This window comes from Mycobacterium sp. NGS16 (assembly GCF_059813225.1).
Genome location: NZ_JCALEE010000009.1, coordinates 1 through 57000 on the forward strand (window position 1 = coordinate 1; position 57000 = coordinate 57000).

52 protein-coding genes (1 of these 52 only partly in view) are annotated in these 57000 nt (G+C 69.7%); 16 read left to right on the forward strand and 36 right to left on the reverse strand.

Annotated elements, in window-relative coordinates:
• Positions 1 to 86 precede the first annotated feature (86 nt).
• The 6 genes from AC5Y4Q_RS17785 to AC5Y4Q_RS17810 all read right to left on the reverse strand — a co-directional run bounded on the left by AC5Y4Q_RS17785 (position 87) and on the right by AC5Y4Q_RS17810 (position 9655).
• Positions 87 to 1844, reverse strand: coding sequence for an AMP-binding protein (locus AC5Y4Q_RS17785; RefSeq protein ID WP_125225043.1), 1758 nt, complete (start codon positions 1842 to 1844; stop codon positions 87 to 89).
• A 567-nt stretch (positions 1845 to 2411) separates the two neighbouring features.
• Positions 2412 to 3119, reverse strand: a complete 708-nt coding sequence (locus AC5Y4Q_RS17790) for a thioesterase II family protein (RefSeq protein WP_064920898.1) — start codon at positions 3117 to 3119, stop codon at positions 2412 to 2414.
• A 26-nt stretch (positions 3120 to 3145) separates the two neighbouring features.
• Positions 3146 to 4411 (reverse strand): esterase/beta-lactamase LipL, encoded by a 1266-nt coding sequence (gene lipL / locus AC5Y4Q_RS17795; protein ID WP_064920899.1) that lies wholly within the window; start codon positions 4409 to 4411, stop codon positions 3146 to 3148.
• Between the two features lie 67 nt (positions 4412 to 4478).
• Positions 4479 to 5468, reverse strand: coding sequence for a methylmalonyl Co-A mutase-associated GTPase MeaB (meaB, locus tag AC5Y4Q_RS17800; RefSeq protein ID WP_064920900.1), 990 nt, complete (start codon positions 5466 to 5468; stop codon positions 4479 to 4481).
• On the reverse strand, positions 5469 to 7757 hold the full coding sequence (gene scpA, locus AC5Y4Q_RS17805; protein WP_125225045.1) for a methylmalonyl-CoA mutase: 2289 nt from the start codon (positions 7755 to 7757) through the stop codon (positions 5469 to 5471).
• A 5-nt stretch (positions 7758 to 7762) separates the two neighbouring features.
• Entirely contained in the window at positions 7763 to 9655 is a 1893-nt protein-coding gene (locus AC5Y4Q_RS17810; RefSeq protein WP_499959883.1) for a methylmalonyl-CoA mutase family protein, read from the reverse strand.
• A 342-nt stretch (positions 9656 to 9997) separates the two neighbouring features.
• Here AC5Y4Q_RS17810 and AC5Y4Q_RS17815 point away from each other — a divergent pair, with 342 nt between their 5' ends.
• A complete protein-coding gene (locus AC5Y4Q_RS17815; protein ID WP_082952524.1) occupies positions 9998 to 10759 on the forward strand; it encodes a TVP38/TMEM64 family protein in 762 nt (253 codons plus the stop codon).
• A 2-nt stretch (positions 10760 to 10761) separates the two neighbouring features.
• Positions 10762 to 11232: a nitroreductase family deazaflavin-dependent oxidoreductase gene (locus tag AC5Y4Q_RS17820; RefSeq protein ID WP_064920903.1), complete on the forward strand. Its 471-nt coding sequence runs from the start codon at positions 10762 to 10764 to the stop codon at positions 11230 to 11232.
• A gap of 11 nt (positions 11233 to 11243) precedes the next feature.
• On the opposite strand, the gene AC5Y4Q_RS17825 is transcribed toward AC5Y4Q_RS17820, so the two are convergent.
• Complete coding sequence (locus tag AC5Y4Q_RS17825; RefSeq protein WP_499959826.1) at positions 11244 to 12215, reverse strand: NAD(P)H-dependent flavin oxidoreductase; 972 nt, start codon at positions 12213 to 12215, stop codon at positions 11244 to 11246.
• A 151-nt stretch (positions 12216 to 12366) separates the two neighbouring features.
• Here AC5Y4Q_RS17825 and AC5Y4Q_RS17830 point away from each other — a divergent pair, with 151 nt between their 5' ends.
• Positions 12367 to 13044 carry an MIP/aquaporin family protein gene (locus AC5Y4Q_RS17830; protein ID WP_499959827.1) on the forward strand — a complete coding sequence of 226 codons (678 nt, stop codon included), beginning with the start codon at positions 12367 to 12369 and terminating at the stop codon, positions 13042 to 13044.
• Here the strand turns inward: AC5Y4Q_RS17830 and AC5Y4Q_RS17835 are convergent.
• The 3 genes from AC5Y4Q_RS17835 to AC5Y4Q_RS17845 are packed head-to-tail and all read right to left on the reverse strand — an operon-like array spanning position 13041 to position 15025.
• A complete protein-coding gene (locus AC5Y4Q_RS17835; RefSeq protein ID WP_125225047.1) occupies positions 13041 to 13430 on the reverse strand; it encodes a DoxX family protein in 390 nt (129 codons plus the stop codon). The two genes, AC5Y4Q_RS17830 and AC5Y4Q_RS17835, sit on opposite strands and share 4 nt — an antisense overlap.
• Positions 13427 to 14575 (reverse strand): SPFH domain-containing protein, encoded by a 1149-nt coding sequence (locus AC5Y4Q_RS17840; RefSeq protein WP_064920906.1) that lies wholly within the window; start codon positions 14573 to 14575, stop codon positions 13427 to 13429. Before AC5Y4Q_RS17840 ends, AC5Y4Q_RS17835 begins: the two co-directional genes overlap by 4 nt.
• A gap of 15 nt (positions 14576 to 14590) precedes the next feature.
• On the reverse strand, positions 14591 to 15025 hold the full coding sequence (locus AC5Y4Q_RS17845; protein ID WP_064920907.1) for an NfeD family protein: 435 nt from the start codon (positions 15023 to 15025) through the stop codon (positions 14591 to 14593).
• A 732-nt stretch (positions 15026 to 15757) separates the two neighbouring features.
• Between AC5Y4Q_RS17845 and AC5Y4Q_RS17850 the strand changes: the two genes are divergently transcribed.
• Positions 15758 to 16591 (forward strand): Rv1486c family protein, encoded by an 834-nt coding sequence (locus tag AC5Y4Q_RS17850; protein WP_064920908.1) that lies wholly within the window; start codon positions 15758 to 15760, stop codon positions 16589 to 16591.
• Here AC5Y4Q_RS17850 and AC5Y4Q_RS17855 read toward each other — a convergent pair.
• The 9 genes from AC5Y4Q_RS17855 to AC5Y4Q_RS17895 all read right to left on the reverse strand — a co-directional run bounded on the left by AC5Y4Q_RS17855 (position 16588) and on the right by AC5Y4Q_RS17895 (position 25412).
• Positions 16588 to 17616, reverse strand: coding sequence for a ferrochelatase (locus tag AC5Y4Q_RS17855; RefSeq protein ID WP_065018871.1), 1029 nt, complete (start codon positions 17614 to 17616; stop codon positions 16588 to 16590). The genes AC5Y4Q_RS17850 and AC5Y4Q_RS17855 overlap by 4 nt on opposite strands.
• An 11-nt stretch (positions 17617 to 17627) precedes the next feature.
• Positions 17628 to 18437 carry an NADH-dependent enoyl-ACP reductase InhA gene (inhA, locus tag AC5Y4Q_RS17860; RefSeq protein WP_065018872.1) on the reverse strand — a complete coding sequence of 270 codons (810 nt, stop codon included), beginning with the start codon at positions 18435 to 18437 and terminating at the stop codon, positions 17628 to 17630.
• 26 nt (positions 18438 to 18463) lie between these two features.
• Complete coding sequence (gene fabG1, locus AC5Y4Q_RS17865) at positions 18464 to 19207, reverse strand: 3-oxoacyl-ACP reductase FabG1 (protein WP_064920911.1); 744 nt, start codon at positions 19205 to 19207, stop codon at positions 18464 to 18466.
• A gap of 99 nt (positions 19208 to 19306) precedes the next feature.
• Positions 19307 to 20314, reverse strand: coding sequence for a VWA domain-containing protein (locus AC5Y4Q_RS17870; RefSeq protein ID WP_064920912.1), 1008 nt, complete (start codon positions 20312 to 20314; stop codon positions 19307 to 19309).
• 31 nt (positions 20315 to 20345) lie between these two features.
• The gene (locus AC5Y4Q_RS17875) at positions 20346 to 21257 is read right to left on the reverse strand and encodes a DUF58 domain-containing protein (RefSeq protein WP_065018885.1); all 912 of its coding nucleotides are present in this window, start codon (positions 21255 to 21257) and stop codon (positions 20346 to 20348) included.
• Positions 21258 to 21316: 59 nt separating this feature from the next.
• Positions 21317 to 22426 (reverse strand): chaperone MoxR1, encoded by a 1110-nt coding sequence (gene moxR1 / locus AC5Y4Q_RS17880; protein WP_064920954.1) that lies wholly within the window; start codon positions 22424 to 22426, stop codon positions 21317 to 21319.
• Between the two features lie 121 nt (positions 22427 to 22547).
• Complete coding sequence (ripB, locus tag AC5Y4Q_RS17885) at positions 22548 to 23243, reverse strand: NlpC/P60 family peptidoglycan endopeptidase RipB (RefSeq protein ID WP_064920913.1); 696 nt, start codon at positions 23241 to 23243, stop codon at positions 22548 to 22550.
• Positions 23244 to 23254: 11 nt separating this feature from the next.
• Positions 23255 to 24661, reverse strand: coding sequence for an NlpC/P60 family peptidoglycan endopeptidase RipA (gene ripA / locus AC5Y4Q_RS17890; RefSeq protein ID WP_065018873.1), 1407 nt, complete (start codon positions 24659 to 24661; stop codon positions 23255 to 23257).
• 244 nt (positions 24662 to 24905) lie between these two features.
• Entirely contained in the window at positions 24906 to 25412 is a 507-nt protein-coding gene (locus tag AC5Y4Q_RS17895) for an Rv1476 family membrane protein (protein ID WP_328589405.1), read from the reverse strand.
• A 196-nt stretch (positions 25413 to 25608) separates the two neighbouring features.
• Here AC5Y4Q_RS17895 and acnA point away from each other — a divergent pair, with 196 nt between their 5' ends.
• Positions 25609 to 28404, forward strand: a complete 2796-nt coding sequence (gene acnA, locus AC5Y4Q_RS17900; RefSeq protein ID WP_499959886.1) for an aconitate hydratase AcnA — start codon at positions 25609 to 25611, stop codon at positions 28402 to 28404.
• A 23-nt stretch (positions 28405 to 28427) separates the two neighbouring features.
• Positions 28428 to 28991 carry a TetR/AcrR family transcriptional regulator gene (locus tag AC5Y4Q_RS17905; RefSeq protein WP_064920915.1) on the forward strand — a complete coding sequence of 188 codons (564 nt, stop codon included), beginning with the start codon at positions 28428 to 28430 and terminating at the stop codon, positions 28989 to 28991.
• Positions 28992 to 29067: 76 nt separating this feature from the next.
• Here the strand turns inward: AC5Y4Q_RS17905 and AC5Y4Q_RS17910 are convergent, their stop codons facing one another.
• The 4 genes from AC5Y4Q_RS17910 to trxA all read right to left on the reverse strand — a co-directional run bounded on the left by AC5Y4Q_RS17910 (position 29068) and on the right by trxA (position 32250).
• Positions 29068 to 29265 carry a helix-turn-helix domain-containing protein gene (locus tag AC5Y4Q_RS17910; RefSeq protein WP_064920916.1) on the reverse strand — a complete coding sequence of 66 codons (198 nt, stop codon included), beginning with the start codon at positions 29263 to 29265 and terminating at the stop codon, positions 29068 to 29070.
• Between the two features lie 89 nt (positions 29266 to 29354).
• The gene (locus tag AC5Y4Q_RS17915) at positions 29355 to 30992 is read right to left on the reverse strand and encodes an ABC-F family ATP-binding cassette domain-containing protein (RefSeq protein ID WP_065018874.1); all 1638 of its coding nucleotides are present in this window, start codon (positions 30990 to 30992) and stop codon (positions 29355 to 29357) included.
• Positions 30993 to 31015: 23 nt separating this feature from the next.
• Positions 31016 to 31849, reverse strand: a complete 834-nt coding sequence (locus AC5Y4Q_RS17920; RefSeq protein ID WP_499959834.1) for an enoyl-CoA hydratase — start codon at positions 31847 to 31849, stop codon at positions 31016 to 31018.
• A 26-nt stretch (positions 31850 to 31875) separates the two neighbouring features.
• Entirely contained in the window at positions 31876 to 32250 is a 375-nt protein-coding gene (gene trxA, locus AC5Y4Q_RS17925) for a thioredoxin (protein WP_065018876.1), read from the reverse strand.
• A gap of 176 nt (positions 32251 to 32426) precedes the next feature.
• Here trxA and AC5Y4Q_RS17930 point away from each other — a divergent pair, with 176 nt between their 5' ends.
• Positions 32427 to 33077: a DUF5666 domain-containing protein gene (locus AC5Y4Q_RS17930; protein ID WP_065018877.1), complete on the forward strand. Its 651-nt coding sequence runs from the start codon at positions 32427 to 32429 to the stop codon at positions 33075 to 33077.
• 6 nt (positions 33078 to 33083) lie between these two features.
• Here AC5Y4Q_RS17930 and AC5Y4Q_RS17935 read toward each other — a convergent pair whose 3' ends face one another.
• From AC5Y4Q_RS17935 to AC5Y4Q_RS17975, 9 genes are all read right to left on the reverse strand, one after another.
• Positions 33084 to 34817, reverse strand: a complete 1734-nt coding sequence (locus AC5Y4Q_RS17935) for an amidohydrolase (RefSeq protein WP_064920928.1) — start codon at positions 34815 to 34817, stop codon at positions 33084 to 33086.
• Between the two features lie 118 nt (positions 34818 to 34935).
• Complete coding sequence (locus AC5Y4Q_RS17940; RefSeq protein WP_064920929.1) at positions 34936 to 35748, reverse strand: MBL fold metallo-hydrolase; 813 nt, start codon at positions 35746 to 35748, stop codon at positions 34936 to 34938.
• Between the two features lie 14 nt (positions 35749 to 35762).
• A complete protein-coding gene (locus AC5Y4Q_RS17945; RefSeq protein ID WP_064920930.1) occupies positions 35763 to 36104 on the reverse strand; it encodes a metal-sulfur cluster assembly factor in 342 nt (113 codons plus the stop codon).
• A complete protein-coding gene (sufU, locus tag AC5Y4Q_RS17950; protein WP_064920931.1) occupies positions 36101 to 36598 on the reverse strand; it encodes a Fe-S cluster assembly sulfur transfer protein SufU in 498 nt (165 codons plus the stop codon). The genes AC5Y4Q_RS17945 and sufU overlap by 4 nt, the downstream gene beginning before the upstream one ends.
• A gap of 4 nt (positions 36599 to 36602) precedes the next feature.
• On the reverse strand, positions 36603 to 37859 hold the full coding sequence (locus AC5Y4Q_RS17955) for a cysteine desulfurase (RefSeq protein ID WP_064920932.1): 1257 nt from the start codon (positions 37857 to 37859) through the stop codon (positions 36603 to 36605).
• 3 nt (positions 37860 to 37862) lie between these two features.
• Positions 37863 to 38645: a Fe-S cluster assembly ATPase SufC gene (sufC, locus tag AC5Y4Q_RS17960; protein ID WP_064920933.1), complete on the reverse strand. Its 783-nt coding sequence runs from the start codon at positions 38643 to 38645 to the stop codon at positions 37863 to 37865.
• Between the two features lie 29 nt (positions 38646 to 38674).
• Positions 38675 to 39856, reverse strand: a complete 1182-nt coding sequence (sufD, locus tag AC5Y4Q_RS17965; RefSeq protein ID WP_499959838.1) for a Fe-S cluster assembly protein SufD — start codon at positions 39854 to 39856, stop codon at positions 38675 to 38677.
• Positions 39856 to 41316: a Fe-S cluster assembly protein SufB gene (gene sufB, locus AC5Y4Q_RS17970; RefSeq protein WP_499959840.1), complete on the reverse strand. Its 1461-nt coding sequence runs from the start codon at positions 41314 to 41316 to the stop codon at positions 39856 to 39858. The genes sufD and sufB overlap by 1 nt, the downstream gene beginning before the upstream one ends.
• Before the next feature lie 67 nt (positions 41317 to 41383).
• Positions 41384 to 42184 (reverse strand): helix-turn-helix transcriptional regulator, encoded by an 801-nt coding sequence (locus AC5Y4Q_RS17975; RefSeq protein ID WP_499959842.1) that lies wholly within the window; start codon positions 42182 to 42184, stop codon positions 41384 to 41386.
• 142 nt (positions 42185 to 42326) lie between these two features.
• Here AC5Y4Q_RS17975 and mptB point away from each other — a divergent pair, with 142 nt between their 5' ends.
• The 4 genes from mptB (at position 42327) to AC5Y4Q_RS17995 (ending at position 46778) form a co-directional block, all read left to right on the forward strand.
• Positions 42327 to 44063, forward strand: a complete 1737-nt coding sequence (gene mptB, locus AC5Y4Q_RS17980) for a polyprenol phosphomannose-dependent alpha 1,6 mannosyltransferase MptB (RefSeq protein ID WP_499959844.1) — start codon at positions 42327 to 42329, stop codon at positions 44061 to 44063.
• Positions 44060 to 44998, forward strand: coding sequence for an ABC transporter ATP-binding protein (locus AC5Y4Q_RS17985; protein WP_109535610.1), 939 nt, complete (start codon positions 44060 to 44062; stop codon positions 44996 to 44998). The genes mptB and AC5Y4Q_RS17985 overlap by 4 nt, the downstream gene beginning before the upstream one ends.
• On the forward strand, positions 44995 to 45780 hold the full coding sequence (locus tag AC5Y4Q_RS17990; protein WP_064920937.1) for an ABC transporter permease: 786 nt from the start codon (positions 44995 to 44997) through the stop codon (positions 45778 to 45780). The genes AC5Y4Q_RS17985 and AC5Y4Q_RS17990 overlap by 4 nt, the downstream gene beginning before the upstream one ends.
• Before the next feature lie 62 nt (positions 45781 to 45842).
• Positions 45843 to 46778 (forward strand): COX15/CtaA family protein, encoded by a 936-nt coding sequence (locus AC5Y4Q_RS17995; RefSeq protein ID WP_499959887.1) that lies wholly within the window; start codon positions 45843 to 45845, stop codon positions 46776 to 46778.
• Here the strand turns inward: AC5Y4Q_RS17995 and AC5Y4Q_RS18000 are convergent.
• Entirely contained in the window at positions 46734 to 47432 is a 699-nt protein-coding gene (locus AC5Y4Q_RS18000) for a DcsG N-terminal domain-containing protein (RefSeq protein WP_499959889.1), read from the reverse strand. The genes AC5Y4Q_RS17995 and AC5Y4Q_RS18000 overlap by 45 nt on opposite strands.
• Positions 47433 to 47463: 31 nt before the next feature.
• Here AC5Y4Q_RS18000 and AC5Y4Q_RS18005 point away from each other — a divergent pair, with 31 nt between their 5' ends.
• The gene (locus AC5Y4Q_RS18005; protein WP_064920939.1) at positions 47464 to 48438 is read left to right on the forward strand and encodes a quinone oxidoreductase family protein; all 975 of its coding nucleotides are present in this window, start codon (positions 47464 to 47466) and stop codon (positions 48436 to 48438) included.
• Here the strand turns inward: AC5Y4Q_RS18005 and AC5Y4Q_RS18010 are convergent.
• Together AC5Y4Q_RS18010 and AC5Y4Q_RS18015 are read right to left on the reverse strand one after the other, a co-directional pair.
• Positions 48435 to 49949, reverse strand: coding sequence for a PPE family protein (locus tag AC5Y4Q_RS18010; protein ID WP_499959845.1), 1515 nt, complete (start codon positions 49947 to 49949; stop codon positions 48435 to 48437). The two genes, AC5Y4Q_RS18005 and AC5Y4Q_RS18010, sit on opposite strands and share 4 nt — an antisense overlap.
• 63 nt (positions 49950 to 50012) lie before the next feature.
• On the reverse strand, positions 50013 to 51575 hold the full coding sequence (locus AC5Y4Q_RS18015) for a PPE family protein (protein ID WP_499959891.1): 1563 nt from the start codon (positions 51573 to 51575) through the stop codon (positions 50013 to 50015).
• A gap of 160 nt (positions 51576 to 51735) precedes the next feature.
• Here AC5Y4Q_RS18015 and AC5Y4Q_RS18020 point away from each other — a divergent pair, with 160 nt between their 5' ends.
• On the forward strand, positions 51736 to 52215 hold the full coding sequence (locus AC5Y4Q_RS18020; RefSeq protein WP_064921477.1) for an NUDIX hydrolase: 480 nt from the start codon (positions 51736 to 51738) through the stop codon (positions 52213 to 52215).
• Here the strand turns inward: AC5Y4Q_RS18020 and AC5Y4Q_RS18025 are convergent.
• Complete coding sequence (locus tag AC5Y4Q_RS18025) at positions 52212 to 53135, reverse strand: heme o synthase (RefSeq protein ID WP_065019356.1); 924 nt, start codon at positions 53133 to 53135, stop codon at positions 52212 to 52214. The two genes, AC5Y4Q_RS18020 and AC5Y4Q_RS18025, sit on opposite strands and share 4 nt — an antisense overlap.
• Before the next feature lie 258 nt (positions 53136 to 53393).
• Between AC5Y4Q_RS18025 and tkt the strand changes: the two genes are divergently transcribed.
• The 3 genes in view from tkt to zwf are tightly spaced (at most 33 nt apart) and all read left to right on the forward strand, a layout consistent with a single transcriptional unit that may run on beyond the window.
• Positions 53394 to 55484 carry a transketolase gene (gene tkt, locus AC5Y4Q_RS18030; protein ID WP_499959848.1) on the forward strand — a complete coding sequence of 697 codons (2091 nt, stop codon included), beginning with the start codon at positions 53394 to 53396 and terminating at the stop codon, positions 55482 to 55484.
• Positions 55485 to 55517: 33 nt separating this feature from the next.
• Positions 55518 to 56630 carry a transaldolase gene (gene tal, locus AC5Y4Q_RS18035; protein WP_499959849.1) on the forward strand — a complete coding sequence of 371 codons (1113 nt, stop codon included), beginning with the start codon at positions 55518 to 55520 and terminating at the stop codon, positions 56628 to 56630.
• A 4-nt stretch (positions 56631 to 56634) separates the two neighbouring features.
• Positions 56635 to 57000 carry the beginning of a glucose-6-phosphate dehydrogenase gene (gene zwf, locus AC5Y4Q_RS18040; RefSeq protein ID WP_064921481.1) on the forward strand. The gene runs 1191 nt beyond the window's last position, so the window shows 366 of its 1557 coding nt (coding positions 1-366); the start codon lies at positions 56635 to 56637; its stop codon lies beyond the right edge, outside the window.

A 57000-nucleotide genomic window follows, 5' to 3' on the forward strand; every position in this document is an offset into this window, starting at 1 on the left:
CCCGGCGATCCGGCCCCCCGGCCGGCACTGCATTCATCTCGCTCAACTCAACCTCCCCGAAAGCTGCGCGAGCAGCTCGTCATCTGTCACACAGACCGAGCGGAAGCATCCAGTCGGTCGAACCCGTCCCGCTGGTAGATCTCTACGCAGCTGGAGCGCCGGATCTTGCCGCTGGTCGTGATCGGGATGGCACCCTGTGGCACCAGAACCAGATCGCCGACCGCCAGACCGTGCGCTTTCGACAACGCGGCCGTGACCTTCCGCCTCACCTCGTTCAGCCTGTCAGCGACCTCCTCATCCGAGCCCCCCTTGTTCTTGAACTCGGCGATCGTAACAAGCTCTTCCGACCGGCTGTTCGGGATGGACACCGCGGCGACACGCCCACCGGTGATTTCTTGGACGGTGGCCTCGATGTCGTCCGGGTAGTGGTTCTTCCCGTCGACGATCAGCAGGTCCTTGATCCGGCCGACAATGTAGAGCTCGCCGTCGGAGACCACCCCGAGGTCGCCGGTCTTGAGCCAAGGCCCCTGAGGCGTGCCCGGCGACGGGTTGACCAGTTTGCCACTGAAGGTCGCCTCGGTGGCCTGCTGGTTGTGCCAGTAGCCCGCGGCGACGTTGGGGCCGTACGCCCAGATCTCGCCGACCTTGCCCTCCGGGTTCTCCGTCTGGGTGTCCGGGTCCACGATGCGCACCGTGCAGGCGCGGGGCACCCCGCAGCTGACCAGCTCGACGCCGCCCTCGGGGCCGCTCGGCTCGGCGGTGCCGTTCGCGAGCTTGGTGTAGTCGAAGCGCGGGGTCGGCGGCGGGCTGCCGGGGGTGTTCGAGGTCAGGTAGACCGTGGCCTCGGCCAGCCCGTAGCCGGGCCGCAGCGCCGCCGGGTTGAGGTTGAACTTGGCGAACCGGTCGACGAGCCGCCGCAGCGTGGCCGCGTGCACCCGCTCGGCGCCGAAGGCGAAGGTGTGGACGCGGCTCAGGTCGAGGCCTTCCATGTCCTCGTCGGAGGTGCGCCGGACAGCCAGCTCATAGGCGAAGTTGGGTCCACCGGTGTAGGCATTGGGGTAGCTGGCCACCAGCTGCATCCAGCGGGCCGGTTTGGCCAGGAAGGCCATCGGGCTGAAGATCACCGCCTGATGGCCGCCCACCAGCGGGAAGATGATGCCGCACATCAGGCCCAGGTCGTGGTAGAAGGGCAGCCAGGCCACCAGCGTGGTGTCGTCGGGCACCTTCTTTCCGACGTTCTCGAACGTGTCGGCGATCATCTGCCGCATGTTCTCGATCGCGTTGTGGTGCCCCACCATGACGCCGGCGGGAGTCCGGGTCGAGCCGGAGGTGTACTGCAGGAACGCCACCTTGGTGTGTGCGGTGGCGGTGGGCGCCACCGCCGGCGGGGAGTCGAGGTCCAGCGCGTCCACCTCGATCACCACCGGCGGTGTGCCGCCGAGGTCACTGATCGAGCTCGCGATGTCGCCGACGGCGGCCGACGTGGTCAGGATCGCCGCCGGGGAGCAGTCGCGCAGCGCTGCCGACACCCGCTCGTCGTGCACACCGAACATCGGTACCGGCAGCGGAACGGCGATCATCCCCGCCTCCAGCGCGCCGTAGAACCCGACGATGTACTCCATGCTCTGCGGGGCCAACAGCGCCACCCGGTCGCCCGGGGAGGCGCAGGTCGCCAGTTCGGCCGCCACCACCTGGGCGCGGTTGCGCAGCTGCGACCAGGTCACGGTCTCGCGGTATCCGGCCGGGTCGACGTCGAAGTCGATGAAGGTGTAGGCAGGCGCATCCGGTTTTTCCCGGGCCCGCTCCGCCAACAAGCTCGGAATGTGCGATTGAGTGGCCGGCATAGCGATGTTTTCTCCTTGTGCTGTCAGGTCCGCGGACCTCACCTGCTGAGTACTTCGTCCCCGTCGAAAGTCGTCAGGCGTCTGGTCCGGACTGACGGTTCGCTGCGCGGTGGTCCTGCACAGCGGAGGTATGCAATTGGATTAGCGACATTTGGGATGTGTCCCATGCGAGGCCGGGTCCGGTGGGCACGTTGCCCGACCTGCTCAGCCGAGAACTTCAGCCTTAACCGGGGCCGGTCGCCCGCCATGCCGGTCAAAGGTGAGGGCGGGTACAGCCGGGCGCCGAGATCGCGCGGCCGATGCGGCCGGTGCGGGTGATTCGACCATCGACACGGGTACCCCTTCTGGATGTGGAACCAACGCAAAAACTCCTTGGACCCCGACATCCCAGGTGTTTCCCTCCCGCGGAGGTTACCACGTAGGCGCTGTTGACAAGGAATTTATGGGTGTCCATACAGTGCTGACGCAGTAGACCCGGCATCGTAGCGCAGAAAACACGTCCAGCACCAGCGGTCACACCGGCACCAACAGGTACCTCACAGGATGGCTGCCGGGGTGCCGGTGTCATCACCGGCAATAGACCGCGAGTTTCTCCTCGATGGCGCCGACGAGCTCCGGCAGGTGATCGTTGAGGTAGAAGTGGTGCCCGGGCTCGGTGAACGTCCGGACGCTGAACTCGCCGGTGGTGCGCTCGGCCCAGGGAGCGACCTTGTCGGCGGTGGCGACGTCGTCCTGGTCGCCGTGGAAGGCCACGATCGGGCAGGACACCCGGGCCTCGGGCGGGCAGTCGTAGTTCGCGATGGCTTTCAGCCCACGCAGCGTCGGCAGGATCTTCGCCGCGAATTCCTCGTTCTCCAGAAACTCCGGATTGACTCCGGTCATCTGGCTGACCGCCTCGAGCAGTCCGCGATCGGAGTCGCCGATGTTGTCGTACCCCGCTCGCCCCGGTGCGCCCGCGGCGGACACGAACAGCGCCGCGATCGCCTTGCCCTCGGCCTCGAACCGGCGGGCCACCTCGAAGGCCAGCAGGGCGCCCATACTGTGCCCGAAGAAGGCGGCCGGTCCGCCGGTCGGCGAGGGCAGCTTCTCGCAGACCCGGTCGGCGAGATCCTCGATGCTGGTGAACGCACCAAGGTCATGGTTGCCGCCCTTGCCCGGGTACTGCACACCGATGCGTTTGACATCGGTGGCGAACGCCTTGGAGAACGGAACGTAGTACTGCGGCGATCCGCCGGCGTGCGGGAAGATGTAGAGCTTCGGCGTACGGTCTGTCACTCGGGACACCCTAACGGGTGCACCGGCTACCCGATTGCGGCATCCCGCTCGGCGAACGGTGCCCCGAGCCGCGGCACGGTGCTGATTCCGTGCCGGCGGCCGCGGGCGACACCCCGCCGGATCAGTGCGGCCGTCCCGACGAAACCGGCATGGTCGAGCGCCACGAACGGGGTCAGCAGCCGGTTGTGCACGAATCCGAACGCCAGCCCCGACGCCGGGTCGGCCCAGCCCACCGAGCCGCCCAGCCCGACGTGGCCGAAGCCCGGCAGCACCTGGCCGAACGGAACACCGTGATAGCCGAGGTGAAACGCCAGCGGAACGCCGACGGTGCGGTCCAGCTCCAGGGTGTGCCGACCGGTCAGGCCGTCCACCAATCGGCGGGACAGGAACTGGGTGCCGTCGATCCGCCCGCCGTTGGCCAGTGCGCCGTAGAGGCGGGCCAATCCTCGCGCGGTCGCGACGCCGTTGATGGAGGCGGCCTCGGTGTCCAGGAAGGGGATGTCGCCGCGCACCGTGCCCATCACGCCGGGGAAGTAGAACGCGCCGAGTCCCCCGTACGGCAGCAGCGCGGCAGCCTTGGGCACCAGGAAATCCACCACCGGGTTCTGCCGGTTGCGTTGCGGCATGATGATCTCCGCGGCAACGGTCGGCGCACCGGCCGGTGGCCGGCCCAGGTGCAGGCCATCGGTGTCCAGCGGGGCGGCCAGCTCGGCGCGGAACAAGTCCCGCATGCCGACGCCGGTGACGGCCCGGGCCAGCCCGGAGAGCAGCCAGCCGTAGGTCAACGCGTGGTAGGCGGGCTTGCCGAACTCGCGGCCAGGTGCCGCGGCAGCCATCCGCGCTTCCATCGCCAGGTGGTCCAGCAGGTCCGCTCTGCTGGCGCCGTGCAGGTGAGTCAGCCCGACCCGGTGGCCCAGCAGCTGCCGGACGGTGATCGCGGCCTTTCCGTTCGCGCCGAACTCCGGCCAGTACTGCGCCACCGGGACGTCGTAGTCGATCAGACCCCGGTCGACCAGCCGGTGGATGACCGTCGACGCCGCACCCTTGGTCGCCGAGAACACCATGGCGCCGGTGTCGGCCGACCACGGCACCCGGCCCGCCCGGTCCGACCATCCGGTCCACACGTCGACGACGGGCCGGCCGTCCAGGTACACCGCCAGCGCCCCACCGCCGTAGCGGCGGCCGGGGAACATCGCCGCGAAGGCGCGCACCGCGCAGCCGAAGTTCGGGTCTGCCGCGCCGTGCACGTTCGCCGGAAGCGCCGTCTGGCGCGGGTCGGGATGCTGCCTCATGATTGGCAATCTACCTCGCGACCGGCGCAGATAAGTCGAGTTATCCGGCGCGTCGGCGGTTAGGCGGCTAATGCCAGATGGCGGCGAGGATTCGCTGGGCGGCCAGCGCGGGGGTCAGCTCACCGCGCAGCACCTGCTGTTCGACGTCGGTGCGCACCTCGCGCACCGACGCGTCCGCCAACGCCCGCTCCAGCACCGCATCGGCCACCAACTGCCGGGTCCAGTCCACCTGCTGGGCGCGCCTCCTGGCATCGAACTCGCCGGCGTCGATCAGCGTCTGGCGATGCCGCTCGACGGTGTCCCAGAATTCCGCCAGCCCGGTGCCTTCGATCGCGCTCATCGTCAAAACCGGGGGGCGCCAAAGGGTTTCACGCGGATAAATGAGCCGGATCGCGGCCGACAGCTCTCGTGCGGCCATCCGCGCCTCGGGCAGGTGTTCGCCGTCGGCCTTGTTGACCACCACGACGTCGGCCAGCTCCAGCACGCCCTTTTTGATGCCCTGCAACTGATCGCCGGTGCGGGCCAGGGTCAAGAAAACGAAGGTGTCGACCATGCCGGCCACCGTCACCTCGGACTGGCCGACGCCGACGGTTTCGATCAGGATCACATCGAAGCCGGCGGCCTCCAGCAGCACCACGGTCTCCCGGGTGGCCTTGGCGACCCCGCCCAGGGTGCCCGACGTCGGTGAAGGACGGATGTAGGCGTCCGGGTGCGCGGCCAGCCGCTGCATCCGGGTCTTGTCGCCCAGGATCGAACCGCCGGTACGCGTCGACGACGGGTCCACCGCCAGCACCGCCACCCGGTGCCCGTGCTCGATGAGGTGCATCCCGAGCGCCTCGATGGTGGTCGACTTGCCGACCCCGGGCACGCCGGTGATGCCTACCCGGCGGGCACCGCCGGCGGCCGGCAACAGCGCCAGCAGCAGTTCCTGGGCCTGCTGGCGGTGGTCGGCGCGGGTGGACTCGACCAGGGTGATGGCCCGCGGCAGCACCGAGCGATCACCGGACCGCACCGCTGCCGCCAACGCCGCGACGGTGTCGCCCATGCTGGCGGCCATCTATTTCGGGTCGGCGACCGGTCCGCCCGGCTCGCCGAGCTCGTAGCCACACCGCGACGCGAGCGTGTGCAGCAGGCCCACCGCGGCGTCGGCGATCACCGTGCCCGGCGGGAAGATCGCGGTCGCCCCCGCGGCATAGAGCTCGTCGAAATCGCCGGGCGGGATGACCCCACCGACGACGATCATGATGTCGGGCCGGCCCGCCTCGGCCAGCGCGTCGCGCAGCGCCGGCACCAAGGTCAGGTGACCGGCGGCCAGTGAGGACACCCCGACCACGTGCACGTCGTTGTCGGCGGCCTGCCGGGCGACCTCGTCGGGGGTGGAGAACAGCGCGCCGACGTCGACGTCGAAACCGATATCGGCGAACGCGGTGGCGATCACCTTCTGGCCCCGGTCGTGCCCGTCTTGACCCATCTTGGCGATCAGGATCCGGGGCCGGCGGCCGTCGGCTTCGGCGAACTTCTCCACCAGGGCGGTTGCGCTAGAGATGTTGCTGCCCTTCCCGACTTCGTCACGGTAGACGCCAGCGATGGTACGGATCTCGGCCTGGTGGCGCCCGTAGACCTTCTCCAGGGCGTCGGAGATCTCCCCGAGCGTGGCCTTGGCCCGGGCGGCGTTGATGGCCAGCGCCAGCAGGTTGTTGCCCAGCCCGTCCTCCCCCGCCGTCCCGGTACTACCGGCCGCCCGGGTCAGCTCGGCCAGCGCTGCCTGGCAGGCCGCCTCGTCGCGCTCGGCGCGCAGCTTCTCGAGTTTGGCCAGCTGTTCGGCACGCACCCGGCTGTTTTCGACCTTGAGCACCTCGATCTCGGTGTCCTCGGCGACCTGGTACTTGTTGACGCCGATCAGCGGCTGGCGCCCGGAGTCGATCCGGGCCTGGGTGCGGGCAGCGGCCTCCTCGATGCGCAACTTGGGGATGCCGTCGCTGATGGCTTGGGCCATCCCGCCGTGCTGGGCCACTTCCTCGATGTGGGCGCGGGCGCGCTGCGCCAGCTGGTGGGTCAGCCACTCCACGTAATAGGAGCCGCCCCAGGGGTCGATCGGCCGGGTGGTGCCCGACTCCTGCTGCAGCAGCAGCTGGGTGTTGCGGGCGATGCGGGCGGAGAAGTCGGTGGGCAGCGCCAGCGCCTCGTCGAGGGCGTTGGTGTGCAGCGACTGGGTGTGGCCCTGGGTGGCGGCCATCGCCTCGATGCAGGTGCGAGCCACGTTGTTGTACACGTCCTGGGCGGTCAGCGACCATCCGGAGGTCTGCGAATGTGTGCGCAGCGACAGCGATTTGGCATTCTTCGGGTTGAACTGCGCGACCAGCTCACTCCACAGCAGCCGGCCCGCACGCAGCTTGGCGACCTCCATGAAGAAGTTCATCCCGATGCCCCAGAAGAACGACAGCCGGGGCGCGAACTTGTCGATGTCCAAACCGGCGTCCAGGCCGGCCTTGATGTAGTCCACCCCGTCGGCCAGCGTGTAGGCCAGCTCCAGATCCGCGGTGGCACCGGCTTCTTGGATGTGGTAGCCCGAGATCGAGATCGAGTTGAACTTGGGCATTTTGGCGCTGGTGTAGCCGAAGATGTCGGAGATGATCCGCATCGACGGCTTGGGCGGATAGATGTAGGTGTTGCGGACCATGAACTCTTTGAGGATGTCGTTCTGGATGGTGCCGGCCAGCTTCTCCGGCGGCACCCCCTGTTCCTCGGCGGCCACCACGTACAGCGCCAGGATCGGCAGCACCGCGCCGTTCATGGTCATCGACACGCTGACCGCGCTCAGGTCGATGCCGTCGAACAGCTGTCGCATGTCGAGGATGGAATCGATTGCCACCCCGGCCATTCCGACGTCGCCCTGCACTCGCGGGTGGTCGGAGTCGTAGCCGCGGTGGGTGGCCAGGTCGAACGCCACCGACAACCCCTTCTGCCCGGCGGCGAGGTTGCGCCGGTAGAACGCGTTGGAGTCCGCGGCCGTGGAGAACCCGGCGTACTGGCGGATCGTCCAGGGCTGGTTGACGTACATCGTCGGGTAGGGCCCGCGGACGAAGGGTGCTTCGCCGGGGAAGCTGTCCAGCGGGTAGCCGTCGGCGACCGCGGCGGCCCGGTCGGCGGCGGTGTACACCGGCTTGACGGCGATACCTTCCGGGGTGTGCCACTGGAGTTGCTCGGGGGTGTAGCCGTGCGCAGCCGCAGCGGCCGCGACGTGCGCGGCGACGGCGCCCTCGGTCACCGGATCGGTGCGGCGATCGCCGTGTAGCGCAACGTCGGCGAAGCTGCCGATGGTGCCGGGTGAGGTGCTGGTGGTCATGGCGCTCAAGCCCCCAATCGGGTCAGTAAGTCCGACAATGCCTGCACCGCATCGATTTTCATGGTCAGGTAGTCGTCCGGCTGTGGATCGGTGTCGGGGTTGCCGGCCAGGGCCTTCGCCGGGCCGGCCAGGTAGACCCTGCTGACTCCGGCGGCACGGGCCGCGGCGATGACCCCGGCGGCCTCGGCTGCGTAGCGCGCGTCGCTCCCGCACAGCACCGCCACCGTCAAGCCGGCCTCGGCGACCGCGGCTGCCACACCGGCAGCGTCCACCGGCCCCGGGTTGATCGCCTCGATACCGCCGGAGGCCAACAGGTTGGCGGCGAACGTCGTCCGGATGTTGTGTTCGGCCATCGGGCCCAACGGCAATAGCAGCACCTGCGGCCGGGCGCCGGTGGCGGCCAGGTGGGCGTCGGAGCGGTCGCGCAGGGCCTCGAACTGCGCCGCATAGCGCCGCAATCCCGGGGGGCCGTCCGCGGCCGCCGACGGCGGCAACGGCGGCTCAGCCAGATTCGGGTACTCGTTGACGCCGGTGATGGCGCTGCGCCGGTGCGCGATGTCGTCGGCGCGCGCAGCGGCGACGGTCGCGATCCGCTCGGCGAGGTGGTCCCGCGCGGCCTCGAAACCGCCTAGTGCTGCATGCTTTTCGAGCTCCTGGAACAGCCGCCACGCCTGCTGCGCCAGTTGCTCGGTGAGGTCTTCGACGAACCACGATCCGCCGGCCGGGTCCAGCACCTGGCCCAGGTGCGACTCCTCCAGCAACAACAGCTGGGTGTTACGCGCGATGCGCCGGGAGAAGGTGGGCGAGGCCCCCGGCTGACCGCCGGGAATCGCGACGTCGAACGGCCACACCATCACGGTGTCGGCGCCACCCACCCCGGCTCCGAACGCGGCGAGCGTGGTGCGCAGCATGTTCACCCACGGGTCGCGTTGGGTCATCATCGCCCGTGAGGTCTCGGCGTGGACGATCGCGGCGCCGGACTCCGGCGCCCCGGCCACCTCGGCCACCCGCGCCCACAGCCGGCGCGCCGCCCGGATCTTGGCGATGGTCATGAACTGGTCGTCGTCGGCGGCGAGCCGGAAGCTGATCTGGCGGGCCGCGTCGGCGACCGACAGTCCGGCGTCGGTGAGCACCCGCAGGTAGGCCACCGCGGCGGCCAGCACGCCGGCCAGCTCCTCGATCGCACCGGCGCCCAGGTTGTGCAACACCGGGCCGTTGACCGCGATCGCCCGCACGCCGCGCTGACCGGCGGCGCGCGTCGCCGCCGCGATCACCTCGTCGATCGTCGGGGCCGGCCGAGCTGCCAGCGGCGCGGTGAGTGGATCGGCACCTAGATCCACCGACAGATTGGCCCGGTCGTTCGGGTCGAGGCCGTCGATCAGCGCCAGCATCGCCTCAGCGGCGGTGGCGTAATCGCCGGTCCCCGCTCCATCGAGGAGCACCGGGACCAGTCCCAGATAGACGTCGTCGAAGGCTCGCCGCAGCTCGCCGGCCGGCACTCCGCCGGGGCTTTGCGGTGGTCCCAGCGTCGCCTGTCCTTCGTCGAGCCTCGCTGAACCACCGGGCCTATGCGGTGGTCCCAGCTTCGCCTCTCCTTCGTCGAGCCTCGCTGAACCACCGGGCCTATGCGGTGGTCCCAGCTTCGCCTCTCCTTCGTCGAGCCTCGCTGAACCACCGTCGCCGACCCGCAGCACCAGCGCACTGACCCCTTCGGTCAGCGCACCCAGGATGGCGCCGTTGGTGTCGGCGGCCGACACCAAACCGTTGGCCGGGAAGACCTCGGCGACCTTCCAGCCGCTGTTGACGTCGCGCAGGGCGTCGGCGCCGCGCACGTAGGGCCAGCTGCCCGGCAGCGGCGGCTCCGGCAGCGCGTCGAAAGCGGTGTAGAGCGCGCGGATCGTGAAATCGCCCGCCACCGGGGTGTCCAACAGCCGCTCGGGCTCACCGCCGGTCTCGGAGTCGATATCGGCGGGCTCGCGGCGCGAACTCTTGGCCAGCACCCCGGCCACCGCGGCGCGCCAGCGGGCGCGGGCCTGCTCCAGGCCGGCGGGTTCGGCGGACACGTCGATTGACACCGGCGGCTCCTGTGGTTACTCATGAGTAGCAGTTGGATCGCTACCCGACACGTGTTCACCAGGCTAAATGATGCCGATCGGCGGGTGCGGCCGAGGTGCGCCGAGCGCAGAAACGCCCACGGTGCGACGCATGGTGTTAACCATCGGCCCGTACCCTTGAGCCTCGTGAAGTCCGCCGCGACCGGAATCCCGCAGGCGCTGCGCAGCGCATGGCCGGCGCTGGTGGCCACCGCTCGCCAAGTCGCGGTGTGGCGGTTGGCTTTGACCACCGCGGTGATCGTGGCCGTGGTCGCGGTGGCGCTGCTGGTTCCGGTACCCACCGCCGTGCAGTTGCGCGACTGGGCGCAGACGCTCGGCCCGTGGTTTCCGCTGGCCTTTCTGGCCGCGCACACCGTGGTCACCGTGTTCCCGTTTCCCCGGACCGCGTTCACCCTGGCCGCCGGCCTGCTGTTCGGGCCGTGGCTTGGTGTCGTCCTGGCGGTGGCGGCCAGCGCGCTCAGCGCCGTGGCGGTGCTGGTCCTGATGCGGGTATTCGGCTGGCAGCTGAGCCGGGTGGTGCGCCATCCGCGGATGCACTCCCTCGATGCCCGGCTGCGGCAGCGCGGCTGGCCGGCGGTGGTGTCGCTGCGGCTGATTCCGGCCATCCCGTTCTCGGTGATCAACTACGCGGCCGGCGCGTCGGCGGTGCGGCTGCTGCCCTATACGGTGGCCACCCTGATCGGCTTGCTGCCGGGCACCGCCGCGGTGGTGGTGCTCGGCGACGCCCTCACCGGCGATGTGAGTCCGCTGCTGTTCGCGGTGTCGGCGTGCACCGCCGCGGTCGGGGTGGCGCTGCTGATCTACGAGGTGCGCACCCACCGTCGGCATCCGGGCGCGACAGCGGCCGCGGTGCCCGCTGAACCCGCCGAACCGGCGGTGACCTGCTGACTATGTCCGTCCTCGTCGACACCGCCAGCCGCCTACTGCGGTCGCGGTGGCTGGTGCGGGCGCCGATCTGGCTGTATCGGGCACGCCTCGGCGGGCTGCTCGGTGGGCGGCTGCTGATGCTCGAACACGTCGGCCGCAAGAGCGGCGCCCGCCGCCACGTCGTGCTGGAAGTCGTGGAGCACCCGCAGGCCCACCGCTACATCGTCGCGTCGGGTTTCGGCGACCGCGCCCAATGGTTCCGCAACATCACCGCCAATCCCCGGGTGCGGGTCTACGCGGGCAGCCGCCGACCCGCACCGGCCACCGCCCGGGTGCTCGGCCAACATGAGGCCGACCGGGTGCTGGGCGACTACATCCAGCGCCATCCCCGCACCTGGGAACGGTTCAGCGCGGTGCTCGAACAGACGCTGGGCGAGCCGGTGACGGCGACCGATACCGCTCTGCCGATGGTCGAGCTGCAGCTGGACCGCTGACAGCCGCCGCGTCAGCGGGCCAGCAGGCGTGCTGCTTCGGCGGTGAGCCCGGCCATGATGTCGCCGGCCGGGGCGCTGGGCCCGATCAACCCGGCGGCCTGGCCGACGGTGACGTTGGCGGTGCGGTAGTCGGCTTCGGCGACGGCCTGCCGGTACTGCGCGGCGACCGGGTCGCCCGCGGCCGCCAGGTCGGCTTCAGCGCCGTGCCAGCGGTCGGTGAAGGCGTTGCGCAGCACGCTCATGGTGTGCCCGGCCGGCCACCGGTAGCCGCGGATCACGTCGTACACACCGGTGCGGCAGGTGCTGTCGCCGGTGGCGGCCGCGACCGTCTCGCGCGCCGCGGGGGTGGTCAGTGCTTCGGCTGCGGTGTAGAACAGGCTGCCGCACAGCACCCCGGACGCGCCGAGCATCAGCGCCGCGGCCAGCCCCCTCCCGTCGGCGATGCCCCCGGCGGCCAGCACCGGAACCGTGGAGTCCCGGGCGGCGACCAGGTCGACGATCTCGGGCACCAGCGTCATGGTGGTGCGGCAGCCGAAACCGTGCCCGCCGGCCTCGATGCCCTGTGCCACCAGCACGTCGGCGCCGCAGCCGAGCGCCCGGTCAGCCTGGCCGAGATCCTGAACCTGGCAGATCAGCCGGGCGCCCGAATCCCGGACCGCCGCAGCAAACGGTGCCGGATCGCCGAAGGACAGCATGACCGCCGCCGGGCGGTAGCTCAGCGCCACGTCCAGCAGGGCCGGTTGTTCGGCCAGTGCCCAGGTGATGAACCCGCAGCCCACCCGGGCGTCACCGGCCCGGTCGAATTCGCGTCGCAGCCAGCCTTCGTCGCCGTAGGCGCCGCCGATCAGGCCCAGCCCGCCCGCGGCGCTCACCGCCGCCGCAAGGTAGCCGCCGGCGACGTCGGCCATCGGCGCGGACACCACCGGATGCTCGACATCGAGCAGGGCGGTGAATGCGGTGGAAAGTGCGCTGGCAAACAACACGAATACCTCCCCAATCCGGCAACAATTCGGTGTAAAGCGGTGCACATATATCCGGGGAAAACCGGTGCCGGAGTTAAAGTATTCCCCAGTGCCAGGTGCGGCCCCAGCACAATTTCTCGCAGCTGCTCGACGGATTGAAGGGACGGGATCAATGGCTGATCGAAGCGCCGCGGTGCGCAAGTATTTGACCGAAATGATCGGCACGTTTGTTTTCATGTTCGCGGTGATCGGCATCGTATTGTCCGGCACCGAATGCGTTGCCGCCACCGCACTGGGCATCGGCTCGGTGCTGATGGTGATGGTGTATGCCAGCGGCCACATCTCCGGCGGCCACCTGAACCCGGCGGTCTCCATCGCCGCGTATTTGCGCGGCGCCCTGCCGTTGGGGGATCTGGGACCCTACATCGTTGCCCAGTTGGTCGGTGCCCTCGCCGCCTTCGGCGTGGGATTCGGGCTGTGGCATGACAAGTACTCGACCGGGACTCTTGACCTGAGCGGCACGATCTGGCCGGCATTCCTCGCCGAGCTGATATTCACCTTCGCGCTGTGCTACATCGTGCTGCACACCGCGACCAGCAAAGACAGCGCCGGCAACAGCTTCTACGGTCTGGCGATCGGGTTCATCGTGACCGTCGGCGTGGTGGCGGTCGGCGCCATCTCCGGCGCCGCGTTCAACCCGGCGATCACCTTCGGGTTGATGCTGTCGGGCATCTTCGCCTGGAAATTCCTGTGGGTCTACGTTCTCGCCCAGGTGCTCGGCGCGGTCGTGGCCGCCTACGCCTACAAGGCGACCAGCCTCGACGAGCACGCGCACGCCCGTAAGGGTTAAGCCGCCGATCCCAGGGCCCGTACCCCGCCGCCGGCGGTGTGCGGGCCCTGAACCGTCATCACCGCGAACACCGCCGCCAGCAGCGCTGCCGGCACGGTGTTCGCCGCGCGGTTGCGGACCCGCAGGTGAATGCCGAGCGCGGTGGCGAAATACAGCGTCAACGCCGCGGTGGTGGCCCGCGCGACACCCGGGAAGCGGAACACCGAGGCCAGGCCCAGCGCGGTGGCGGCCTTGGCCACCGGTACCGCCCAGCGCAGGCCGGGCGGGATCCGCATGGCGTCCATGTTCGCCGCGACGTAGGGCACCGGGATCGCCGATGCCGCCGCATCACCGGCCAGAAACACCGCCAGCGCCGCGTACGTCGGGCGCGCGGTCAGCACGCTCACGCCATGCCGGGGTCGAGCTGCGGCGGCAGCATCGCGCCCTCGACCGGCTTACGCGCATCGGCCTCGGCCTTGGCGACCGCCTGGGCGATCGCCGGGTCCGTCTGGGTGGTGAACCAGTCGGCGACCTCGTCGCTGTCGTCCTCCGGGCGAGCGGGAGTCTCGTCGACGGGCGAGGGCTGGTAGCGGAAGACGCCGTCCTCGCCGGGGGCACCGAGCAGCTTGGTGAAGCCCTGCAGGGCGGTGCCGAAATCGCTGGGCACCACCCATACCTTGTTGGCCTCGCCGCGGGCCATCTCCGGCAGCACCTGCAGGTACTGGTAGGCCAGCAGTTCCGGGGTCGGCCGGCCGGCCTTGATCGCGGCGAACGTCTTCTCGATCGCCTTGGCCTGCCCCTGGGCCTGCAGGTAGGCCGCAGCCCGCTCGCCCTGGGCCCGCAGCATCCGGGATTGCCGGTCGGCCTCGGCGGCCAGGATCGCCGCCTGCTTGGCGCCCTCGGCGGTGAGGATCTCGGCCTGCTTCTCCCCCTCGGCCTGCTTGATCGCGGCCTCCCGCTGGCCTTCGGCGGTCAGGATCATCGCCCGCTTCTCCCGGTCGGCCTTCATCTGCTTCTCCATCGACGCCTGAATCGACGGCGGCGGATCGATGCTGCGCAGCTCCACCCGGGCCACCCGTAGGCCCCAGCGGCCGGTCGCCTCGTCGAGCACGCCGCGCAGCTGGCTGTTGATCACCTCGCGCGAGGTCAGGGTCTGCTCCAGCGTCATCCCGCCGACCACGTTGCGCAGGGTGGTGGTGGTCAGCTGCTCGACGCCGACGATGTAGTTGCTGATCTCATAGACCGCCGCTTTGGGGTTGGTGACCTGGAAATAGACGACGGTGTCGATGTTCAGTGTCAGGTTGTCCTCGGTGATCACCGGCTGCGGCGGGAACGACACCACCCGCTCACGCAGGTCGATGCGGGCGCGCACCCGGTCGATGAAGGGCACCAGCAGGGTCAACTGGCCACTGACCGTGCGGCTGTAGCGGCCCAGCCGTTCGATCACCGCCGCCTCGGCCTGCGGAATCAGCGCGACCGACTTGGCCACCACGATCGCCGCGAACACCACCAGGACCGCCAGCAGCACCAGGCCGGTCGTAGCGCCTTCCATGAGCACTCCCTTTCTCTACAGGACCTTGCCGACCACCGCGGTGGCCCCGTCGATATGCATCACCGTGACGTGTTCGCCCGGCTCGAAGACGTCGCCGTCGACCAGGGGGCGCGCCGTCCACACCTCACCGTCGAGCTTCACCTGGCCGCCGTGTTGCTCGACGCGGTCGAGCACCAGAGCGGTCTTACCCTGCAAGGCCCGCACCCCCGTCTCGGCGCCCACCCCGGACCACAGCCGGCGTCGCAGGGCCGGGCGTACCAGCACCAGCAGCAGCACCGAGACCACCAGGAACACCGCACCGTCGGTCCAGACGGGCAGATCCGTCAGCCAGCTGACCCCGGCCGCCGACAGCGCACCGCCCGACAGCATCAACAAGAACATGTCGCCGGTGAGCGCCTCGGCACCGGCAAGCCCAAGTGCGAAGACCAACCAGACCAGCGCAGCCGACATGCGGCCAGGATAAAGCGTGTCGAACGATGGTGCGTGTTCGCACCGCCCTTCTCGGGCGTCGTCGGTTCAGACTGCGGGTGCGGCGTGAACGTCGGTTCCCGCTTCAACCAGGCTGGTTTCACCGGCACACGAAGGGTGCCCCAGTCGCACGACTTCACCGTCGGCTGGTCGTCAGCGCCGAACCACTTCCTCCGCTGGTGCCACGTCGGCCTCTGGGCGAAAGCGCTCACCGCGGCACGCGGCAAGGTTCGCTCCCAGACCGGCCGCCCGTCGGCGGCCCTGACGCTGCTGTGGTCGACTCTCCCCCGCAAGCAGGTGGGACCTCTCCCCCGCAAGGGGCGTACCCCAACCCGCGTCAAGGCATCCCCGCTGGCCGGCCCGCGCGGCTTTGACGATGCCCCGAAGGTTGAGGCGACCGTGGCCGAGGCAGCCACCAAAGCCGGGATACGAATCGACATCAGGTCTGGACCCGAAACCCGCGACCGGGTTCTGGGCCCAGCCCCGCCGCTGGGTAGCCGAACCCACAACCGGCTCGATCAACCACTGTCGGCGTATGGGTCGCCAACACGAAGCCACCCTCGAAGAACGCGAGGGCTTCCGCTACGTCAACCAGATCACGCAGCTTCTACACCGACTCGACCGCACCTAGTCGTTCGACACGCTTTAGCTCGCGCGCACTCGAAACCGGGCGCAGCAGGGGGCATCCGGTGGACAACTACACTGCGTTGCATTATGTGGTGCCCGAGTGTCTCCCTGTCGGTGTGGGCCAACGCCTGGCTCGCCGGCCGGGCCGCGCCCGACGACGTATTGGACGCACTATCGGCCTGGGCGCCAGTGCAATCGGTGGCCGCCTATGACGCGATCAGCATCGGCGAGGCCGGTCTGCGCTGGTCCGGCGCACCCGACGGCGGTGCGGCGTCGCTGCTGCAGGTGGTGCGCGGCGCGGCGGCGCCCGGCGCCGGTTCCCGTATCCACCCGGTGTTTCCGGTACCGGGCGATGTGCGCGGGCTGCCGGCCGGAACCCTGTTCGCGCGGGAAGCGATCCTGGCCGGTGAGGCGGTGCTCATCGGGTCGTCTGACGCTTCCCCACCGGTCGGGCTGGTGCCGGCCTATCTGGAGGACGCCGACTCCCCCGACGTCGCCGAATTGTGCTGGACGGCTTTCCCGCTGACCAGCGTGCCGGTGGCCGAGCAGCACGATCTGGGTGACGCCGAGTACGCGTTGCGCTCGGCGGTGCGCACAGCCGCCGAAGCCTTGGGGTCCACCGGTTCGCGGTGGGCCGACTACGGTGTCGAGGACCCGCGGCTTCGGGTCGAGCAGATGATGGAAGCCATGCTGTTGCACCGCATTCCGGATCATGCGCCGACCCGCGCGGTACGGGTGCTGCACAGCGCCGCCCACGTCGAGGCGATCATCGCGGTCAGCGCCGATCTGCTGACCGCCAGCGCGCACTCGTCGGCAGCGGCGCAGCGCGCCGTGGATGCGGTGCAGCCGCTGTCGGCGACGGTGCGTTCGTCGCGCAGCGCCGCGGTGAGCGCGATCCTGCACTCGGCCTGGCGCGATTAGCGCGCGGGCGCCACGTCGGCGATGCAGTGCGAGGACCCGCAGCGCGCCCCGTTGACACCGAATCCGCAGCCCAGTGCTGCGCCGCCGGCGACACGTTCGGGTCTGCCGCCGTCGCGCAGTTCCTCGATGAGTCCACGCGCCAGCCGCGCCAAGCGGCGGTCGGCGTTCGGCGTGCTGGCGCGCGCGTAGGCGATGCCGGCGGCCTGGGCCTGCAACCGCACTTCGTGATCGAGGTCCCAGATCACCTCGATGTTGTCGCTGAGGAATCCGATCGGGCACACGATCACCGCGGGCACCCCCGCCTCGGCCAGGGCAGTCAGGTGGTCTTCGACGTCGGGCTCCAGCCAGGGCACCTGTGGCGGCCCGGAGCGCGACTGCCACACCTGGTCGTAGTCGGGGTATCCCGCCGCGGCGGCGACCAGGCCCGTGGCGTGGGCGACCTGGCTGCTGTAGAGCCGCGGGCCGTAGCGTTCGTCGGCGGCCACCGGGATCGAGTGCGCGGTGAACACCAGGCGGGCGGTGTCGCGCAGGCCGGCCGGCAAGGTGTCGGCGGCGGCCGCAATCGCCTCGGCGAACATCGCCACGAACAACGGATGGTCGAAGTACTGGCGCAGCTTCACCAATTCGGGGGCCCGCTCCCCGACCGCCTGCCGCGCGCGGGTGATGTCTTCCGAATACTGATCGCACCCCGAATAGCCGCCCCAGGCCGAGGTCGCGAAGACCGCGGCGCGCCGGATCCCGTCGGCGGCCATCCGGGCGACGACGTCCTCGACGTAGGGCTCCCAGTTACGGTTGCCGAAATACACCGGCAGGCCCGGCATTTCGGCACGCAGTGCGTCAGCCAGCTCGCGGTTGATCCCGTTGATCGGCGACACCCCGCCGAAATGCAGGTAGTGCTCGGCGACGGCGTCGAGCCGGGCCGGTGGCACGCCGCGCCCCCGGGTGACGTTCTCCAGGAACGGCCGGACCTGCTCGGGCCCTTCGGGTCCGCCGAAAGAGAGGAGTAAGACCGCGCCTACATCCATCCCCGTCCTATCTACAGCAACTGGGTGTGGGCGCCGCCGTCGGCGTAGACGACCGTGCCGGTGGTGGCGGGAAGCCAGTCCGACAGCAGCGCGCACACGGTCTTGGCCACCGGGGTGGGGTCCTTCATGTCCCAGCCGACCGGGGCGCGCTGGTCCCAGCCCTCCTCGAGCAGCCGAATCTGCTCACCGGCGCCCTCGCCCAGCGCACCACCGACGATCGCACTCATCGCCAACGTCCGGATCGGCCCGGCCGCAACGAGATTCGACCGCACGCCGTGCGGGCCCGCCTCACGCGCGACGAAGCGGTTCACCGACTCCAGCGCGCTCTTGGCCACCGTCATCCAGTTGTAGGCCGGCATCGCCCGCGTCGGGTCGAAGTCCATCCCGACGATCGATCCGCCCGGGTTCATGATCGGCAGCGTCGCCTTGGCCAGTGAGGCGTAGGAGTAGGCGGAGATGTGAATGCCCTTGGCGACGTCCTCGTAGGGGGCGTCGAAGAACGGGTTGACGCCCATCCCGGTCTGCGGCATGAACCCGATCGAGTGCACCACGCCGTCGAGCTTGTTGCCCTGCCCGATCACCTCGGTGATCCGGTCGGCCAGGGTGTCGAGGTGTTCGGTGTTCTGCACGTCGAGCTCGAGCAGCGGGGCGGGCTCGGGGAGCCGGTCGATGATGCGCTGGATCAGCCGCAGCCGATCGAAGCCGGTGCAGACCAGCTGCGCGCCCGCCTCCTGGGCCACCTTGGCGATGTGAAAGGCGATGGAGGAGTCGGTGATGATCCCGGTGACCAGGATCCGCTTGCCGTCGAGAATGCCTGCCATGAAAAGTCCTTATCTCTCAGTGGCCCTCAGTGGCCCATGCCCATGCCGCCGTCGACCGGAATGACCGCACCGGCGATATAACTGGCGTCCTCGGACGCCAGGAAGCTGACCGCGCCGGCGACCTCCTCGGCGGTGCCGACGCGCTTGGCCGGGATGAACTCCAGTGCCCCGGCCTGGATCCGCTCATCGAGCGCCCGGGTCATCTCGGTGTCGATGTAGCCGGGTGCGACGACGTTGGCGGTGACGCCCGCCTTGGACAGCTCGCGGGAGATCGAGCGGGCCATGCCGATCAGACCGGCCTTGGCGGCCGCGTAATTGGCCTGGTTGCCAATGCCCCACATGCCCGAGACGGACCCGATGAAGATGATCCGGCCGAACCGCTTGCGCTGCATGCTGCGTGATGCGCGCTGCGCGACCCGGAATGCCCCGGTCAGGTTGGCGTTGATGACCTCTTCGAAGCGCTCCTCGGTCATCCGCATCAGAAAGGCGTCCTTGGAGATACCGGCGTTGGACACCAGCACCTCCACCGGGCCCTGGTGCTCCTCGACCTCCTTGAACGCCCGGTCGACGGCGTCGTTGTCGGTCACGTCGCACACCACCCCGAACAGGCCCTCGGGGGCCCCGGAGCCCCGGTGGGTCACCGCGACTTTGTGCCCGTCGGCGGCCAGTCGCTGAGCGATCGCCAACCCGATGCCCCGGTTTCCGCCGGTGACCAGCACCGAGCGGGAGACGAATGGCGGCTTGACGGGGTTTTCTGCAGCATCTGTCACCCGGTCAACTTATCGGACCAACGCGTTGACTCTGCGCTGAGGGCGCGAGCTACTCGTACTTCTGCGCCGTGCGCGCAGAGTCAACGGCCCGCTGATACCTCAGACCGGCAGCCGCCGGTTCAGCAGCACTGCTGCCAGCCCGGCCAGCGCCAGGATCAACGAGCCCAGGCGCAGCCAGCCGGTGGACGCGTCGCCGCGGATCGTCTCGTAACCGATCTGGTCCTGCAACGTGGCGTAGACCTCCTTGAGCTGCGCCAGGCTGGAGGCGGTGTAGGCGGTGCCGCCGGACAAGTCGGCGATCTTCTTCAGGGAGTCGTCATCGACCGGCACCGGCTGGCGTTGCTCGTTGATCTCGACGTAGCCGTACGGCGTACCGAACGAGATCGTCGAGACCGGCACCCCTTGGTCCTTGGCGGTGCGCGCCGCAGTGAACGCCCCCTTGGGGTTGTCCGGGTTGGACGGGACGGTCTCCTTGCCGTCGGAGAGCAACACGATGCGGGCCGGCGGGGGCGTGTCACCGCCGCCGATCACCGCGCCCACCGTGGCGATCGCCTGCAGCGCGGTGAAGATGCCCTCGCCGGTGGCGGTCCGGTCGGCCAGTTGCAGCTTGTCGATCGCTGCCTTGGTGGCCTCGCGATTGGTGGTCGGCGAGGTCAGCACGGTGGCGGTGCCGGCGTAGGCGATCAGACCGAGGTTGATGCCGGCGGTCAGCTCGTCGGCGAACTGCTTGCCGGCCTCCTGCGCGGCGACCAGCCGGCTGGGCTCGACGTCGGTGGCCCGCATCGACTGCGACACGTCGATCACCAGCATCACCACCGCACGGTTGCGCGGGATCCGCACATCGTGGGTCGGGCCGGCCATCGCGACGGTGAACAGCAGCAGCGAGCTCACCAGCAGCACCGCCGACAGGTGCCGCCAGCGGGTCGGCGCCTTGGGTGCCACGCTCTCCAGCAGATCCATGTTGGCGAACCGCAGGATCCGCCGCTGCCGCGCCACCTGCATGAGGATGTACAGCGCGACCAGCCCCATGACGACGAACAAGAACAGGAAGAACCACGGGTGCGCGAAGCCCGACAACGTCATCGGCCCAAGGAGCGGCAATGTCATAGCAGACCTGTCTTTTGCATGCGGGTCGGAATCAGGGCATCCCCGCCAGCGCGCCGCGCCGGCGTGACTCAACGAATCGGACGATGTCGGCGATCCAGTCCCGGTCGGTACGCAGCGACAACAACGGCGCCCCGCAGCTGCGCAACGCGTGGGCGACGTCGGCGCGGTGGGCGGCAGCGGCCCGGGCGAAGTCGTCACGCAGTTTGGCGTCGATGGTGAACTCCCGGGTGACGCCGGATTCGGTGTCCTGCAGCACCACGTCGCCGACCTCGGGCAGCTCGACATCGCGCGGGTCGAGCACCTCGATGCCCAGCACCTCGTGGCGGGCGGCGATCGCGCGCAGCGGGCGCATCCAGTTGATCGGCCCGAGGAAGTCGCTGATCACGACCGCCATGCCGCGCCGCCGTTCGGGCCGGCGCAGGGCGTCGATGGCCGCCGCCAGGTCGCCGCGCACCCCGACCGGGGCCCGCGGAATGGTGGCGATGGTGCGCAGCAGTGTCTGCTCGTGGTTGCGCCCGGAACGCGCCGGCACCCGCACCACCCGCTCGCCGTTGGCCACCAACGCGCCCAGCCGGTTACCGCCGCCGCTGTTGAGGAAGATGATGGCCGCGGCCGCGGCCACCGCCAGATCACGCTTCTCGCAGGTCGACGTGCCGAAATCCATGCTGGCCGACATGTCGATCACCAGCCAGGTCTCCAGCTCCCGGTCGGCGATCATCTGGCGCACGTGCGGATGGGTGGTGCGCGCCGTGACCGACCAGTCCATCCGGCGCACATCGTCGCCGGGCTGATACAGCCGTGACTCGCCGGGCTCGGAGCCGGGGCCGGGGATCAGGCCGAGGTGATCACCGTGCAGCACCCCGTCGAGCTTGCGTTTGACGGTCAGCTCAAGGGTCCGCAGCGCTGCCGCCAGCTTGGGGTCGCGGATGTCGCCGCGCAGCATGGACGGCGGTGCGGTGCTGGTTCCCGGGTCTGGTGCGCCCTGCCCGGTGCCCGGGTCGCTCACCGACCGCTGGCCACTGCCGCCGCGGTCGGGGCACCCGGCGACGCCGAATGCGGCTGCTGCGGAACGGCATTCACCTGCGGCAGCGCCACGGTCTGCAGCACCCGGTTGATGACGATCTCCGAGGTGATCTCGTCGGCGAGCGCGTCGTAGGACAGCACCAGCCGGTGCCGCAGCACGTCGGGGATGACCTCGATGACGTCCTGCGGGATCACGTAGTCACGTCCGCGCACCAGGGCCAGCGCCCGGGACGCGGAGATGATGCCCAGCGAGGCCCGCGGTGACGCCCCGAAGGACAACCAGCTCTTCACGTCCGGCATGCCGAACTGCTCGGGCTGCCGGGTCGCGGTGATGACCCGGACCACGTAGTCGACCAGCGCGTGGTGCACGAAGTTGTTGGCCGCCAGCCCCTGCAACCGCAGCAGGTCGCCGGGGTTGAGGATCTGCTTGGGCTCCGGCGGGGTGACCCCCATCCGGTAGATGATCTCGCGCTCCTCCTCCGGCGACGGGTAGCCGACGTTGATCTTGAACAGGAAGCGGTCGCGCTGCGCTTCGGGCAGCGGGTAGACGCCCTCGTGCTCGATCGGGTTCTGGGTGGCCATCACCAGGAACGGGTTGGGCAGGGGAAAGGTCTTGCCGCCGATGGACACCTTGCGCTCCTGCATGACCTCCAGCAGCGCCGACTGCACCTTGGCCGGCGCCCGGTTGATCTCGTCGGCCAGCAGGAAGTTGACCATCACCGGGCCGAGTTCGGTGTCGAACTCCTCGCGGCCCTGCCGGTAGATGCGGGTACCGATGATGTCGGTGGGCACCAGGTCCGGGGTGAACTGGATGCGGGCGAACGTCCCGCCGACCACCTTGGCGAAGGTCTCCACCGCCAGCGTCTTGGCGACCCCGGGCACACCCTCGAGCAGCACGTGGCCCTTGGCCAGCAGCCCGACCAGGATCCGCTCGACGAGCTGGTCCTGCCCGACGATGACGCGCTTGACCTCGAAGATGGCCCGCTCCAGCGCGTGTACGTCGGCGGCCAGACCTGAACCGGGGCCTTGGGCACCCTCCGGGCCGGGGAAACCGCTGGCGCCCGCGGGCGTCCCATCCGATGACGTCATCGAGAAATCCTCCACAAAGGTCGGTCAGACACAACTGCTTGCACGGCCCGGGGCCGAGGGGCAGCGTCGTGCCCGCGTTTCACTATTCCAGGGTTCGCAGCATCCGTCGACGTAAGGTGCGTCAGTACTCGATGATGCGGGTCAGGTACGGCGTCATCCCGGCGGTCCGCACCGGGCTGACGACCACCTTGCCGGCGCTGCCCGAGGCCTCCAGCATCTTCCCGCCGCCGAGGTACATGGTGACGTGCTGGCCGCCACCGGGGCCGTAGAACATCAGATCACCGCGACGGGCCTGGCTGGGCGGAATGTGCCGGCCGGCGTTGTACTGGTCGCCGGAGAACCGCGGGATCAGCACGCCGACGCCGGCGAACGCGTAGCGCATCAGCCCCGAGCAGTCGAAGCCGACGGTGCCGGCCCCGGAGTCGATCCCCTTGCTGGGACCGGTCAGGGAGCCGCCGCCCCAGGAGTACGGCACGCCCAGCTGCGATCCGCCGCGGCGGATCACGTACTCGATGGCCTGCTTGCCGTGCACCCGCTGGCCCGGTGAGACGTTGGTCTGATCGCCGACGTTGAAGCCCAGCCCGGACAGGAACTTGCGGCCCAGGTCCATGGTGGTCTGGGTGGCCTGCGCGGTGGCCTGCAACGACGCGTTGGCCACCGCCAGCGGATCACCGGGGGCCCCGGCGCTGATCGTGGCCGGCAGGGTGGGATCCCATCCCGGGTCCGCCGCGGCCGGCGCGGCCAGGCCCAGCATCACCGGGCCCGCCACCAGCAGCGACCCGATGAGGCGAGATAACCGTCGTGCATTCAGTCGCATTCGCTCCACCGTCAGTATTCGATGTATCGGACAACAAAGGGCGTCATGCCGCTTTTCCGCACCGGCGACACCTTCACCACCTGGCCCACGTCGGGGGCCTCGAGCATCAGGCCGTTGCCGAGGTACAGCGTGACGTGCTGGCTGCCGCCGGGGCCGTAGAAGATGACGTCGCCGCGGCGGGCCAGCGCCGTCGGGATCTGGCGGCCCATCTTGTACTGCGACCCGGAGTAGTGCGGCAGTTTGATGCCCACCCCGGCGAAGGCGTACAGGATCAGTCCCGAGCAGTCGAAGCCGACGGTGCCCGAACCGGAGCCGATGCCGCGGCTGGGCCCCGCGGCGGTGCCACCGCCCCACGAGTAGGGCACGCCGCGCTGGGAGAGCGCCCGGCGGATCACATATTCCGAGGCCTGCCGGCCGTACACCCGCGGGATGCGGCCGTTGGTGATACCGGAGTCGTCGGGTTTGGCCAGCCCGATCGACTGCAGGAACTGGCGGCCCAGGTTCGAGGTCACCTGTGCTGAGGTCTGCGAGATCCCGAGCACCTGGTTGATCACGGCGATCGGGTCGCCGGGGATGTTGGCGCTGGGCACCATCGGCAGCGTCGGATCCCATTCGCCATCCCACTGCTCGCCGCGCTTGACGGCCTGCGGGGCCGCGGCAGGGTTGCCCCACCGGTCACCGGCCGCCGCGGGCGGCTGCGGGGGGCGAGCGGCGGCGAGCCGGGCCTGGGCCCGATCACGCTGGGCGGCCAGCCGGTCGATCTCGCCCTGCTGCTCGCCGAATTTGCGCTGGGTCTCGGTGAGCGCGGCCACCGCGGCGTCCTGGCTGGATTGCGCGTCGGCGACCGCCTGGTCGGCCTTCTGCTTGGCCAGCCGGGCTGCCGACTCCTTGTTGAGCTGCTCGGTACGGGCCCGCTTGAGGTTGTCCAGCGCCTGCTGGGAGCTGAGCGCCAGGGTCCGGCCGGCGGCGGCGGTGGCGATCATCTCCGACGGGTCGGTCGCGGTCAGGTAGCTCTCCGACGGCCCGTTGACGTAGGTCGACGCGGCGAAGGTGTTGAACCGCTTCTGGGCGGCGACGATGGCGGCGTCGGCATCGGCGATCGCCTGGCGGCCGGCCTCCACCTCGTGTTGGGCGGCGGCCGCGTCCTCGCGTGCGGTCTGCAGCTCCACCAGGGCCTTGTTGACGCCCTCCTTTTGTTGCTGGATCTGTGCGCCCAAGTCGTGCAGTTGCTGATTGGCCTCCGCGACGTCGGCGATCAGCGCGGCGATGCCGTCGGGGTCTGTTACCGGCTGAGCCGCCGCCAACCCGGGCGTGCCCAACAGCAGCGCGACGCTGAGCACCGACGCTGCGGCGGGGTGGCGGAGCGGGGCGGCCTGCCGGAAGACAGAGCCATCGGAGCCACAGCGGATGCGTCTCATTCGGCTTGGATCTCCTCGGACTCTCAGCAGGCGGCGCCGCGCTTCGACCGGCGGCAAAGCACAGTTACAACAGCTACGCCTTTTGAACCATACGTCACATCAGTCACTGGAGAAACGTTCGTAACAAACTACGTCGTTGTAATTAAGCCGGTTGTGACCAAGCGGTGACCTCGTTCTTTGCCGCAGCCTGAATAGGGGCGATCAACCGATCGCCCAGGGGCGAGGATTGTCCCAGTTGAGAGCGCTATTCGGCGGCATCGACGCGCTCAGAGGCGCGTTTGCTGCGCTGCTGCAGGAACCGGGTGCCGACGGCCGCCGCGGCCACCCCGATCAACAGCGCCACCGTCATTCCCGTCCACGGCAGATCGGGGGTGTTCAATTCATTGACGAAATTCTGCGCCGAGGTCACCGGATCACCGGTTTTGGCGTGATCCTCGGCGGCCTCCAATTTGGCGCGGTGAAATTGTCCGCTGTAGCTGCCGACGTAGGTAGTGCTGAGCACCAGCACGGTCGCATCCGGATAGTCGTAGCCGACCACCGTGGCGACGTCACGCAGCGCGGTGTCCATCCCGGGGTTGCGGGCGACCTCGACGATCTTGAGGTCGATACCGTCGCGGGCCGCGTCGGCGACCACGTTGCGCAGCGCCGGCACGTCGGCGGCCGGCGCGCTCACTCCGTCGACGGCCACGGCGACTTTGACCAGCGCCATGCACTCGTCGGGCGGGGTCGCCGGGTCGAGGCCGACGGTGATGCAGAGCTCGCCGGGAATGTAGGCCGGCGGATGCAGGGTGGTCACGAGGGATGACGGTATCAACCACGCTCGAGGTGAGGTAAACCTTACTTTATACAGGACAATCGTACTGTTAGAGTTATCGCGCCCGTCGGCGCGGACCCGTCGACGCAGGAGAACTCAATCTCGGGGAGTTGAAGTGACCAGCACAGATTCGCTGAATTCGTTCGGAGCCCGCGACACCCTCACCGTGGGTGACGAGGACTATCAGATCTACCGCCTCGACGCCGTCCCCGGCACCGAGAAACTCCCCTACAGCCTCAAGGTGCTGGCCGAGAACCTGCTGCGCACCGAGGACGGCGCCAACATCACCAAGGACCACATCAACGCGATCGCCAGCTGGGACCCATCCGCCGAGCCCAGCGTGGAGATCCAGTTCACCCCGGCGCGGGTGGTCATGCAGGACTTCACCGGCGTGCCCTGCATCGTCGACCTGGCCACCATGCGCGAGGCCGTCGCGGCGCTGGGCGGTGACCCCGAGAAGGTCAACCCGCTGGCCCCGGCCGAGCTGGTGATCGACCACTCGGTGATCCTGGACGTCTTCGGTCGCGCCGACGCCTTCGAGCGCAACGTGGAACTGGAGTACCAGCGCAACGGCGAGCGCTACCAGTTCCTGCGTTGGGGCCAGGGCGCCTTCGACGACTTCAAGGTGGTCCCGCCGGGCACCGGCATCGTGCACCAGGTCAACATCGAGTACCTGGCCCGCACCGTGATGGTGCGCGACGGGGTCGCCTACCCCGACACCTGCGTGGGCACCGACAGCCACACCACCATGGTCAACGGCCTGGGCGTGCTGGGCTGGGGCGTGGGTGGCATCGAGGCCGAGGCCGCCATGCTGGGCCAGCCGGTGTCGATGCTGATCCCCCGGGTGGTCGGGTTCAAACTGACCGGTGAGATCCAGCCCGGCGTGACCGCCACCGACGTGGTGCTGACCGTCACCGACATGCTGCGCCGCCACGGGGTGGTGGGCAAGTTCGTCGAGTTCTACGGCAAGGGCGTGGCCGAGGTGCCGCTGGCCAACCGCGCCACCCTGGGCAACATGAGCCCCGAATTCGGTTCCACGGCAGCGATTTTCCCGATCGACGAAGAGACCATCAACTACCTGCGGCTGACCGGACGCAGCGAGCAGCAGCTGGCCCTGGTGGAGGCCTACGCCAAGGCCCAGGGCATGTGGCACGACCCGGCGCGCGAGCCGGCCTACTCCGAGTACATCGAGCTGGACCTGGGCACCGTCGTCCCCTCGATCGCCGGCCCCAAGCGCCCGCAGGACCGCATCGAGCTCTCGGATGCCAAAACCGCGTTCCGCAAGGACATTCACAACTACGTGGGTGAGGACAGCGACGCCCCGCACAGCCAGCTCGACGAGGCGGTCGAAGAGTCGTTCCCGGCATCGGACCCGGCGGTGCTGTCGTTCGCCGACGACGACGCGGCAGTGCCCTCGGCGGCGCAGAACTGCAGCGGCCGGCCCAGCAAGCCGGTCAAGGTGTCCTCGGCCGACCGCGGTGACTTCATCCTCGACCACGGCGCCGTCGTGGTCGCGGGCATCACCTCGTGCACCAACACCTCCAACCCCGAGGTGATGCTGGGTGCGGCGCTGCTGGCCAAGAAGGCTGTCGAGAAGGGCCTGACCTCCAAGCCGTGGGTCAAGACCAACATGGCACCCGGCTCGCAGGTGGTCACCGACTACTACAACAAGGCCGGCCTGTGGCCGTACCTGGAGAAGCTCGGCTTCTACCTGGGCGGTTACGGCTGCACCACCTGCATCGGCAACACCGGCCCGCTGCCCGAGGAGATCTCCAAGGCGATCAACGACAACGACCTGTCGGTGACGGCGGTGCTGTCGGGCAACCGCAACTTCGAGGGCCGCATCCAGCCGGACGTGAAGATGAACTACCTGGCCTCCCCGCCGCTGGTCATCGCCTACGCCATCGCCGGAACCATGGACTTCGACTTCGCCACCGAGCCGCTGGGTCAGGACACCGACGGCAACGACGTGTTCTTGAAGGACATCTGGCCGTCCACCGCCGAGATCCAGGAGACCATCGCCTCCTCGATCGACCGGGACATGTTCGCCAGCTCGTATGCCGATGTGTTCAAGGGCGACGAGCGCTGGCGTTCGCTGCCTACCCCGGAGGGCAACACCTTCGCTTGGGACGAGAAGTCGACGTATGTGCGCAAGGCGCCGTACTTCGACGGCATGCCCGCCGAACCGACCCCGGTCGCCGACATCACCGGCGCCCGAGTGCTTGCGCTGCTGGGTGATTCGGTCACCACCGACCACATCAGCCCGGCCGGTGCGATCAAGAAGGGCACCCCGGCCGCCCAGTATCTGGAGGCCAACGGCGTCTCCCCCAAGGACTTCAACTCCCTGGGCTCGCGGCGCGGCAACCACGAGGTGATGATCCGCGGCACGTTCGCCAACATCCGGCTGCGCAACCAGTTGCTCGACGATGTGTCCGGCGGCTACACCCGCGACTTCACCGTCGACGGCGGCCCGCAGGCGTTCATCTTCGACGCCGCGCAGAACTATGCGGCGCAGAACATCCCGCTGGTGGTGCTGGGCGGCAAGGAGTACGGCTCCGGTTCGTCGCGTGACTGGGCGGCCAAGGGCACGGTGCTGTTGGGGGTGCGCGCGGTGATCACCGAGTCGTTCGAGCGCATCCACCGCTCCAACCTGATCGGCATGGGCGTGATCCCGCTGCAGTTCCCGGCCGGGGAGTCCGCGGCATCGCTCAAGCTCGATGGCACCGAGGTGTACGACATCACCGGTATCGAAGAACTCAACAAGGGCAAGACCCCGAAGACGGTGCACGTCAAGGCCACCAAGGCCGACGGTAGTGCTGTCGAGTTCGACGCCGTGGTGCGCATCGACACCCCCGGTGAGGCCGACTACTACCGCAACGGCGGCATCCTGCAGTACGTGCTGCGCAACATGCTCAAGGCCAACAAGTAGCCCGCGTAGGCGGCGAACTGCTGATGCCCAGGGTCAGCGAGGACCACCTGGCGGCCCGGCGTCGCCAGATCCTTGACGGCGCGCGCCGGTGCTTCGCCGCCTACGGCTACGACGGGGCCACGGTGCGCCGGCTGGAGCAGACGGTCGGGCTGTCGCGGGGGGCGATCTTCCATCACTTCCGCGACAAGGACACGTTGTTCTTCGAGCTGGCCCGTGAGGACGCCGAGCGGATGGCCGACGTCGCCTCACGTGAGGGCCTGATCGGCGTGATGCGGGACATGCTGGCCGCGCCTGAGCAGTTCGACTGGCTGGCCACCCGCCTGGAGATTGCCCGCAAGCTGCGCCACGACCCGGAGTTCAGCCGGGGCTGGGCGGAGCGGTCAGCCGAATTGTCCGCTGCCACAACGGATCGGCTGCAGCGCCAGAAGCAGGCCGGCCGGCTGCGCGACGACGTTCCGGCCGACGTGCTGCACACCTATCTGGACCTGGTGCTCGACGGCCTGGTGGCACGGCTGGCCTCCGGCGAGGATCCCCAGCGGCTGTCCGCGGTCCTCGATCTGGTCGAGGACTCGGTGCGGCAGCGCTGATTTCGGCCCCGACATCGGCCGAACGTGCACCCACTGCGGAAAAATTGCAGCGAAATCGCAGTGGTTACACGCTCGCTTAGCGCGAACGGGTGCGGTGGTTGGGTCCCCCGCGGCTGCGCATCGCCACACCCGACTCCCGCAGCATGCTGTGTACCGATCCGTACGACCGCCCGGTAGACGCCACCAGGCTTCGGATGCTGGCCCCCCGTTCGTAGGCGTTGCGCAATTCGACCAGCTGTCGATCGCGCGCCTTGTCCGGCTTCGTCGTCGCCACGTCCCCTCACCATCCCCTCGCCGACCCAACGGGTTCAGCGTAAGAAGGCCTCGGCGATACCGGGCGGCTTTGGCCGAAATGCGGCCTTGCTATGCCAACTCGATCAAGTCGCGGTACTCCTGCGACCAGTGGTCCTCGGTGCCGTCGGGCAATAACACCACCCGCTGCGGGTCGAGCGCCTCGGCCGCCCCCGGGTCGTGGGTGACCAGTACGACCGCGCCTTGATAGCTGCGCAGCGCGTCGAGCACCTGCTCCCGCGAGGCGGGATCGAGGTTGTTGGTCGGCTCGTCGAGCAACAGCACGTTCGCGGTCGAGGCCACCAGCCCGGCCAACGCCAGTCGGGTCTTCTCGCCGCCGGACAGCGTTCCGGCCGGCTGCTCCAACTGCGGTCCGGTGAACATGAACGCGCCCAGCAGGCCACGCAGATCCTGTTCGCCGGTGTCAGGTGCGGCGTGCCGGATGTTCTCCCACACCGTGGCGGCGTTGTCGATCGTGTCGTGCTCCTGGGCGAAATAGCCGATCTTGCAACCGAATCCGGGCTCGAGTTGACCGGTATCGGGTGTTTCCACGCCGGCCAGCACGCGCAGCAGCGTGGTCTTGCCGGCGCCGTTGAGGCCCAGGACCACCACCCGCGATCCCCGGTCGATGGCCAGGTCCACGCCGCTGAACACCTCCAGCGATCCGTAGGTCTTGGTCAGGCCGCTGGCCATCAGCGGAGTCTTCCCGCACGCGGCCGGGGTCGGGAATTTGATCCGGGCGACCTTGTCGGCGACGCGTTCCTCGTCCAGCGCGGCCATCAACCGGTCAGCGCGTCGCAACATGTTCTGCGCCGCAACGGCTTTGGTCGCTTTCGCGCCCATCTTGGCGGCCTGGGTGCGCAGCGCCGAGGCCTTGCGTTCGGCGTTGGCGCGTTCCCGGCGGCGCCGCTGTTCATCGGTGGCCCGGGCGTCGAGGTACTTCTGCCAGCCCATGTTGTAGACGTCGGCCTCGCCACGCACCGCATCGAGGAACCAGACCCGATTGACCACGTCGGCCAGCAGATCCACGTCGTGACTGATCAGCACCAGTCCCCCGCTGTGGCCCTTCAAGAAGTCGCGCAGCCAGCCGATCGAATCGGCGTCCAGGTGGTTGGTCGGTTCGTCGAGCAGCAAGGTGGTGCTCGAACCGGCGCCGCCGGAACCCCCTTCGCCGGCGGCGAACAGGATGCGGGCCAGCTCCACCCGGCGCCGTTGGCCGCCGGACAGGGTGCGCAGCGGTTGCGTCAGCACCCGCTCGGGCAAGCCCAGGCTGGTGCAGATCCGGCCCGCTTCGCTCTCGGCCGCATAACCGCCCAGTGCGGCGAACCGCTCCTCGAGTTGGCCGTAGCGGCGGATGGCGCGGTCCCGTTCGGCGTCGTCGACGACCTCGGCCATCAACACCTGCTGCTTCTCCAAGTCGGCCAAGATCGCATCCAGGCCGCGGGCCGACAGCACCCGGTCGCGGGCCAGGACGTCGAGATTGCCTTCGCGGGGATCCTGCGGCAGATAGCCGATCTCGCCGGTACGGGTGATGGTGCCCGCGTAGGGCTCGCCTTCACCGGCGAGGATGCGCAGCGTGGTGGTCTTGCCGGCGCCGTTGCGGCCGACCAGGCCGATCCGGTCGCCGGGTTGCACCCGCAGCACCGAGCCGACCGAGTCGAGCAGGGTGCGCGCTCCGGCGCGGACCTCCAGGTCCGTAGCGGTGATCACGGGCGCGCATTCTCCTGAATCGATTACTTGTCGTCGGTGAAGACCGGTGGGCGCTTCTCGGCGCGCGCAGCGACGGCTTCCTCGAAGTTGCTGGTCAACAGGCGCACATAGAGCTGTCCAAGCCCCTCGGCCTGCATGTGCCCCTCCAGACTACCGGCATCGAGTCCGCTCCACAGCGTCCGCTTGGTCAGTTCGGTGCCCGGCCGGGAGAATCCCGCGATCCGCTCGGCCAGCTCGTAGCAGGTGTCCAGCAGATCCGGGCCGTCCACCACCCGGGAGACCAGGCCGATCCGCTCGGCTTCGGCGGCGTCGACGTCGCGGCCGGTGAGCATGATCTCGAACGCCCGCGAGGCCCCGATCGCCCTGGGCAGCAGGTAACTCAGTCCCAGTTCGCTGGCGGTCAGGCCGTTGTTGATCCCGGCCGCCCGGAAGTAGGCGCCCGTCGCGGCGACCCGGATGTCGGCCGCCAGGGCCAGGCACAGGCCGCCGCCGATGGCGGCGCCGTTGACCGCGGCGATCACCGGCTGGTGCAGCCGGCGCAGCGCCAGGATGATGTCGTCGAGCAGTTCCATCGACCGCAATCCGAAACTCGGGCGGGTGAGCCCGGCCACGTGCGGCACCGAACCGGCCGACTTGTGGTCGGCGCCCGAGGAGAAGCCCCGCCCCGCGCCGGTCAGCACCACCACGCGGACCGCGTTGTCGTAGCTGATCTCGGCCAGTGCATCGCGCAGCGGCACCATCACGTCGAACGCCATCGAGTTCATCCGCTCGGGGCGATTGAGTGTGATCAGGGCGACCTGCGGACGGGGCCGTTCGACTAGGACGAATTCGGAGCCGGGCTCGGATGCGGTGGTCACCGTTGCACGCTATCGCGTGCGACGCCTCAGACCTGTTCGGGCTTGTCCTGGGCGGCTTGTTCGGCCAGGGCGGCCTCGACGTCGAGATCCTTGACCTGCTGAACCAGATGCTCCAACGCCGCCGGCGGCAGCGCGCCGGCCTGGTTGAACACCAATGTGCCCTTCTTGAACGCCATCAGGGTGGGGATGGAGCGGATCTGGGCGGCGGCGGCCAGTTGCTGCTCGGCCTCGGTGTCGACCTTGGCGAAGACCACGTCGGGGTGGTTCTCGGAGGCGGCGGCGAACGTCGGCGCGAACGACCGGCACGGCCCGCACCAGGAGGCCCAGAAATCGACCAACACGATGTCGTTATCGGCGATGGTTTCTTCGAATTTCGCTGCGGTTAAGTCTTGAGTTGCCATGATTGGGCCAACGCCCGGGCTTCCCGCGGTGTTCCCGGCCCGGCCGGGCAAAGACCGAGCCGCTTACACAGCGGGCTCACAGCACAGAGCTAGCTGTGCGCTAACTCGGCCATTGACGGTGGTAGCACCTGCCGGCGGCACCGTGGCCGCCGACGTCGACGATCGGAGAACTGCTGATGTCCGCCCGCCCCAGCACCCCCGCGATCTACGCCCTCACCGGCGCCGCCGCCGTGTTCGGCGCCGCGCTGTTGGTCCCGGCAGCGGCCCACGCCGAGGGCGACCGGGTGATCGGCCCGGTCACCTCGGTCTCCGGCAACACCTTCGAGGTGGCCCGGCCGGCCGGGGCCACCACGGTGGCCTACACCGACGCCACCCGCATCGTCGAGCCGGTGCCCGCGCAACTGGGCGAGATCACCGCAGGCACCTGCATCCGCGCCGGCGCCACCCCGGACAGCGCCCCCGCCGACAGCGGTGCGATCTCCGCGAAATGGGTGGCGATCAGCGCCCCGGTCGACGGCAAGTGCCCGCAGCGGCCCGGTGGCGCCGACGCCCCCGCGCCGCCGGTACCGCATCGCGGGGTCCGCGGGGTCGTCGACTCCGTGGCCGGCAACACCCTCACCGTCACCGGCGCCAGCGGGCAGACCACCACCGTGACGGTCACCGACGACACCCACCTGCGCAGGATGGTCACCGTGGGCGCCGGGGTGATCAGCGCCGGCAAGTGCGTCGCCGCCCGCGGCACCCGCGACGGTGACGGCGTGCTGCAGGCGACGCGGGTCAGTGTCTGGGCGCCCGACGGCGACGCCTGCCCCGAACCGGCGGTGTAGGGCCGGCTACCCCAGCACCTTCCCGTAGGTCTGCCGGCCCATCAGATACGTCGCCTCGACCGCGACGTCGCGCAGGTCGGCCGGCGGCACCCGGCGCGGATTGTCGGAGAGCACCACCAGATCCGCGTACTTGCCGGCCTCCAGGCTGCCGATCTCGGTATCCAACCGCAGCTGCCAGGCGGCGTTGAGCGTCTGCGCCCTGATCGCGGCGTCGACACCGATCCGCTGCTCGGGGGCCAACACCCGGCCGCTGCCCTTGGCGATCCGGTTCACCGCGGTGGCGATGTTGCCGATCGGGTCGGGCGGGGTGACGGTGCCGTCGTTGTGGAAGGAGGCGCGCAGCCCGGCATCGAAAGCCGAGCGCGCCGACATCCAGTGCGCCCCGTGATCGGGGCCGAACAGTTTGTTCACCAGCACATCTCCCCAGAAGTAGATGTGCTCGATGAACAGGCTCGGGGTGACGCCCAGGTGCGCCGCCCGGGCGAACTGGTCGGGCCGCATCGCGCCGACGTGTTCGAGCCGGGGCCGCAGCGCCGGGGGCACCTGCGCCTGCTCGAAGACGTCCAGCACGACGTCGATCGCGGCGTCACCGTGCACATGGCAGGAGACCTGCCAGCGCTGATCGATGAAAGCCGTTGCCAGCTCCTGGATCTGCTCGGGGGTGTAGTTCATCCCGCCGCGGTGGTCGCGGCCCAGGCCCATGCTCGCCGTGGTCGCATTGTTCAGATACGGGAAGGTGGTGAAGATGTTGCCCTGCCATGGCGACCCGTCCGCCCACAGCTTCATCCCGATCTTGTCGAACAGCACGTCCGCGCCGGCCCGCTTGCCGCGCACATTGTTCGGGTCTTCGGCCAGCTCCGGCGTACCGATCTCGTAGGCACGGACGCGCACTGCGCAGTCGGCCTGCTGGGCCAGCTTGCTGAACACCTCCGATTGCGAGCGCGCGTCATAGGAGTGCTCGGTGGCCGTGGCGATACCCGCGCGGGCCAGCTGCGCATAGGCCCAGCGCAGATTGTCACCGGCGTTGGCCATGATCGCCCCGGAGAACGGAGCGGTCAGCGCCTTCAGCGCCGCCGCCTCGCGCACCTCGCCACTCAGCTGCCCGTCGGGCCCGTGCAGATACTGCGCCCCGGCCGGGTTGGGGGTGGTCTTGGTGATCCCGGCCGCGGCGAACGCGGCGGTGTTGGCGTAGCCGGCGTGCCCGCTGTTGCTGATGATCACGACCGGGTTGTGCGGCGCCAATCGGTCCAGCTCGGTGCGGCTGAACGGACGCAGCCCGGTCTGCAGCAGCGGGTCCACCCCGTTGAGCAGGATCGGCTGGCCCTTGGGTGTGTCGGCCACCGCCTCGGTGAGCTTTTCGAACACGCCGCCGGCGCTTGAGACCGTGAAGGGGCGCACGTCGATGGCCGGCGGGGCCAAGGTGGTGCCCATCTCGAACGGGTGGCCATGCGGTTCCACGAACGCCGGCAGCAACGCCCGCCCGCGCAGGTCGACCACCGTGGTCCCCGATCCGCGCAGCCGCAGCACCTCCTCGGCAGTGCCCACCTTGCTGATCCGGGCGCCGGTGACGGCGAGCGCTTCGGCCTCGGGAAGCCCTGGCGCCACCGTCACCACCGGGCCGCCGATGAAGATGGTGTCCGCGCCCGGCCCCCGCGATCCGCATCCGGCGAGCCCGCCGACCGCCGTGCCGGCCGCCGCAGCGGCCATCCCCGCCAGGAACCGTCGCCTGCTCGTCGTCACCGTGTGTCTGCTCTTCCTCAGTCGCAGTCGACCGCCGCCGCCAGCGGCCTTACGCGGTTCACGCGACGAGTATGGCAGCGACCCGCGCGCGTGCGCCGACCAGCCACCCGGCGGCGCATCAGGTCAGGTCGTCGTGGTCACCGCGGACCCAGGCGGCGTGCCGGTCGGCCGAGAACCGGACCGCGGCCGCGGCGTCGGTGTCGATGGTGTTCGCCTGCAGCCCGTAGATGCGGTCGAAGCGCAACCGCGCCAAGGTGTCGGCCATCCGGTGCACCACCGCGGCTGAGAGCGGAATCCGATTCGGATAGCTGCGCAGGAACGCCACGGTACGCCGGTCCGGGTTCGGGAAGATGGTGTCACCGACCAGCAGCACCCCGCGCCCGTCGGCGCCGTCGTCCCAGCAGGCCACCGCGCTGCCGGGGAAATGGCCACCGACCTGTACAACCGCGAGGGTCGGCGTCAACTCCAGCCGGTCCGACCAGTAGCTGATCACCGGGTCAGGGCGCATCACCCAGCGCGCGTCGGCGGCGTTGACGTAGACCGGCACCCCACCGAGCCGGCGGCTCCACTGCACCTGGGCGCCGAACATGTGCGGGTGGCTTGCGACGATCCCGACGACCGGGCCGTGCTCGGTCACCGCGGCCACCGCGGCGTCGTCGAGGAACCCCGAGGGATCCCACAGCACGTTCCCGCCCGCAGTGCACACCAGCTTGCCCAGCTGGCCGATGCCGAGCGGCGGGGTGCTGCCGACCGCGATCAGCCCGGGTTCCAAGTCGGCGACGGTGGAGCGCATCCCCTCGGCGACCAGCTCCTCGAGCGTCGCCCACTGCTGGCCCTCGGCCGGCACCCACTGCCGCTCGTCGGCACAGATCGCGCAGACATCCGGCGTGGCAGCGTGCTCGACGCCGCATGTCCGGCACAGCCAGAACACGCGGCCGGCTCCGCTTAGACCGTGAAGCCGACGGCGCGCATCATCTCGCGGCCCTCGTCGGTGATCTTGTCGGGGCCCCAGGCCGGCTCCCACACCCAGGACAGGTCGACCTTTTTGACCAGGCCCGCGCCCACCGTGGCGTTCTCGATCTGCTCGGCGATCATGTCCTGCAGCGGGCAGGCCGGCGAGGTGAGCGTCATGGTCACGACGGCGGCCGGGCCGTCCTCGTCCTGCCGGATCGACAGGTCGTACATCAACCCCAGGTCGACGACGTTGATGCCGATCTCGGGGTCGATGACGTCATGCATCGACTCCTCGACCTCGGCCAACAAGTCTTCCGGTGCGGTTTCGCTCATTGCTCCATCTCCTGAGTTGTCACACCGGCCGATGCCAGCGCGTGTTCTTCTGTCTTTGCAAGCGTTTGCGCCAACGCGTCCTTGAATGCCATCCAGCCGAGCAGCGCGCACTTGACCCGTGCCGGATACTTGGCCACCCCGGCGAACGCGACCCCGTCGCCGAGCACCTCCTCGTCGCCCGCCACGGTCCCCCGCGACGAGATCATCTCGTGGAACGCGTCGAAGGTCGCCAGCGCTTGCGGAATCGTCGTTCCGATCACCTCGCAGGCCAGCACCGAGGTCGCCGCCTGCGAGATCGAGCAGCCCTGCCCGTCATAGGAGATGTCGGCGATCGTCGTGCCGTCATCGGAGAGCGCCACCCGCAGGGTCAACTCGTCACCGCAGGTCGGGTTGACGTGGTGCACTTCGGCGCCGTACGGCTCGCGCAGGCCACGGTGCTGCGGGTGCTTGTAGTGATCGAGGATCACTTCCTGATAGAACTGCTCCAGCCGCATCCGGTCACGCTCCCCCGAAGAATTTCACGGCCCGGTGAATCCCCGCCAGCAGCCGCTCGACCTCGTCGTGGGTGTTGTACACCGCGAACGACGCCCGGGCGGTGGCCGCCACGTTGAACTTGCGGTGCAACGGCATTGCGCAGTGGTGACCCACCCGCACCGCGACCCCGTCGTCGTCGAGCACCTGGCCGACATCGTGCGCGTGCACGCCGTCGATCACGAACGAGACCGGCGACCCGCGGTCGGCCATCGTGGTCGGCCCGACGATGCGCACCCCGTCGATGCCGGCCAGCCCCTCGAGGGTGGCGGCCACCAGTTCGCGTTCGTGGGCTTCCACCACGTCCATCCCGATCGCGTCCAGGTAGCGGGCGGCCGCGGCCAGCCCCACCACCTGCGAGGTCATCGGGGTACCGGCCTCGAAACGTTGCGGCGGCGGCGCATAGGTGCTCGCCGCCATCGTCACGGTCTCGATCATCGAGCCGCCGGTGATAAACGGCGGCAGCGCCGCCAACGACCGGCCGTAGAGCACCCCGATCCCGTTGGGGCCCAGCATCTTGTGGCCGGAGAACGCGGCGAAGTCGACGTCGAGGGCGTGCAGGTCGACCGGCTGGTGCGGCACCGATTGGCAGGCGTCGAGCACCGTGAGCGCACCCACCGCGCGGGCCCGCGACACCAGCTCGCCGACTGGGGCCAGTGCACCGGTCACGTTTGAATGATGGGTGAAAGCAACGACTTTGACCCGCTCATCGAGCTGCAGCGAGTCCAGGTCGATGCGGCCGTCGTCGGTCACGCCGTACCAGCGCAGGGTGGCGCCGGTGCGCCGCGCCAGCTCCTGCCACGGAATCAGGTTGGCGTGGTGCTCCAGCTCGGTGGTGACGATGACATCGCCGGGGCCGACCGCGTTCTCGAAGCGGTCATCACCGAGCGCATAGGACACCAGGTTCAGCGATTCGGTGGCGTTCTTGGTGAACACCAGCTCGTCGGTGTCGGCGCCGACGAAGGCCGCGATGGCGCCGCGGCCGTCCTCGTAGGCGTCGGTTGCCTCCTCCATCAGCTGGTGCGCCCCCCGGTGCACCGCGCCGTTGGAGTTCAGCAGAAACTCGCGCTCGGCATCGAGCACCTGCAGCGGGCGCTGGGAGGTGGCACCGGAATCCAGGTAGGCCAGCCGGCTTCCGCCACGCATGACGCGATGCAGGATCGGGAAGTCCGCCCGAATCGCGTCGAGGTCCGGCGGCGCCGGACGACTGACCGACAGTGTCATTTCTCAGGCCTCCGCTGTCGCCTCGGCGGTGAAGCGTTCGTAGCCGTTCTCCTCCAGCTCGTCGGCGAGTTCCGGACCGCCCGACTCGACGATGCGCCCACCGGCGAAGACGTGCACGAACTGCGGCTGGATGTACCGCAGGATGCGGGTGTAGTGCGTGATCAGCAGCACGCCGCCGTTCTCGGCCTCCTGGTAGCGGTTCACCCCTTCGCTGACCACCCGCAGCGCGTCGACGTCCAGGCCCGAGTCGGTCTCGTCCAGGATCGCGATCTTGGGCTTGAGCAGGCTCAGCTGCAGAATCTCGTGGCGCTTCTTCTCCCCGCCGGAGAAGCCTTCGTTGACGTTGCGCTCCGCGAAACCCGAATCGATGCCCAGCTCGGCGAACGCCGCGCGTTGCTCCTTGATCCAGGTCCGCAGCTTCGGGGCCTCCCCGCGCACGGCGGTCACCGCGGTGCGCAGGAAGTTCGACATCGACACACCCGGCACCTCGACCGGGTACTGCATGGCGAGGAACAGACCGGCGCGGGCGCGTTCGTCCACGGTCATCTCCAGCACGTCCTGGCCGTCGAGGGTGATCGATCCGGACGTCACGGTGTACTTGGGGTGGCCGGCGATCGCGTACGACAGGGTGGACTTGCCCGACCCGTTCGGCCCCATCAGGGCGTGCGTCTCACCGGAGTTCACCGTCAGGTCGACGCCGTGCAGGATCGGGATAGCCGAGGTGCCGTCATCGGCGCCGCCCGGGGAGACACTGACGTGCAGGCCCTTGATTTCCAGTGTGCTCATTGGTGATTGGTGTCCTTAAGTCGTGGTGGCTAGTTGTTCTCGGTGACCGCGAGTTCACGCTCGACGGCTTCGGAGAGGCGCTCCTGGATGAACGGCACGGGGATCTTGGCGATGATCTCGCCGAAGAAACCCCGCACGATCAGGCGCCGGGCTTGTTTTTCCGGAATGCCGCGGGCCTGCAAGTAGAACAGCTGCAGGTCGTCGAAGCGCCCGGTGGCGCTGGCGTGGCCGGCCTGGACGATCTCGCCGGTCTCGATCTCGAGGTTGGGGATCGAATCCGCGCGGGCGCCGTCGGCCAGCACCAGGTTGCGGTTCACCTCGAAGGTGTCGGTGCCCACGCCCGCCGCGCGGATCAGCACGTCGCCCACCCAGACGGTGTGCGCGTCCGGCAGCGCCGAATCCGGGTCGCCCTGCAGCGCACCCTTGTAGAGCACGTTGGAGCGGCAGTTGGGCTGGCTGTGGTCGACCAGCAGCCGCGATTCGAGGTGCTGGCCGTCGTCGGCGAAGTACAGGCCGAGCAGCTCGGCGTCGCCACCCGGACCGTCAAAGCGGACCCGGCCGGTCAGCCGCACCACCTCCCCGCCCAGCTGCACCGCGGTGTGGCGCAACACCGCATCCTTGCCCAGCGCCGCGTGGTGCATGCTGACGTGCACCAGGTCGGCGGCGGCCTCGGCGAGCCACACCACGGTCAGCTGCGCGGCGTCACCGACGACGAATTCGACGTTGTCGGCGTAGGTTCCGCTGCCCCGCACGTCGATCACGACGGTGGCACGCGACAGGTCCTCGGCGCGCAGCTGCAGGTGCCCGTAGGCCGTCGCACCGGAACCCGGACCGGTGACGGTGACGGTGATCGGCTCCTCGATGCTCGCGCCCTTGGGCACGGTGACCACCGTCGCCTCGCGGAACGCCGAGAACGCTTGGGCCGCAACACGGTCGGCGGGAACTCCGGCGGCGCCCAGCCGGTCATCACCGCGCGCCACGGTCTCGCTGCGCACCGCCGCATCCGCCGAGACCTCGATCGTGGCCGCGGCGTCGGCGACCGCGGAACCGTCGTGTAGGCCGCGCAGCCGGCGCAGCGGGGTGAATCGCCAGATCTCGTCGCGGCCGTGCGGCACCTCGAAGGCGTCGACGTCGAACGAGGTGAATTGGGTTCCCTTGTTGATGCTTTCGGCCGCTTCGGTGAGGTTGGTTCCGGAGAGGGAGGTCGTCACTAGCCCACCGAGCCTTCCATCTGCAGCTGGATCAGCTTGTTGAGCTCCAGGGCGTACTCCATCGGCAGTTCCTTGGCGATCGGCTCGACGAAGCCGCGCACCACCATCGCCATCGCCTCGTCCTCGGTCAGGCCCCGGCTCATCAGGTAGAACAACTGGTTCTCGCTGACCTTGGACACGGTGGCCTCGTGGCCCACGGTGACGTCGTCCTCGCGGATGTCGACATACGGGTAGGTGTCGCTGCGGCTGACGTCGTCGACCAGCAGCGCATCGCATTTCACGCTCGACTTCGCGCCGTGGGCGCCCTTGTGGATCTCCACCAGGCCCCGGTAGGAGGAGCGGCCGCCGCTGCGCGCCACGGACTTGGAGACGATGTTGGATGAGGTGTTGGGCGCCAGGTGCAGCATCTTGGCGCCGGTGTCCTGGTGCTGGTCCTCGCCGGCGAACGCCACCGAGAGCACCTCGCCCTTGGCGTGCTCGCCGGTCATCCACACCGCCGGGTACTTCATGGTGACCTTGGAGCCGATGTTGCCGTCGACCCACTCCATGGTGGCGCCCTCTTCGGCCCGCGCCCGCTTGGTGACCAGGTTGTAGACGTTGACCGACCAGTTCTGGATGGTGGTGTAGCGGCAGCGGCCGCGCGGCTTGACGACGATCTCCACCACCGCCGAGTGCAGCGAGTCGCTCGAGTACACCGGTGCGGTGCAGCCCTCGATGTAGTGCACGTAGGCGTCCTCGTCGACGATGATCAGGGTGCGCTCGAACTGGCCCATGTTCTCGGTGTTGATCCGGAAGTAGGCCTGCAGCGGGATGTCCACGTGCACGCCCTTGGGCACGTAGATGAACGATCCGCCGCTCCACACCGCGGTGTTGAGCGCGGAGAACTTGTTGTCCCCGGCCGGGATCACGGTGGCGAAGTGTTCCCGGAACAGCTCCTCGTGCTCCCGCAGCGCGGTGTCGGTGTCGAGGAAGATGACCCCTTGCGCCTCAAGGTCTTCGCGGATCTTGTGGTACACCACCTCGGATTCGTACTGGGCGGCTACCCCGCCGATGTAGCGCTGCTTCTCGGCTTCCGGGATGCCGAGGCGGTCATAGGTGTTGCGGATGTCGTCGGGCAGGTCATCCCAGGTCTGGGCCTGCTTCTCAGTGGACCGCACGAAGTACTTGATGTTGTCGAAGTCGATGCCGGACAGATCCGAACCCCAGTTGGGCATGGGCTTTTTCATGAACGTCCGGTACGCCCGCAGCCGGGCTTCCAGCATCCACTCCGGCTCGTTCTTCTTTGCGGAGATGTCGCGCACGACGTCCTCGGTCAGGCCACGCTGGGCGGCGGCGCCCGCGACATCGCTGTCGGCCCAGCCGTATTCGTAGCGGCCCAGCGACGCGATCGTCTCTTCCTGGGTCGCCGGCTCGGCGCCTGCCGGGGAGACCGCTGCGGCGGCCTCGGGGGTGAGTGTCATGGTGACGCTCCTTTGATGCTCGTGGTGGCTTCGGCGCAGGCTGTGCGCCGAAGGTCGGTAAGTGCGGTCAGCGACGTTTGCTGCTCTTGCCGGTCTTGGTGGTCTTGTTGATCAGCGGTACGTGGGTGGTGCAGACGTAGCCGCCGTCGGCGATGGTCGCCAGCCGCTGCACGTGGGTGCCGAGTACTTCGGCCATGGCCTGCCGTTCGGCCCGGCACAGCTCCGGGAACTCCTTGGCGACGTTGGCCACCGGGCAATGGTGCTGCAGGATCTGCACCCCCGGGACACCGCCGTCCACCCGGGCGGTGGAAGCGGCGTAGCCGGCCTCGGTCAACGCCGCGGCGATCCGTTCTGCGGTGGCCTCCAGGTCCCCGTCGGAGTCACTGTCGGCACCGGCGGCGACGGCGGCGACCTCGGACAGGATGCCGTCGATGCGCTGGCGGGCGAAGGCGACCACCGCGTCCTCGCCGCCGATCTCGCGCAGCTGACGCATCGCGGCCACCGCGAGGTCGTCGTAGCGGTGGCCGAGCTTGCCCCGACCGGCAGCGGTGAGCTGGAACCGCTTGGCCGGCCGGCCGCGCCCCACCTGCTGCCAGGACGCCGGCGCATGTGCCTCGGCGTCACCCATCTCGATCAGGGCATCCAGGTGGCGCCGCACCCCGGCGGCCGACAGTCCCAGCCGGGCGCCGATCTCACCGGCGGTGATGGAACCGGACTCCATCAGCAGGCGCACCACCGCCTGACGGGTCCGGCCCTCCGGTGAGTCGTGGCCGCCGGCGACGTCCGGCTGAGTCGCAGGCGAAACCGCACCGCCGGGACGTTGCCCGGCGGTTTCGGTGGCGGCCTTCGCCTCAGCCTCGAATTTCACAACACCAGTGTGACGCAATTCCGGGGCCGGGTCTAGAAAGGGTTACCTCAGTTCGGCCGGAATCGGCAGTTACGCTGGTCACAGCCCGCGCGCCTACCGGCGGGGCCCGAGGGTCTCGGCGGGCGGCCGTTACGCTGCTGGGATGGCAGCCCGCCGGCACTCGCTGAGCACGTCGATCGCGCACCTGCACGGCGATGAGCGCACCGTCGGCACCCCCCTCAACGACGCCGAACTGGTCGCGCTGCGGCGCACCCGGCTGTTCGGCGCGGCCGGCACCGTGCTGATGGCGATCGGGGCGCTCGGGGCCGGTGCGCGGCCGGTGATCCAAGACCCCACCTTCGGGGTGCGGCTGCTCAACCTGCCGTCCCGGCTGCAGACGGTGGCGCTGACCATGACCACCACCGGCGCGGTGATGATGGCACTGGCCTGGCTGATGCTGGGCCGTTTCGCTCTCGGCAAGCGGCGGATGTCACGCAGCCAGCTCGACCGCACCCTGCTGCTGTGGATGCTGCCGCTGCTGGTCGCCCCGCCGATGTACAGCAAGGACGTCTACTCCTACCTGGCCCAGAGTCAGATCTCCCGGCTGGGACTGGACCCCTACCGGGTGGGCCCGGCGCCGGCGCTGGGGCTCGACCACGTGTTCACCCTGTCGGTGCCCAGCCTGTGGCGGGAGACGCCGGCCCCCTACGGACCGCTGTTCTTGTGGATCGGCCGGGGAATCTCGGCACTGACCGGCGAGAACATCGTCACCGCGGTGTTGTGCCACCGGGCGGTGGTGCTGCTGGGCGTCGGGCTGATCGTGTGGGCGGTGCCGCGGCTGGCGGCCCGCTGCGGGGTGGCCGAGGTCAGCGCCCTGTGGTTGGGCGCGGCCAACCCGCTGCTGCTGATGCACTTGGTCGCCGGGATCCACAACGAGGCCCTGATGCTTGGCCTGATGCTGACCGGCACGGAGTTCGCCCTGCGCGGGATCACCGCGGCCAAGCCCCTGCTGCCGGGTCGGCGCCGGCGGGTTCATGCGGCGGTCCCAGCTTCGCCTCTCCTCCGTCGAGCCTCGCTGAACCGCCGGCGGGACTGGGCTCCGCTGGCCGCGTTGCTCCTCGGCGCGGTGCTGATCACGATGTCGTCGCAGGTCAAACTGCCGTCACTGCTGGCACTCGGCTTCGTGGCGATGGCCCTGGGCTGGCGCTGGGGCGGTGACCTGCGGGCGTTTGTGCTGGCCGGGCTCGGAAGCAGCGCGCTGGCGGCGGCGGTGATGGGCCTGATCGGCTGGGCCAGCGGGCTGGGCTTTGGCTGGGTGTTCACCCTCGGCACCGCCAACGTGGTCCGCAGCTGGATGTCGCCCCCGACGCTGCTCGCCCTGGGCACCGGCCAGGTGGGCATCCTGCTGGGCCTGGGCGATCACACCACCGCGGTGCTCTCGCTGACGCGTGGCATCGGCGTGCTGATCATCGCGGTGATGGTCATCTGGCTGCTGCTGGTGGTGTTCCAAGGCCGGCTGCATCCGGTCGGCGGACTCGGCGTCGCGCTGGGCATCACGGTGCTGCTGTTCCCGGTGGTGCAGCCCTGGTATCTGCTGTGGGCGATCATCCCGCTCGCCGCCTGGGCAACCCGCCCGAGCTTCCGCATCGCGGTGATCGCCGTCACGCTGGTGGTCGGCATCTTCGGGCCGACCGCCAACGGCGACCGCTTCGCGTTGTTCCAGATCGTCGACGCCACCCTGGCCAGCGCCGTCGTGGTGCTGGCGTTGTTCCTGCTGACCTACCGGCACCTGCCGTGGCGGGAGCTGCCCGCCCCGCCCGGCCGCCCGGCCGATGAGCCGAGCCCGGGACCCACCCCGCGGTCCGCCGCCGTTGCCGACGCTTACGCTGATTCCCCGTGAACTCAGCTGTCGCGGTGCGGTTGCGCGGAGTGCGCAAACGTTACGGGGCCGGTCCGTCAGCGACCGAGGCGGTCGCCGGCCTTGATCTCGAGGTGCACACCGCCGAAGTATTCGCGCTGCTCGGCCCCAACGGTGCCGGCAAGACGACGACGGTCGAGATGTGCGAGGGCTTCGTCCGCCCGGACGCCGGCACCATCGAAGTGCTCGGACTCGACCCGGTTGCCGACAACGCCCGGCTGCGGGAACGCATCGGGGTGATGCTGCAGGGCGGCGGCGGCTACCCGGCCGCCCGCGCCGGCGAGATGCTCAAGCTGGTGGCGTCGTATTCGGCGAACCCGCTGGACCCGCAGTGGCTGCTGGACACCCTCGGCCTGACCGATGCGGCGCGCACCACCTACCGCAGGCTCTCGGGCGGCCAGCAACAGCGACTCGCCCTGGCCTGCGCCCTGGTCGGTCGCCCGGAACTGGTGTTCCTCGATGAGCCCACTGCCGGCATGGACGCCCACGCGCGCCTGCTGGTCTGGGAGCTGATCGACGCGCTGCGCCGCGACGGTGTGACCGTGGTGCTGACCACGCACCATCTTCGGGAGGCCGAGGAGCTCGCCGACCGGTTGTTGATCATCGACCACGGGACGGCGGTGGCCGCCGGGACCCCGGCGGAGCTGACCCGCAGCGGCGCCCAGGGACAGGTGCGGTTCACCGCACCCCCGCGCCTGGATCTGTCGTTGCTGACCACCGCGCTGCCGGAGGGCTACCGGGCCAGCGAGGTGCAGCCCGGCGAATACCTCGTCGAAGGACCGGTCGACCCGCAGGTGCTGGCGACCGTCACCGCCTGGTGCGCCCGCCTCGACGTGCTGGCCACCCAGCTGCGGGTGGAACAGCGCAGCCTGGAGGACGTGTTCTTGGAGCTGACCGGACGGGAGCTGCGCGCATGAGCCATCAGTCGTTCCCACCGGGCACTTTCACCCCCGCCCCCCGGCCGGCCGGCGTACCGGCCATGCTGGCCGCGCAATACCGGCTGGAGCTGACCCTGCTGCTGCGCAACGGCGAGCAGCTGCTGCTGACGATGTTCATTCCGATCACGCTGTTGATCGGGATGTCGGTGCTGCCGCTGGGCCCGTTCGGCGAGGGCCACGCCGAGCGCGCTACCACCTTGCTGCCGGTGATCATGTCGCTGGCCGTGATCGCCACCGCCTTCACCGGCCAGGCGATCGCGGTGGCCTTCGACCGCCGCTACGGGGCACTGAAACGACTGGGCGCCACCGCGTTGCCGGTGTGGGGCGTGATCACCGGTAAGTCCCTGTCGGTGGCGACGGTGGTACTGCTGCAGTCGGTGCTGCTCGGGGTGATCGGCGTCGCGCTCGGCTGGCGCCCACCGCTGATCGGGCTGGGGCTGGGTGCGGTGGTCATCGCGCTGGGCACGGCATGCTTCGCGGCGCTGGGCCTGCTGCTCGGCGGCAGTCTTCGGGCCGAGATCGTGCTGGCCCTGGCCAACCTGATGTGGTTCGTGTTCGGCGGATTCTCGGCGCTGACGGTGGAGACCGATCTGGTGCCCGGCACCATCCGCTGGCTCGCCCGGCTCACCCCGTCGGGGGCGCTCACCGAGGCGCTGGCCCAAGCGCTGACCGTCTCGTTCGACTGGTTCGGGGTCGCGGTGGTGGCGGTGTGGGGGCTGCTGGCCGGGGCCGGCGCGGTGCGCTGGTTCCGCTTCAGCTGACGCCGGCCTACTACGACCTGTAGTTACCGATCCTCTACGATCCCTGCGTGGGACGATTCCTGATGCGCCTGGTGGATCTGCTGCCGGACCCGAGCCTGCGCACCCAGCGGCTGCTGGCCGCCGCGGTCGTCTTCACCCAGGGCTTCATCTCGGTGACCGGTGCGATCGTGCGCGTCACCGCCTCCGGGCTGGGCTGCCCCACCTGGCCGCAGTGCTTCCCGGGCAGTTACGTCCCGGTGGCGGTTTCGGAAGTTCCGCGGATCCATCAGGCCATCGAGTTCGGCAACCGGATGGTGACCTTCGCGGTGGTCATCACCTCGGCGCTGGCGGTGCTGGCGCTGATCCTGGCGCGGCGGCGCACCGAGGTGCTGGTCTACGCCTGGTTGATGCCGGCCTCCACGGTGGCACAGGCGGTGATCGGCGGGATCACGGTGCGCACCGGGCTGGCCTGGTGGACGGTGGCCGTACACCTGCTGGTCTCGATGCTGATGGTCTGGCTGGCGGTGCTGCTCTATGTCAAGGTCGGCGAACCCGACGGGGCTGCGACGGTGGTGCGTCAGCGGGTGCCGGCGCCGCTACGCACGTTGACGGGGTTGTGCGCCGCCACGCTGGCCACCGTGCTGGTCACCGGCACCCTGGTCACCGGCGCCGGGCCGCACGCCGGCGACAAGAGCGCGACCCGCACGGTGGCCCGGCTCAAAGTCGAGGTGGCCACGCTGGCTCACCTGCACGAGTCTTTGCTGATCGCGTTCCTGGGGCTGCTGGTGGGCCTGGCGTTCGGGCTGGCTGCGGTGCGGGCGGCCACGCCGGTGCTGCGCCGGCTTGCGGTGGTGATCGTGTTGACCTTCGGGCAGGGGCTGATCGGTGTCGTCCAATATTTCACCGGGGTGCCCGCCGTGCTGGTCACCATGCATGTGGCCGGCGCGGTGCTGGTCACCGGTGCGACGGCGGCGCTATGGGTGTCGTTGCGCGAGCGGGCCCAGCCCGAGCCGCTCTAACGCCGCCCCGACTTCGCGGGCGAAGCGGCGCTGCGCCCGGTCACGTTCGTCGGCATCGATATCGGCCCAACCCAGTTGCGGCGCAACCAGGTCCAGGCCGACCAGTCGCGCGTCGGCGGCGGTCCCGGTGACGTCGGCGCGGGCGTAGAGCAGCTCCTCGATCCGGATGCTCAACCGTTCGGCGGCTGCGCGCAGGGCGGCGCGACCGACATCCCACAGCTCGAAGTCCGGGTCGCTACCGGCCGCGCCGAACGCGTGCGAGCGGCCTCCGCCGAAAAACACCAGCGCCGTGTGGCTGCTCGATCCGCCGGGCGAGGTCGGCACCCCGTCACACTGCAGATCGGCCAGGTAGCGCCGGTCGGCGTTCCAGGCCACCGCTTCCGGCGGGTTCAGCAGGTTGCGCACGCGCTGGGTCCACGCCGCGAATTCGGCGCGCCGGTGCGGGGCGCCGCCGGCCGTGCGCAGGATCACCAGGTCCGCCTCGAGGGTGCCCGGATCGTCCCAGGGCAAGCGGTGGGCGTGCAGCCCCCGATGCCGCAGCGCGGCGACCAGGCCCGCGTCGTCGGCCGCGGCCGCACCGTCATCGTCACCGCGCCGCGGATCGCCCGCCAGCACGATGCGCGGGTGGAGGATATCGGGCCGGGCCAGCTTCATGCAGACCTCACAGTCGGAGATGATAGTCACCATGTACGCCGTGGAAGTCGCCGCGACCGGCGGCCCAGAGGTCTTGACCCTGGTCGACAGGCCCCAGCCCTCCCCCGCCGCCGGTGAGGTGGTGATCCAGGCCGAGGCGGTCGGGGTCAACTACATCGACACCTATTTCCGCTCCGGGATATACCCGGCAGAACTGCCGTTCGTGGTCGGCAGCGAAGCCGCCGGCACCGTGGCCGCGGTCGGGGCGGGGGTGACGTCGCTCAGCGTGGGTGACCGCGTGGTGACTGCGGCCGCGACCGGCGCTTATGCCCAATACTGCACGGCGCCAGCATCTTTGGTGGCCGCGATCCCCGCGGGCGTCGACTCCGGCGTGGCGGCGGCCGCGCTGCTCAAGGGTCTGACCGCGCACTACCTGATCACGTCGGTGTATCCGGTGCAACGCGGCGACACGGTGTTGTTGCACGCCGGCGCGGGCGGGGTGGGGCTGATCCTGACCCAGTGGGCCACGGCGCTTGGCGCCCGGGTGATCACCACGGTGTCGACTCCGGCCAAGGCCGAATTGTCGCGTCGGGCCGGCGCGGTCGAGGTACTCGACTACCCCACTGATGCCGCCGGGTTCGGCGCCCGCATCCGGGAGTTGACCGGCGGCAGCGGGGCCGCTGCGGTGTACGACGGCGTAGGTGCGGCGACCTTCGACGCCAGCTTGGCCAGTCTCGCGATCCGGGGCACGCTGGCGCTGTTCGGTGCGGCCAGCGGTCCGGTTGCGCCGGTGGATCCGCAACGGCTCAATGCCGCCGGGTCGGTGTACCTGACCCGGCCGAACCTGGCTCACTTCACCCGTACCGCCGAGGAATTCTCCTGGCGCACAGCAGAATTGTTCGACGCGATCGCGACAGGCCTGATCGCGGTGACGGTGAGCCGGCGTTACCCGCTGGCCGAAGCGGCCGCGGCGCACCGGGATCTGCAGGCCCGCAAGACCACCGGCTCGATTGTGCTGGTGCCCTAGCCGGCCCGCCAACCGTCGGGCAGCAATGGCAGCCGTGGGCTGTCGGCGAATTCCGCCGCGGCCAGCCGGGTCAAGCCGGTCGCGTTGACGCCCGGCCTGCTCACGCTCCCGCTGTCGCCCAGCGGCCCCGCCCCCTGGCCCGAGTCGGCGCCGACTTTGATTACGGCGTCGCCGTGGTCGCGTTTGATCGCGCGCCGGCGGCGGCGCGCGCGTGCTCGTGCGGTGGCCGCAGCCGCCACAGCGGCAGCATCCGGCTCCGGTGCTTTCCTGCTGGCGCTCGCTGGGGCACTCGCCCCGGCGCCGGTGCCGACCCGCGGCGTGCATCCGGGCCCGCCGCCGACCAGGTACGGGTAGGCAAACGCCTGTGCTGCCGCCGGCGGGGGCGCCGGGGCCGGCGGCGGGCCGGCGGGCGGGCCGGGCGCCGCGGGCGACGACGCCGCCGCCGGCGCCGCCACGGCCGGCATGCCGGGGGCGCTGCTGACAACCGTCGGGACCGCCGGTGTAGCCGACGGGGCGGCAGGGAGCGCTGCGGTCGCGGCGGGGGGTGCGGGCAGGCCGGCCAACCCGCCGAGTCCGCCCAACGCGCCGGCGGGGGCGGCCGCTGTGCCGGCGGCGAGCGCCAGCATCGGAGCCGACTGGCTGACGGCGGTGGTGAATTGCGCCACGTGCGTCGGCCAGTCGAACAGGGCGACGGCGAGCAGGTACTGCCACGCCGCCGTCGGGTTCTGGGCGCCGGAGTACTGGAAATTCTCCAGCAGTTCCAGGGCGCGGGCCAGGTACCAGATCGGCTCACTGGCGTTGGCGTAGTAGTCGTAGACGTGCCCGTTGAGCGTTCCAGCGGTCGGATCCCAGTTCACTCCGACGTTCTTGAGCAGCTGCGCGATCGCCAGATCCAGCGGGCTGCCGACCTTCGGATCGTGGGCGACCAGTCCGTCGGAGATGCCCAGCCGCTCCAGAAAGTCGCGTAGCGGATCGCTCGACTGTCCCGGGCCGGCGATGATCGGCGGAGCGGCGGCGGTGTCCGTAACCGAGGCCACCGCCGACTCTGTCACCGCCTCATAGGCGGTCATCGTCGTGGCCGCCTGCACCCACATCCGCGCATAGTCAGCCTCGTTGACCGCAATCGGAATCGTGTTGATCCCAAAGAAATTCGTCGCCACCAACACCGCGTGCACCGCATGGTTGGCCGCCAGCTCCGGCAAGGTCGGCATCGCCGCCAACGCGCTCAGATAGGCCCCGGCGGCCACCTCACACTGCGTCGCTGCTGCGGCACTGCTGGCAGCCGCTTGGCTCAGCCAGGCCAGGTACGGGGCATGGGCCGTGACGTACGCATGCGCGCTGGGCCCCTGCCACGCCCCGGATTGCACCGCGGCCACCACCGCGGTCAGCTCCTCGGCCACGGCGGCGTACTCGGCGCTCAGCTCCGCCCAGGCCCCGGCGGCCGCCATCAGCGGCCCGGCTCCCGGGCCCGCACTCAGCAACGCCGAATGCACCTCTGGCGGCGACGCCATCCATACCCCTGGCACGCCCACCGAGTTTAGTGCATGGAACTTTAGTTTTCGCCTACCCGAACTTTATTGGGTGTCGTCGTCCCCATCCCAGCTGCCCGGCACCATCGGCTGCTGCGGCCCGCCGCCGAACGCGCCGGCCAGCCGGGCCATCCCCGCCGCGGCAAACTGCCCCTTGGCGGCATTGCCGGCGAATCCCAGCGGCCCGGCACCGCGCTCGGCGGCCACCACCGGCTCGACGTCGGGCAGTTGCCAGTCCGGATCGACCCCCACGCCCATCGTCATGAACTGATCGCCGTGGTCGTGTTTGGTGGCGCGCCGCCGGCGCCGGGCCTGCGCGCGCTCCCGGTTGGCCTCGCGGGCCGCGGCCGCCGCGGCGGCGCTGTCGGGTTCGGGCGCCTTGCGGGCCGCACGGGCGGCGGCGCCCATCCCCGAGCCCGAGCCGATGCCGGGCCCGCCGATCAGGTAGGGCGGGACGAACGACGCGCCGGCCGGCGCCGGCGGCGCGCCGGCTGCCGGCGCGGGGCCCGCGGCCGCGCTCGCCGGTGCCGGCGGCGCCGGGGCCGATGCGCTGACCGTGGCGGACACCGCCGGGGCAGGTGGTGCGGTGCCCGCCGCCGGCAACCCAGGCCCGGCCGGGTCGCCGGGCAGCGCCGGGATGGGCGGCGCCGGCTGCGGCGGCCCGGCCAGCCCGGCCAACCCGGCGAAGCCGCCCACGGCGCCGACCGGGGCGACCATCACTCCGACGGCGATGGCGAACAACTGGGGCGTTTGCCCCGCCCAGGTGGCGATCTCGGCGATGTGGGTCGGCCAATCGAACTCGGCAAGCTGGACCAGATACTGGAAGGCCAGTGTCGGATTGTGTTGGAGATACACGCCGAACTGTTGGAAGTCCTCGAACAACTCCAGCGACCGGACCAGCCAGAACATCGGCTGGCTGGGATCGGTGTACTGGTCGTAGGGAATGCCGTTCATCATGGCGTGGGCGGGGTCCCAATTGACCTGTCCATTGCTGACGGTGTTCAGCATCTTGGCGATGAGCTGATCCAGCGGATCGTTGACGGTGGGGTCGGTGTGATCGTGGTCGTCCTGAGGCGTTGCCGCATCGGCTTTGGCGATCTGTGGCGCCGGGCCGGTATGCGGCGTCGAGGCCACCGCGGCGCCGGCCACCGCCTCATAGGTCGCCATCGTCGTGGCGGCCTGCACCCACATCCGCGCGTAGTCGGCCTCGTTGACCGCGATCGGAATCGTGTTGATCCCGAAGAAATTCGTCGCCATCAGCGCAGCATGCACGGCATGGTTGGCCGCCAGCTCCGGCAAGGTCGGCATGGCCGCCAGGGCGGCCGTGTAGGCCGTCGCCGCCGTCTCACTTCGCGCCGCGGCCGCCGCACTGTCGGCACCGGCCTGGGTCAGCCAGGCCAGATACGGCGCGTGGGCCGCCACGTAGGCCTCCGCGCTCGGCCCCTGCCACGCCCCGGACTGCACCGCCCCCAGCATCACCATCAGCTCGTCGGCGACCGCGGTGTACTCGCTGTCCAACGCCGACCACGCGGCCGCCGACGCCAGCAGTGGTCCAGGCCCCGGCCCAGCGCTCAACAACGCCGAATGCACCTCCGGCGGCGACGCCATCCACACCGGGGCCAGCGTCACGACCGACCCACGCTGTTGAACATGATTTTCATTATCGAGGATTCAATACCACCGCGCCCGCCGACGCAAGCCCTGTTCACCCTCGTTTAGCCGCGCCCCCGGCACACCGGGAAGCGGCGCGGCTGGCACCATCGCCGATATGCCGATTCCGCAGTTCATCGTCGACCTCCGGGCCAGCATCGGCTCCGCCCCGCTGTGGCTGATCGGCGTGACGGCGGTAGTGCTGCGCGGCGAGGAGGTGCTGCTGGTCGAGCGGGCCGACAACGGTATCTGGGCGCCGGTGACCGGGATCGTCGATCCGGGTGAGGAGCCGGCCGACGCCGCCGTCCGCGAAGTCGCCGAAGAGACCGGGGTCGTCGCGGTACCGGAGCGGCTGGCCTGGGTGCACGCCACCGCACCGGTGATCCACGCCAACGGGGATCACGCCCAGTACCTCGACCATGTCTTCGCCATGCGCTGGGTGGCCGGCGATCCCTACCCGGCCGACGACGAGAGCACCGACGCGCGCTGGTCGCCGCTGACCGCGCTGCCCGACATGCCCGAGCGGATGCGGACTCGCATCAGCGCGGCGCTGGGCGGGAGCGGCCAAACCCGGTTCGAGTGGAACGGCGGGTCTTAGAACACCGTGGGCAGGCCGATGGCCGAGTCCACCGCCAGTGCGCAGAACACCACCGCCAGGTAGTTGTTCGACTGCAGGAACAGCCGCAGCGGTTTGACGGGCTCACCGCGGCGCACCCCGGCGTAGAGCTGGTGGGCCATGGTCAAGAACCACACCCCGGCCAGGAACGCGACCGAGGCGTACAGCCACCCGGCGGCGGGCACCAGCGCCAGCGTGGCCGCCACCGTCGCCCAGGTGTAGACCACGATGCGGTGCGTGACGACGCGCTCACTGGCGACCACCGGCAGCATCGGCACCCCGGCCGCGGCGTAGTCGTCCTTGTACCGCATCGCCAACGCCCAGGTGTGCGGCGGCGTCCAGAAGAAGATGACCGCGAACATCACCAGCGCCGGCCAGCCGATGGTGCCGGTCACTGCCGACCAGCCGATCACCACCGGCATACAGCCGGCCGCCCCGCCCCACACCACGTTCTGCGAGGTGTGCCGCTTGAGCAGCATCGAATAGACCAGCACGTAGAAGGCGATGGTGGCCACCGCCAGCAGGCCCGACACCAGGTAGGTGGTGCGCCACAGCCAGACGAACGAGATCGCGCCGAGCACCAGGCCGAACACCAGCGCATTGCGGGTCGGCACCGCGTCGCGGGCCAACGGCCGCCGCGCCGTGCGCTTCATCACCTTGTCGATGTCGGCGTCGACGACACAGTTGAGCGCGTGAGCGCCCGCGGCGGCCAACATCCCGCCGATCAGGGTGTTGAAGATGAGCAGCGGATTCACCGTGCCGCGGTCGGCCAACAACATCGCCGGAATGGTGGTGACCAGCAGTAACTCGATGATCCGTGGCTTGGTCAACGACAGGTAGGCCAGCAACGTGGAACGTATTGCGCGTATTCGGCGCGGCGCGGCGCGCTCGCGAATACTCACGTGATGACTCCTCAGATTGCAGCAGCGACGCCAGCGTCTACTACGAACGATGGTAGACCGCGCAGCCGGGTCGGCCGAATCGCAGGGTCGATTCGTGGGTAATCCACACGGCGACCAGAGCGGCAACACCGCCCGTGCGCGCACTAAATTGTTGGCGGCAACCCGCTGCACGCGGCTCCGCCGCCCTCGCGATCGCCGCTAGGGTGAGAACTAACCAGGCTTGCCTAGACATAACTCGAAGATGAGGACTTCAAGTTCGTGACCACTGCTGCAGAGATCTCCGCCCTTACCCGCCCCCACCATCCCGACGACTGGGCCGAGATCGACTCGGTCGCCGTCGACACCGCCCGGGTGCTGGCCGCCGATGCGGTGCAGAAGGTCGGTAACGGCCACCCCGGCACGGCGATGAGCCTGGCGCCCCTGGCCTACACGCTGTTCCAGCGGGTGATGCGCCACGACCCCTCCGACACGCACTGGCTGGGCCGCGACCGGTTCGTGCTGTCCTGTGGGCACTCCAGCCTGACCCTGTACATCCAGCTCTACCTGGGCGGGTTCGGCCTGGAGCTGTCCGACATCGAGGCGCTGCGCACCTGGGGCTCCAAGACCCCCGGGCACCCGGAGTTCCGCCACACCAGGGGTGTGGAGATCACCACCGGCCCGCTCGGCCAGGGTCTGGCATCCGCGGTCGGGATGGCGATGGCCGCGCGCTATGAGCGTGGGTTGTTCGACCCGGACGCCGCCCCCGGCGAGAGCCCGTTCGACCACTACATCTACGTGATCGCCTCCGACGGCGACATCGAAGAAGGTGTCACCAGTGAGGCGTCCTCGTTGGCCGCGGTGCAGCAGCTGGGCAACCTGATCGTGTTCTACGACCACAACAAGATCTCCATCGAAGACGACACCAACATCGCGATGTGTGAGGACACCGCCGCCCGGTACGAGGCCTACGGCTGGCACGTGCAGCGCATCGAGGGTGGCGAGAACGTGACCGGCATCGAGGAGGCGATCGCCAACGCGAAGGCGGTCACCGACCGGCCGTCATTCATCGAGCTGCGCACCATCATCGGCTACCCGGCGCCGAATCTGATGAACACCGGGAAGGCTCATGGCGCGGCACTCGGCGACGACGAGGTGGCCGCCACCAAGTCCGCGCTCGGGTTCGACCCGGACAAGTCGTTCGATGTCCGCGAGGACGTGATCACCCACACCCGGGGTCTGGTGGGCCGCGGCAAGGCGGCGCACGAGGCCTGGCAGGCCGACTTCGAGGCGTGGGCGGCCCGCGAGCCGCAGCGCAAGGCCCTGCTGGACCGGCTGACCGCCGGTGAGCTGCCGGATGGCTGGGACGCCGACCTGCCCTACTGGGAGCCCGGCTCCAAGGCGGTGGCCACCCGCGCCGCCTCCGGCAAGGTGCTGTCGGCGGTCGGGCCGAAGCTTCCCGAATTGTGGGGCGGCTCAGCCGATCTGGCCGGCAGCAACAACACCACCATGGACGGTGTCGACTCGTTCGGGCCGGCGTCGATCTCAACCGGCGAATACACCGCGAACCCCTACGGGCGCACCCTGCACTTCGGTGTTCGCGAGCATGCCATGGGCGCGATCCTGTCCGGCATCGTGCTGCACGGGCCGACCCGCGCCTACGGCGGCACTTTCCTGCAGTTCTCCGACTACATGCGGCCCGCAGTGCGGCTGGCGGCGCTGATGGACATCGACCCGATCTACGTGTGGACCCACGACTCGATCGGCCTGGGCGAGGACGGACCCACCCACCAGCCGATCGAGCACCTGTCGGCGCTGCGGGCCATCCCCCAGCTGTCGGTGGTGCGTCCCGCCGACGCCAACGAGACCGCCTACGCCTGGCGCACCGTGTTGGCGCGCGGCGCCGACAGCGGCCCGGTCGGGATGATCCTGACCCGGCAGGGGCTGCCGATCTTGGAGGGCACCGACCCCGAAGGCGTCGCACGTGGCGGCTACGTGCTCGGTGGCGCCGGCACCGAGCAACCCGACGTGGTGCTGATCGCCACCGGGTCTGAAGTGCAGCTCGCCGTGGAGGCGCAGAAATTGTTGGCGGACAAGAACATCAACGCCCGCGTGGTGTCGATGACCTGCCTGGAATGGTTCGAGTCGCAGCCGGCCGAATACCGCGACGCGGTGCTGCCCCCGGCGGTGTCGGCGCGGGTCGCGGTCGAAGCCGGGGTCGCGCAGTGCTGGCATAAGGTGGTGGGCGACACCGGCGAGATCGTGTCGATCGAGCACTACGGGGAATCCGCCGACTACAAGACGCTGTTCCGTGAGTTCGGTTTCACGGCCGAGGCCGTCGTCGCCGCCGCCGAACGCGCCCTGGACAACTGAGGACAACTGCAGTCAATTGAGAAGGAGCGCACCATGACTCAGAACGAAAGGCTTGCCGCTCTCAGCGCCGCCGGCGTATCGGTGTGGCTTGACGATCTGTCCCGCGACCGTCTGACCTCGGGCAACCTGGCCGAACTCGTCGCCACCCGCAGTGTCGTCGGGGTGACCACCAACCCGACCATCTTCCAGAAAGCGCTGGAGAAGGGCCACGCCTACGACAAGCAGCTGGCCGAACTGGCCGCGCGTGGCGCCGATGTGGACGCGGTGATCCGCACCGTCACCACCGACGACGTACGCAACGCCTGCGACGTGTTGACCCAGGCGTGGGAGGCGTCCGACGGCGTCGACGGCCGGGTGTCGATCGAGGTCGACCCCCGGCTGGCTCATGACACCGACAAGACCATCGCCCAGGCCGTCGAGCTGTGGAAGATCGTCGACCGGCCGAACCTGTTCATCAAGATTCCCGCCACCAAGGCAGGGTTGCCGGCCATCACCGCGGTGCTGGCCGAAGGCGTCTCGGTCAACGTCACGCTGATCTTCTCCGTGGAGCGGCACCGCGAGGTGATGGACGCCTACCTGGCCGGCCTGGAAGCCGCCAAGGCGGCCGGCCACGACCTGTCCAAGATCCACTCGGTGGCGTCGTTCTTCGTCTCCCGGGTGGACACCGAGATCGACGCGCGGCTGGAGAAACTCGGCTCGGCCGAGGCGCTGGCGCTGCGCGGCAAGGCCGGGGTCGCCAACGCCCGGTTGGCCTACGCCGCCTACGAAGAGGTCTTCGCCGGCGAGCGCTTCACCGCGTTGGCGGCGCACGGCGCCCGGGTGCAGCGGCCGTTGTGGGCCTCGACCGGGGTGAAGAACCCGGATTACCCGGCCACCCTGTACGTCACCGAATTGGTGGCCCCGCACACCGTCAACACCATGCCGGAGCCGACCTTGGAGGCGGTGGCCGACCACGCCGATATCACCGGCGACACCATCGCCGGGACCGCGGCGGCGTCCCAACAGGTCTTCGATCAGCTCTCGGCGGTGGGCATCGATCTGACCGATGTGTTCCTGGTATTGGAGAACGAGGGCGTAGACAAGTTCGAGGCGTCCTGGGGCGAACTGCTGGACGCCACCGCGTCGCAGCTCGACGCCGCCAAGTGATCTGATGGCGGGCGCAGGGTCAGCGCGCAACACCTCCGCGGGGTGGCAGAACCCGCTGCGGGACAAGCGGGATAAGCGGTTGCCCCGGATCGCCGGCCCGTGCGGCGTGGTGATCTTCGGGGTCACCGGCGACCTCGCCCGGCGCAAGCTGATGCCGGCGATCTACGACCTGGCCAACCGCGGGCTGCTACCGCCGACCTTCGCCCTGGTCGGGTTCGCCCGCCGGGACTGGGCCGACGAGGACTTCGCCGACGTGGTCTACCAGGCCGTCAAACAGCACGCCCGGACCCCGTTCCGCCAAGTGGTCTGGGACCGGTTGGCTGCCGGATTCCGGTTCGTGACAGGCACCTTCGACGACGACGCCGCCTTC

Coding starts and splice junctions, on each gene's coding strand:
- AC5Y4Q_RS17785 (WP_125225043.1), bottom strand. CDS start 1,844: ATGCCGGCCACTCAATCGCACATTCCGAGCTTGTTGGCGGAGCGGGCC.
- lipL (WP_064920899.1), bottom strand. CDS start 4,411: ATGAGGCAGCATCCCGACCCGCGCCAGACGGCGCTTCCGGCGAACGTG.
- meaB (WP_064920900.1), bottom strand. CDS start 5,468: ATGGCCGCCAGCATGGGCGACACCGTCGCGGCGTTGGCGGCAGCGGTG.
- scpA (WP_125225045.1), bottom strand. CDS start 7,757: ATGACCACCAGCACCTCACCCGGCACCATCGGCAGCTTCGCCGACGTT.
- AC5Y4Q_RS17820 (WP_064920903.1), top strand. CDS start 10,762: ATGTCCGTCCTCGTCGACACCGCCAGCCGCCTACTGCGGTCGCGGTGG.
- AC5Y4Q_RS17830 (WP_499959827.1), top strand. CDS start 12,367: ATGGCTGATCGAAGCGCCGCGGTGCGCAAGTATTTGACCGAAATGATC.
- AC5Y4Q_RS17840 (WP_064920906.1), bottom strand. CDS start 14,575: ATGGAAGGCGCTACGACCGGCCTGGTGCTGCTGGCGGTCCTGGTGGTG.
- AC5Y4Q_RS17845 (WP_064920907.1), bottom strand. CDS start 15,025: ATGTCGGCTGCGCTGGTCTGGTTGGTCTTCGCACTTGGGCTTGCCGGT.
- AC5Y4Q_RS17850 (WP_064920908.1), top strand. CDS start 15,758: ATGTGGTGCCCGAGTGTCTCCCTGTCGGTGTGGGCCAACGCCTGGCTC.
- AC5Y4Q_RS17855 (WP_065018871.1), bottom strand. CDS start 17,616: ATGGATGTAGGCGCGGTCTTACTCCTCTCTTTCGGCGGACCCGAAGGG.
- inhA (WP_065018872.1), bottom strand. CDS start 18,437: ATGGCAGGCATTCTCGACGGCAAGCGGATCCTGGTCACCGGGATCATC.
- AC5Y4Q_RS17870 (WP_064920912.1), bottom strand. CDS start 20,314: ATGACATTGCCGCTCCTTGGGCCGATGACGTTGTCGGGCTTCGCGCAC.
- AC5Y4Q_RS17875 (WP_065018885.1), bottom strand. CDS start 21,257: ATGCTGCGCGGCGACATCCGCGACCCCAAGCTGGCGGCAGCGCTGCGG.
- moxR1 (WP_064920954.1), bottom strand. CDS start 22,426: ATGACGTCATCGGATGGGACGCCCGCGGGCGCCAGCGGTTTCCCCGGC.
- ripB (WP_064920913.1), bottom strand. CDS start 23,243: ATGCGACTGAATGCACGACGGTTATCTCGCCTCATCGGGTCGCTGCTG.
- ripA (WP_065018873.1), bottom strand. CDS start 24,661: ATGAGACGCATCCGCTGTGGCTCCGATGGCTCTGTCTTCCGGCAGGCC.
- AC5Y4Q_RS17905 (WP_064920915.1), top strand. CDS start 28,428: ATGCCCAGGGTCAGCGAGGACCACCTGGCGGCCCGGCGTCGCCAGATC.
- trxA (WP_065018876.1), bottom strand. CDS start 32,250: ATGGCAACTCAAGACTTAACCGCAGCGAAATTCGAAGAAACCATCGCC.
- AC5Y4Q_RS17930 (WP_065018877.1), top strand. CDS start 32,427: ATGTCCGCCCGCCCCAGCACCCCCGCGATCTACGCCCTCACCGGCGCC.
- AC5Y4Q_RS17945 (WP_064920930.1), bottom strand. CDS start 36,104: ATGAGCGAAACCGCACCGGAAGACTTGTTGGCCGAGGTCGAGGAGTCG.
- sufU (WP_064920931.1), bottom strand. CDS start 36,598: ATGCGGCTGGAGCAGTTCTATCAGGAAGTGATCCTCGATCACTACAAG.
- AC5Y4Q_RS17955 (WP_064920932.1), bottom strand. CDS start 37,859: ATGACACTGTCGGTCAGTCGTCCGGCGCCGCCGGACCTCGACGCGATT.
- sufC (WP_064920933.1), bottom strand. CDS start 38,645: ATGAGCACACTGGAAATCAAGGGCCTGCACGTCAGTGTCTCCCCGGGC.
- sufB (WP_499959840.1), bottom strand. CDS start 41,316: ATGACACTCACCCCCGAGGCCGCCGCAGCGGTCTCCCCGGCAGGCGCC.
- mptB (WP_499959844.1), top strand. CDS start 42,327: ATGGCAGCCCGCCGGCACTCGCTGAGCACGTCGATCGCGCACCTGCAC.
- AC5Y4Q_RS17990 (WP_064920937.1), top strand. CDS start 44,995: ATGAGCCATCAGTCGTTCCCACCGGGCACTTTCACCCCCGCCCCCCGG.
- AC5Y4Q_RS17995 (WP_499959887.1), top strand. CDS start 45,843: ATGCGCCTGGTGGATCTGCTGCCGGACCCGAGCCTGCGCACCCAGCGG.
- AC5Y4Q_RS18000 (WP_499959889.1), bottom strand. CDS start 47,432: ATGAAGCTGGCCCGGCCCGATATCCTCCACCCGCGCATCGTGCTGGCG.
- AC5Y4Q_RS18005 (WP_064920939.1), top strand. CDS start 47,464: ATGTACGCCGTGGAAGTCGCCGCGACCGGCGGCCCAGAGGTCTTGACC.
- AC5Y4Q_RS18010 (WP_499959845.1), bottom strand. CDS start 49,949: ATGGCGTCGCCGCCAGAGGTGCATTCGGCGTTGCTGAGTGCGGGCCCG.
- AC5Y4Q_RS18015 (WP_499959891.1), bottom strand. CDS start 51,575: ATGGCGTCGCCGCCGGAGGTGCATTCGGCGTTGTTGAGCGCTGGGCCG.
- AC5Y4Q_RS18020 (WP_064921477.1), top strand. CDS start 51,736: ATGCCGATTCCGCAGTTCATCGTCGACCTCCGGGCCAGCATCGGCTCC.
- tal (WP_499959849.1), top strand. CDS start 55,518: ATGACTCAGAACGAAAGGCTTGCCGCTCTCAGCGCCGCCGGCGTATCG.